Consider the following 54,125-nt stretch of genomic DNA (forward strand, 5'->3'; position numbering starts at 1 on the left):
CGTGATCGCATGCAGCACCATCGCGGTCGGCAGCGGCATCAGGGCCAGCAGCACCCCGATCAGGATCAGCCCGCCCGCCATGCCGAACAGCCCCGACAGGAATGCGGTTGCGACCATCAGCAATCCAAGGGCAGCGATCATGATGGGCGTCACAAGGGGAATCTCCTTCCGCGGGCACGCATAGTCAGGGACGCACGCTGTTTCACTCCCTCGCCCCGCTTGCGGGGAGAGGGGTGGGGTCAGGGAGTCTCCGCGGGAACGGTGACAGTTGGACTCGCGGAGAGTCCCCCTCACCCGGAATTTGCTGCCGCAAATTCCGGGCTCCCCCCGCAGGCGGGGAGAGGCGAAGGCAACGGCGCCTCCCGGTCAATCAACTTGGAATTACGGTCATTCTTCTGCCTCGCTTGCCGCGTCTTCGCAAACTGAGTTATCTTGCCCTGGCATCAGCTTTCCTGAGGGTCGGGCATTTGCGGCGGCTGCTGTTTCTCAACGGCATCAAGGCATTCGAGGCGGCGGCGCGGACAGGCAGCTTTGCTGCGGCCGGGCTCGAACTCAGCGTGTCGGCAGCCGCCGTCAGTCGCATGGTGCATCTCCTGGAAGAGCGGCTCGGCGTCGCCCTGTTCGAGCGCAAGGCCAACCGCCTGGTGCTGACGCAGGCCGGCCGCGCGTATCAAAGCGGGCTGACCCCGATCTTCGATGCGCTCGCAAGCCTCACCGCGCAGGTGACGGCGCCTTCCAGCGTGCGCGTGCTCACCATCGGCGTCGGCCACACCTTTGCGATGCGCTGGCTGATCCCGCGGCTGTCGGAGTTTCGCAGCGAGGAGCCCGACATCGAGGTGCGCTTCACCACCGGCGGCGCCCTGGTGCCGTTCGGCGAGGACTGGAATTGCGGCATCAAGCTCGGCACCGGCGACTGGCCCGGCCTCGTCGCCGAGCCGTTGTTTGCCGGCGATCTCACGCCGGTCTGCGTGCCCCGTCTCGCAGCCTCATTGAAGCGGCCCGCCGATCTCCGGGGACCCAGCCTGATCCGCGTCGCGCACTCGCCCGAGGACTGGCCGATCTGGCTGAAGGCCGCGAACCTGCCGCGCATCAACGCGCGCGGGCCGCAGTTCCAGTTCTATGGCCAGGCACTGCAGGCCGCCGCCGACGGGCTCGGCATCGCCATGGGCATCCGGCCCTATATCGACGACGATCTCGCCGCTGGACGGTTGGTCGCTCCGTTCGACCTCTCCGTGCCCAAGGGCATGCGCTGGTACCTGCTCTATCGCAGCTTCCAGACCGAACAGCGCGACTTTGCCGCGTTCCGCCGCTGGATCATGCGCGCGGCATCGGAACCCACCGCCCGTCCCCTCCGGCGGTCCAGCCGCAGTTCCGCGCGGAACTGACGCCACACCGGCAAAAAAGCCGGCATCTTGTGAACGGCTTCACATCCCAGAGTCGGCAAACGTGGTCTCCTGACCCTCCAAAAAGACACTTACGGACCACTTTGGGGACTAGCAATGACGACCCTCTACGACGGCTTTGACATCGAATCCTTCGAAGCTGGCAAGGGACTGTGGCACGCCCGCATCCGGCGCGCCGATTTCAGCCCGGTTGCCATCGACGGCGTGCTGTTTCCGGCCATGGAAGTCGGCTTCGCCTGGCCCGATCGCGATGCCGCGATCGCCGACGCCAAGCATCACATCGATCGCTTCCGCCGGCGCGCCGCCAGGGGCGACGAATAGGCCTTTCAGCACAGCGCGGCGCGCAACCAGGAACCCGTGATGTCGTCTATCGAGATCGAAGAGACCCAGCCGCTGGCCCGAACCTACGCCCGGTCGGTGCTGTCGAAATGCCCGGACTGCGACGGCGAACTCACGGTGGTCCGCGTGATCGGCGGTCGCGCCGGATGTGAGTACTGGACCATGCGGTGCACCGATTGCGGCGGCATTCATCTCGACGTCCTGAAGCCGCGCCAGGCGGTCGAGGACGACGACGGACCGCTGCCTGCGGCGTGAGCGCAGGTATCGGCCACGGGCTGCTGCCAACCTGCTGTCAGCAGCCTGAGCGGGTCATTCGCCCTTTATTGAGCGGCGGACTCGTCCCATATTCGCCACATGGCGAAGAAACCTGCTCCCCCGAAATCCCCCAAATCCAAGGCCCCGAACTCGAAAGCGCACCGCCCTGATGTGCAGCCGATCGGGCCGGCGCTGGCCGAATTGCTCAATCCCGCGATCAATCGCGGCGACGCCGGGCTTGGCTCGGGCACCGGCCTGCAGCCGCCGCCGGACAATTCGCGCGACCGCCGCGCCGGGGGCGAGGCCGCTGCGCATCGCGCGCGCGCCTCGACGCCGAAGGAGTTTCCGCAGGATATGACGCGACCGATGCCGCTGCGGCCCAATCCGCAGCCGCCGGGGGCGCGTGCATCGACCGAAGGTTTTGATGAAGCGCCGCAGGCCAATTACGGCACCGCCGCGACGATCCCGACGCTCGATCCGGAACTGGCCCGTCAGCTCGGACTTCCCACCGAAGAGGATGACGCGGAAGCGCTGGCGCGTCCGCCGCGCAACAAGATGGAGGCGCTCGGCGTCAAGGCGACTGCGGAGGCGCTGGAGTCGCTGATCCGCGAGGGCCGCCCGGAGTTCCGCAAGGACGACGGCTCCATGAAAGTGTGGACGCCGCACCGCCCGCCGCGGCCGGAAAAGTCCGAAGGCGGCGTGCGCTTCGAGATCAAATCATCCTACGAGCCCAGGGGTGACCAGCCGACCGCGATCAAGGAGCTGGTCGAGGGCATCGAGCGCAATGACCGCTCGCAGGTGCTGCTGGGCGTCACCGGCTCCGGCAAGACCTACACCATGGCCAAGGTGATCGAGGCGACGCAGCGCCCGGCGCTGATCCTGGCGCCGAACAAGACGCTCGCCGCCCAGCTCTATGGCGAGTTCAAGAGTTTCTTCCCCGACAACGCCGTCGAGTATTTCGTCTCGTACTACGACTACTACCAGCCCGAAGCCTACGTTCCGCGCACCGACACCTATATCGAGAAGGATTCGTCCATCAACGAGCAGATCGACCGCATGCGCCACTCGGCGACGCGCGCGCTGCTCGAACGCGACGACGTCATCATCGTGGCGTCGGTGTCCTGCATCTACGGTATCGGTTCGGTCGAGACCTACACCGCGATGACCTTCGCGCTGAAGAAGGGCGAGCGCATCGACCAGCGCCAGCTCATCGCGGACCTCGTCGCGCTCCAGTACAAGCGCACCCAGGCCGATTTCACCCGCGGCACCTTCCGGGTGCGCGGCGATGTGATCGACATCTTCCCGGCGCACTATGAAGACCGCGCCTGGCGCGTGAACCTGTTCGGCGACACCATCGAGGCCATCGAGGAGTTCGATCCGCTCACCGGCCACAAGCAGGACGAGCTCGAATTCATCAAGATGTACGCCAACTCGCACTATGTGACGCCGCGCCCGACGCTGGTGCAAGCGATCAAGTCGATCAAATCGGAGCTGAAGCAGCGGCTCGACCAGCTCAACAACCAGGGCCGCCTGCTGGAAGCGCAGCGGCTGGAGCAGCGCACCACCTTCGACCTCGAGATGATGGAGGCGACGGGGAGCTGCGCCGGCATCGAGAACTATTCGCGCTATCTCACCGGCCGCCGCCCCGGCGAGCCGCCGCCGACGCTGTTCGAATACGTTCCCGACAACGCGCTGATCTTCGCCGACGAAAGCCACGTCACCATTCCGCAGATCGGCGCCATGTTCCGCGGCGACTTCCGCCGCAAGGCGACGCTGGCCGAATACGGCTTCCGCCTGCCCTCCTGCATGGACAACCGCCCCTTGCGCTTCGAGGAGTGGGACATGATGCGGCCGCAGACGATCGCGGTGTCGGCGACGCCGAGCGGCTGGGAGCTGAACGAGAGCGGCGGCGTGTTCGTCGAGCAGGTCATTCGACCGACCGGACTTATTGATCCTCCCGTTGATATTCGCCCTGCCCGCACCCAGGTCGACGATCTCGTCGGCGAGGTCCGTGCCACAGCCCAGGCCGGTTATCGCTCGCTGATCACGGTTCTCACAAAGCGCATGGCGGAGGACCTCACCGAATACTTGCACGAGCAGGGCATCCGCGTCCGCTACATGCATAGCGACATCGACACCATCGAGCGCATCGAGATCATCCGCGACCTCCGCCTCGGCGCGTTCGACGCGCTGGTCGGCATCAACCTGCTGCGCGAAGGCCTCGACATCCCCGAATGCGCGCTGGTCGCGATCCTCGATGCCGACAAGGAGGGTTTCCTGCGCAGCGAGACCTCGCTGATCCAGACCATCGGCCGCGCCGCGCGCAACGTCGACGGCAAGGTGATCCTCTATGCCGACCAGATGACGGGCTCGATGGAGCGCGCCATCGCCGAGACCAACCGCCGCCGCGAGAAGCAGGTCGAGTACAACAACGCCAACGGCATCACGCCGGAGAGCGTGAAGAAGCAGATCGGCGACATTCTCAATTCGGTCTACGAGCGCGACCACGTGCTGGTCGAGGTCGGCGGCCACGACATGACCGACGACGTCATCTCGATCGGTCAGAATTTCGAGGCCGTGCTGGCCGATCTCGAGACGAGGATGCGCGAGGCCGCCGCCGATCTGAACTTCGAGGAAGCCGCCCGCCTGCGCGACGAGGTCAAGCGCCTGCGCGCGACTGAGCTTGCGGTGGTCGACGATCCCACCGCGAAACAGCGCACTGTTGCAGGCAAGGCCGGCGCTTATGCCGGCGCGAAGAAGTACGGCGACGCCGCCAACCTTCCCGTCAGCGCCATGAAGAACAAGAGCGTCGCAACGGCGCTCAAGGCCAGCGGCGGCAAGGGCTCCCGCGTGCACAAGCCGCATCTCGACGAGATGCACGGCCCGGAATCCCTGCCCTACCGCGCCAGCCCGAGCCTGCCGTCAAAGCCGTTCGGCAGCACGAGCAGGATCATCCAGCCGACGGACTCGCGGCAGTCGGGTCCGGAGTTCGGGCCGGCGCCGAAGTCGACGGGTGGGGCGCCAGGGCGCCGCGGGGGGTGGAAGAAGAGGTAGGGGCGCATCCGCGCTCGTCGTGACCATGGCTTCCGGGCTCGCCGCCTTTTGGCACCCCGGAATGACGAATGGAGGGATCTCCCCTCACCCCACGCTCGCCGTCACCACGGCCATCACCGACAGCAGCAGCACGATGGTCATGAGCTGGAGCGAGGCGGCGGGCTGGGTGCGCCAGGCCGTGATCTTGTCGGAGAGCGACAGATGGGCCTCGAAGAACTTCGGCTCGTAGACGGTCTTGAAGACGGCGGGAAAGCTCGGGCCGAGGGTGACCGCGAGCATTGCATGCAGCATCGAGGCAACCGCGACGAAGATGGCGACGCCGGGGTCGCCCACGAGGTCGTGGTTGCCGACGAGCTTGAGCAGGAAGGCGGCGGTGGCGAAGCTCGGGAAGCTCTGCAGCGTCGCAGTGAGCGCGAGGCCTTCGAGCGCGTTGTGCAGGCGGGACTTTCTCGCGGCGGCGGTGGCGGCCATGGCACGTCTCCCTGATGACATGGGGATGACGTTAGCCGCGGTGCCGGCGGGGTGACGTGAGATGGGTCACGCCGGTGCTTCGTCTCTCCCCGCCTGCGGGGAGAGGGGGCAGCCTGCCGATGCGGATGCTGTGTCGCGCTACAGCTTCCCCTGCCCGTTCATCTGGCTCTGTTGCTGTTGCTGGCGCTGCCTCTCCTGTTCCTTCGCGTGATGCCTGCCGTAGAGACAGCCGGCAGCGGCCCCTAACATGCCATGATGGCCGGCATAGTGGCCGGCGACGCCGCCGACGACGGCGCCCTTGATGCAGCCCTTGGCGTTGGCGGCGGAACTCGCGCCTAGCATGAGGAGCGCGGCGGTGACGGCGAGAAGCGTGGCTTTCATGGATCGATGTCTCCGGATGCGGTGTCCCGACATCAACGGGCGTGAACGGATCCAGGTTCCCTTGCGCGACACCCGGCAAGACGCGTCGGCAACCCGCCGTCCACGGGGACCGGTAGATTACGGGGTTCTGTTGTAAATCTCACAAAGCGCAGTCAATTGTGCCTTGCAAAAACGTGAATTGAGTTTTGGCCGAAATCGGCTATTTCGTTCGCACACAAATGAGTTGAGCGCCCCGGCGCACCTTGACGGTGCATGGGGTTGTTTTCCGTTTTTTCTGCAAGCCAGCGTCAGGACTGCCCAAATGACAGAGCACAGCCTCTGGCGTTTCTCGCGCGCATTGCACCGTGCGATCAACGACCGGCATTTCGAGGATATCGAGGCCCTGATCGACGAGGACGTCGAGTGGGCGCTCTACGGCCCGATCGACATGTTTCCGTTCCTCGGCGCGCGCCAAGGCAAGGACGCCGTGCTCGACGTCATCCGCCAGCTCGCCGACAATTTCCAGGTCCGCCGCTTCGACCGGGAGAGCATCATGCTGGGCGTGGATTCCGCCGCCTCGATGCTGCGCTATTCGCTGACGGCGCTCGATACCAACAAGCCGATCTCCTTGCGCGTGGCGCAGTTCGCCCAGTTCAGGGCGGGCAGGCTCGTCAGCATGCGGGTGCTGATCGACACCTTCGACCTGGTCGAGCAGGCACTCGGCCGCGCCATTCATCTGCCGAAGATGACCAGCGTCGGCTGAGGGGGACGCCAACGGGCCCCGCATTCCGGGACCGATGACAAGGCGACCGCGACGTCCTGGCCTCCAGCCCCGCCGGATGCCGTCGCAGGCCAGCCGTCATCGGGCGCGCGCCTTTCGCGCGGCCCGTTGGTTCGCGTCCTCCGGCGTCGCGAGGCGAGTCGTCACAATTTCGCAACGATAGGTGAGCATGCTCCGCGCGGAATAGCGCATTGCAGAAGGACCCTATATATTGGGAATAGCATGCGCTGGGGTTTGCGGGCAGGACGATGCAATTCTCGACGGGTTTTGGCTGGGCCAGGCTGCCGGTGCTGGCGGCCGCGTTGATCCTGGGATCGGCGCTGACGGTCTCGGCGCAGATCATCCCGCCCTTCTCCCCCGGCCCGGCCGCAGCGTCCGACGACGAGGAGGCGGAGACGGCGGAGGTTCCCAGCGCCAACGATCCCGACGTTATGAAGAGCATCGACGTCGACAAGCTCGACTGGAGCCAGCTCGCCATCGACGCCGGCACGCTCAACGACATCATCGCCGCCAAGAAGCGCGCACAGGCCGCGGCCAATAGCGGACTGAACTGGTCGTCGAACGCCAACGCCAACGGCTCCTCGGCGGTGACGGTGAAGCAGTCGGTGTTCGAGTTCTGGGATACGCGGATCGGCGCCGACATGACGGTGGCGAGCGAGCCCAGGACGATGTCCGAGCTGCTGGCCCAGAAGGCCGCCAATGGCGGCAGCCTGCCGCAATCCTCCGGCAGCGCCTGGGCGACCGCGACCGCGCCGGGCGCGGGGGTGATCTGGGACAAGACCGCGGTGGAGGCCCGTGTCGATCCCGGCACCGACCAGAGCAAGATCGGGGCGTCGTTGACCAAGTCGGTGCCGCTGTCGGGCGACACACAGCTGACGCTGCAGAACGGCTACAGCGTCAACCAGCAGGGCACCACTGCCGTCCCCGGCATCGGCGGCCACATCACGCGCAATTACGAGACCGACCAGTCCGCCAGGGTCACCATCACCGACACCGGCACCAGCATCACCGCGGGCCAGACGCTGTCGACCACGGACGACAAATGGCTGCGCAAGCTCGGCGCCGAGCAAAAGCTGTTCGACAACGTCACCGTCTCCGGCTCAGTCGGCGAAACCTCGCAAGGCGCCATCAACAAGAGCGTGACGGCCGGATTCAAAAAGAGCTGGTGAGTTCTTCGCCTCTCACCGCTTGCGGCGAGAGGCCGGAATTGCGCGAGCAAATTCCGGGTGAGGGGGGACTCTCCGCGAACTCCTCTGTCACCGTCCCGCGGAGACTCCCCCTCACCCACCCTCCCAAGCGGGGCGAGGGAGAAGACCGCCGAACCTGACTACGAGCTTCACCTCGCCGCAGCCGCCATTCACACTCCCCTAACCATACGCCACGGCAAAACCCCCGAATGGTCCCCCCTTGCCGCATCTCGGCCCCTTTGCTGTCAAAATCAGACGCCCTGATGCGGGCTGCCTTACAGACATCGTCGTGCGGGGGACACTCGCGCTGCGCTCAACGCGAACAGGGGAACAACGATGAACGCCATCCGTCCGGAAAAGATCGAAGCCACCGAGACTGAGACGGTCGACACCAATCTCGCCGCGGTCTCCGAGGTCGAGGCCGGCATTCGCGATTTCGTCCGCAACGACATCGCCTATCTGCGCCGTCCTGCCTCGGGCACCGACGCGCCGCCGCTCGATGCGAGCGCCGAGGCCACCGTCACCAACGTCAACTCGCTGATCCAGCGCGTCGCCGGCACCTCGCTCGCCGAGATCGAGAACCTGATCTCCGAGCTCGAGAGCCTGCGTGACCTGCTGCATGCCGAGGGCCAGCGCGTCCAGCGCGAGATCTCCGGCTACGCCCAGCTCAGCCAGGCCGCGATGAAGTCGACCCGCATGATCGCCGACAACGTCGCGCAGTGGAAGCGCGCCGCCGACGGCCTTCGCAACAGCTGATCACCAGCACGACGCATCATTGGCCGCCGCGTTCCCGGAAGTGGGCGCGGCGGTTTTGATTGTGGCGGTGTTTCCTCCCTCTCCCCGCTTGCGGCCGCTTGCGGGGAGGGGGGAGTCTCCACAAGGACGGTGATAGACAGACTCGCGGAGAGTCTCCCCTCACCCGCCGCGCTTTCGCGCGTCGGCCTCTCCCCGCAAGCGGGGGGCGAGGCGAGGAGCCCACCTGTTGAACCCTCCGTCCCCTCCCGGCGACCAATGCCAGGCGCCCGTGCCGCCACGGCCGGGCTCAGGGGACATGTCAGATGGAAAGCATTCGGCCCGACACCACGGACCCCATACCGCTGCGGCCCGCGCCGAGCCAGTTCGGCACGATCATGCTGCGCTTTGTCGGATTGCTGGCGATTGCGATCGCGGTGCTGGCGTTCGTCTATAGTCGCTGAGGCGGGGCCGCGGGCCCTGGGACGTTAACAGACCGTTACCGGTCAGCGTCGACGGTCGAAGCTTCCAGGGTGTAGGCGCCGTCGGCATAGCCCTTCACCACCATGCCGGCGACCAGCATCACGGCCAGCGTCGCGGTCGCAAAGATAAATCCAACAAACTTGAGTGCGCCGCGGTCAGCCATGGTCCTCGTCCCCTGTCCTTCTGTCTATTCGTTTCAAATAGACAGCGACAGGTTCATAATTGGTTAGCAACTTGATGGTTCCGGCAATTGCTTCGCGGTAACCATGTTGCGCAGGCTTATGGCAGCCGGTCCGAATAGCGTCCATAGCGCGCGGGCCACAGTTGGCACCAATTCGGCGGATGTTCCCCCTTCCCTGCTCTGAGAGATGCAGCCGGCGAGATGCGTTTTGCTGCGCCCTCGCCCCTCGTACAAGGGGAGAAGAAGGAGAGCTCGCCTTGACCTATTCCAAACTACGCGCTCTTCCGCAGCGGCACGAAGGCGCTCGCGGTGATGGAGTAGACCTCCTCGCCGCGCTGGTTGGTGCCGGTGGTGCGGGCCGTCAAAATGCCCCAGCCGGGACGCGAGGCGGAGGTGCGCTTGTCGAGGACTTCGTTGACGTAAGAGACGGTGTCGCCTGCGAGCACTGGCCTGATCCAGCGCAGGTCGCGAAAGCCCGGCGACGGGCCCCAGACCGCGACCTCCTCGCCGCGCGAAGCAGCCTCGCGCGCCAGACGCTGGCCGTCGGCGACAAGCAGGCTCATGCAGGCCGAGCCGACATGCCAGCCCGAGGCGGCGAGCCCGCCGAACAGCGAGTTCTTGCCCTCCTCCTCGTCCAGGTGAAAGCGCTGCGGATCGAATTTGGCGGCGAATGACTTGATGGACTCCGCCGTGAACGTATAGGTGCCGATCTCCCGGCGCTGTCCGATCGCGATGTCTTCGAAGAACCGCATCAGGCCGCTCCCTCGCGCCGCTTGATCAGGATCGGCGAAGTCATTTCGGCAAGCACCTGTCCTGCGGCGTTGCGCACGGCGCATTTGAACTTGACGATGCCGAGCCCGGGGCGGCTCTTGGAGACCCGCGCCTCCAGCACGTCCACGTCGAGCGTGAGATCGTCGCCGGGCCGCAAGGGCGAGAGCCAGCGCACCTCGTCGACGCCCGGCGAGCCGAGCGAAGCCGCGCGGGTGATGAAACCGTCGGCCATCATCCGCATCATCAGCGAGCAGAGGTGCCAGCCCGAGCCGGACAGGCCGCGCAGCATGCTCTTAGCCGCTGCCTCCTCGTCGAGGTGCATGGGCTGCGGATCGAACTCGGCGGCGAAGGCCAGGATCTCGTCACGGGTGACATGGCGCGGGCCGAACGTTCCGAACCGGCCGGGCGGAAAATCTTCGAAGGTCAGGGTCATCTTGGGAAAGCTTTGCGGGAATGACAGATTGTGGCCGCACTTTGCGGCAATCTCAACCCGCCGGCCCGCATGGCTCGTGCTACATACGGCGGATCTGCGTTGATTTGAGTCGGATCGATCGACGGCCGAAACGCGATTTGAAGTCCCGATTTGCCTTGGGGAGAGCAATGTTTTCATTCAGCGACCTGTTCCAATGGGACCGCTTCATCACGCCGACGATCATCAAGACTTTCTACTGGCTGGTGATCGCGCTGATCTGCCTGTTCGGCCTCTCCGGCATCTTCTCAGGGCTGGCTGCAATGGCGATCAGCCCGTTCGGCGGCTTCCTGGTGCTGCTGTCGTCGATCGCGAGCGTCGTGGTCGGGATCGTGTTCTCGCGCATCGTCGCCGAGCTGATCCTGATCGTCTTCCGCATCAACGAGCATCTCGGCGCGATCCGGGACCAGGGCGGCGGGATACGCTAAAGCATGATCCGGAAAAGTGCGAAGCGGTTTTCCGGAAAGATCATGCGCGAACGACAACCTAAAGCGCGATGACGATTCATCCCAATCCCATCGCGCTTTAGCACGTCATTCCGAGGGCGCGCACAACCCGGCATCCATCGGGCCTCAGAACAAGTGGACGAATCTTCTCAGGTGCGCAATTGCGCACCATGGCTCGCGCCAAGAGGCGCGCCGCGGAATGACAGATCCGGCTTACGTATTAAACCTGAAATGCATCACGTCGCCGTCGGCGACGACGTATTCCTTGCCTTCGAGGCGGAGCTTGCCGGCATCGCGGGCGCCGGCTTCGCCGCCGAGCGCGACGTAGTCGTCATAGGCGATCGTCTCGGCGCGGATAAAACCCTTCTCGAAGTCGGTGTGGATCACGCCAGCAGCTCCCGGCGCCTTGGTGCCGCGATGGATGGTCCAGGCGCGCGCTTCCTTCGGACCCACCGTGAAATAGGTGATGAGATGGAGCAGCGAGTAACCGGCGCGGATCAGGCGATCGAGCCCGGCCTCCTCAAGGCCCAGCGTCTCCAGGAAGTCCGCGCGCTCTTCACGTGAGATCGTCGCGATCTCGGATTCGATCTTGGCGGAGATGACGACGGCAACCGCGCCCTCCTTCGCCGCCTGCTCCTCGACCGCCTTGGAGAACGCGTTGCCGGTCGCAGCCGAGCCTTCCTCGACGTTGCAGACATAGAGCACGGGCTTTGACGACAACAGGCCGAGCATCGCGAAGGCGCGCTCCTCCTCCGCCTTGCGCTCGACGAGGCGCGCGGGCTTGCCCTCGCGCAGCAGCACCAGCGTCCGGTTGACGAGGTCCAGCTGTTCCTTGGCGTCCTTGTCGTTGCCCTTGGCCTTCTTGGTGAGGTTGTCGACGCGCTTCTCGAGGCTGTCGAGGTCGGCGAGCATCAGCTCGGTCTCGATGGTCTCGATATCGGCGAGCGGGGCGATCTTGCCCTCGACATGGGTGATGTCGGAGTCTTCGAAACACCGCACGACATGCGCGATGGCGTCGACCTCGCGGATGTTGGCGAGGAACTGGTTGCCGAGCCCTTCGCCCTTGGAAGCGCCGCGCACGAGGCCGGCGATGTCGACGAAGGTCAGCCGGGTCGGGATGATCTGGCCCGACTTGGCGATGGCCGCAAGCTTGTCGAGGCGCGGATCGGGGACGGCGACCTCGCCGACATTCGGCTCGATGGTGCAGAACGGATAGTTCGCGGCCTGCGCCGCAGCCGTCTCGGTCAGCGCATTGAACAAGGTCGACTTGCCGACATTGGGCAATCCGACGATCCCGCATTTAAATCCCACGAGCGTTATTCCTTGCCGTTCTCGTCCTTGGTCAAAAATCCCTTCGCCTGCATGGCCAGATGCACCCTGTTGGCGAAGGTCGCGTCCGTGCCCTTGGCGATCAGTGCGGCATGCTCGGCGACCGCGTCGCAGAGCGTCGCCACCCATTCGTTGTCGGCCTTGGCGAAGTCCGACAGCACGTGGCCGTGCACCAGTTCCTTGACGCCGGGATGACCGATCCCGAGCCGCACCCGGCGGTAGTCGTTACCGATATGCGCCGAGATCGAGCGCAGGCCGTTATGGCCGGCGATGCCGCCGCCGATCTTCACCCGCACCTTGCCCGGCGGCAGTTCGAGCTCGTCGTGAAAGACGGTGACGTCGCCCGGAGCGATCTTGAAGAAGCTCGCCGCCTCCTGCACCGAGCGACCGGAGTCGTTCATGTAGGTCGTGGGCTTGAGCAGGATCACGCGCTCGGTGCCGAGCGCACCTTCCGACGTCTCGCCCTGAAAGCGGCGGCGCCACGGCGAGAAGCTGTGACGCCGCGCGATCTCGTCGACGGCCATGAAGCCGATATTGTGCCGGTTACGTGCGTATTTCGCGCCGGGATTGCCGAGCCCAACAAAGAGTCGCATGACGCGGCGCGCCCCTCGCTCGGCGCGCGGTCAGGAACCGCGCGCCAGCCTTGAGAGATTACTTCTTCTTGTCGCCGCCGGCGGGAGCCTTGGCAGCCGCCGGAGCAGCAGCACCAGCCGCCGGAGCAGCAGCGCCAGCCGCCGGAGCAGCAGCGCCCGCAGCCGGAGCCGCGCCACCAGCCGCGGCCGCAGCAGCAGCCTTCTGCTCTTCGGCGTAGCCGGACGGCGGCACGATGGTGACGAGGGTCGCGTCCTCGCGGGTCAGCGCCTTCACGCCGGGGGGCAGCTTGATGTCCGACAGGTGGAGCGAGTGACCGATTTCGAGCGAGCCGACATCGGCCTCGATGTACTGCGGGATGCTCTCGACGCCGCATTCGAGCTCGATGGCGTGGGCCACGATGTTGACGGTGCCGCCGCGCTTCACGCCCGGGGAGCCTTCCGCCTTCACCACGTGAAGGGGAACGCTGATGCGGATGGTGGCGCCTTCGCCGAGCCGCATGAAGTCGACATGGATCGGGAAGTCCTTGACCGGATCGAGGTGGTAGTCGCGCGGAATCACGCGGTGCTTCTTGCCCTCGAGATCGATGTCGACCAGCGTGGTCAGGAACCGGCCGGCGAGGATGCGCTGGCGCAGTTCACGATCTTCGATCGAGATCGTGACGGGGGGCTGGTTGTTGCCATAGATCACTCCGGGCACTCTCCCGGCGCGACGCTCAGCCCGGGCGGCCCCCTTGCCGCTCTTCGGACGTGCGGTCGCCTTCAATTCCTTGACGGTCGTCGCCATGTCGTTAACTCCTTGTTTTTGCAAAAGTTAATGGGCCGCAAGGCGGCCCATGGCAGCGTCCGCAGCAAGCCTCCAGGGGTGCGGGGGCCGCGGACGTGGCGGGCTTTTACCCGGAAGATGCGGAAATGACAAGGCGAATGGGCTGATAGCCCCGGGTTTCCTATCCTTCTTACCCTCCCCTGGATGGCCCTGGAGGGTGAGTAGCCCTACCCGCCCAGCTTGGCCTCGAGCGCCGCGATGCGCGCCTTCAGGGCCTCGTTCTCCTCGCGCGCGAGGCGCGCCATATCCTTGACCGCCTCGAACTCCTCGCGCTTGACGAGGTCCATGTCGCGCAGGAATTTTTCCGCCTGGGTGCGCATCACCGTGTCGAACTCGCGCTTGACGCCCTGGGCCGCACCGGCGGCGTCGTTCATGAGGCGGCCGATCTCGTCGAAAAACCGGTTGCTGGTCTGGGTCATGTCGGTCTCCTGGCGGCCTCGAGATAAACTTTGCGCGAACGTTCGAAAGACAATGGCAATCCGATCGGGCCGGTTCAAGAGCGAAGCGGCGGTATCCTTGTCATGCCCCGGTTTCCTTGCAATCGTATTCAACGTCCCGGCATAAGCAGAATCATGCGGCGTCTGCTGGCGCTCTATTGCCGCAATCTCGTCCAGACATACAAGGCGCGATGCCCTTCCTGCTCATCGACTTTCCCTCGTTCAGTCCGATCGCACTCCAGATCGGGCCATTTGCGATCCGCTGGTATGCGCTCGGCTATATCTGCGGGATCACGTTCGGCTGGCTCTACGCCCGCGCACTGATCAAGAACGACAGGCTGTGGGCCGGCTCATCGCCGATCAGCCTGGTGCAGATCGACGATTTCATCTTGTGGGTGACGCTCGGCATCATCGTCGGCGGCCGCAGCGGTTACGTCCTGTTCTACAATCTGCCCTTCTTCATCGAGCATCCGGCCGCCATCTTCAAATTGTGGGAAGGCGGCATGTCCTTCCACGGCGGCTTCCTCGGTTGCGTCGTCGCGGTGATGTGGTTCGCCCGGAAGAACGGCATCTCGATCCTGTCGCTCGGCGACATCACCTGCGGCGTTGCGCCGATCGGGATTTTCCTGGTGCGGCTGACCAACTTCATCAACGGCGAATTGTGGGGCCGTCCCGCCGATCCCACCCTGCCCTGGGCCATGGTCTTCCCGAGCGGCGGTGACGTGCCGCGCCATCCGAGCCAGCTCTACGAGGCAGGCATGGAGGGGCTGCTGCTGTTCGCCGTGCTCGCCGTGATGATCCGCAGCGGCGCCTTGAAGCGGCCGGGTCTCGTCCTCGGCAGCTTCATCCTGATCTACGGCCTGACCCGGATCATCGGCGAGCATTTCCGCGAGCCGGACGCCCAGCTCGGCTTCCTCTGGGGCGGATTAACGATGGGCATGCTGTTGTCGATCCCGATGCTTATTGTCGGCCTCATACTTATTGTATTGGCAGCGCGGCGCGGTGCGCCGAAGCCGATCGAGGCCGTTCGTTAATTCATTTCGAGAAAGCACGCCGTGACCGAGCAGCCGCTACTCAACGAGATCAAGGCGCTGATCAAAGCCTCAGGCCCGATGCCGGTCTGGCGGTACATGGAACTGTGCCTGATGCATCCGCGCTATGGCTATTACGTCGCGCGCGATCCGCTCGGCCGTGAGGGCGACTTCACGACGGCCCCAGAAGTCAGCCAGATGTTCGGCGAGCTCCTGGGCCTGTGGACCGCCTCGGTGTGGAAGCAGATGGGCTCGCCGCAATTTTTGCGGCTGATCGAGCTCGGCCCCGGCCGCGGCACCATGATGGCGGATGCGCTGCGCGCGCTTCGCGTGCTGCCGCCGCTGTACCAGGCGCTGCATATCCACATGGTCGAGATCAATCCGGTGCTGCGCGAGCGGCAGAGCGCGACGCTGGCAGGGGTGCGCAACATCGCCTGGCACGACAGCATCGACGACGTGCCCGAGGGGCCGAGCGTCATCCTCGCCAACGAATATTTCGACGTGCTGCCGATCCACCAGATGGTGAAGGGGGAGAACGGCTGGCACGAGCGCGTGATCGAGATCGACCCGAACGGCAAGCTTCAATTCGGCATGGCGTCCGAGCCGACGCCACGCTTCGACGTGCTGCTGCCGCCTTTGGTGCGCGCCGCCCCGGTCGGCGCCGTGTTCGAATGGCGACCGGACGGCGAGATCATGAAGCTCGCCACGCGCGTACGCGACCAGGACGGCGCGGCGCTGATCATCGATTACGGCCACCTCCGCAGCGATGTCGGCGACACCTTCCAGGCGATCGCGCGCCACACCTTCACCGATCCCCTGAAGGCGCCAGGCCAGGCCGACGTCACCGCCCATGTCGACTTCCAGGCGCTGGCGCGCGCAGCCGAGGATGTCGGCGCCCGTGTGCACGGTCCGGTGACCCAAGGAGACTTCCTCAAGCGCGTCGGCATTGACACCCGCGCGGCGGCGCTGATGCAGAAGGCGACGCCGGAGGTCGCCACCGACATTTCGGTGGCGCTCAAGCGCCTGACCGACACGGGACGCAGCGGCATGGGCTCGATGTTCAAGGTGCTCGGCATCTCCGAGCCGCGGCTGACAGGCATTGCCGGCCTCAGCGATCTCGAACACGCCGGAGGACATTGATGACTGTTGCCTCGTCCCTGCTGTCGGCGGTGCCCGGCCTGCGCCACGCCTTCTTCACCCGCGAGGGCGGTGTCTCCAGCGGCATCTACTCGGCGCTGAACGGCGGGCTCGGCTCCAACGACGATCAGGCCCTCGTCGCGGAGAACCGCCGCCGCATGGCGGAGCATGTCGGCGTCACGCCGGAACGTCTCGTCAGCCTGCATCAGATCCATTCGCCCGACGTGCTCGTTGCCGAAATGCCGTGGCCGAGCGGACCGCGCCCGAAGGGCGACGCGCTGGTGACGAAGACGCCCGGCATCGCGCTCGGCGTCTCCACCGCCGATTGCGGGCCGGTGCTGTTCGTCGATCCCAATGCGCGCGTGATCGGCGGCGCACATGCCGGCTGGAAAGGCGCGCTGACCGGCGTGCTGGAATCGACGATCTCGGCCATGGAGAAGCTCGGCGCCACGCGCAGCGGCATCATCGCCGCGATCGGTCCGCTGATCCGCCAGGAGAGCTACGAGGTCGGCAACGAGTTCGTCGCGCGCTTCATCGAGGCGGATGCGGACAACGCGGTGTTCTTCATCCCGTCGGTACGCGAGGGACACGCGATGTTCGATCTCGCCGGCTTCATCCGCAAGCGACTGGAAGCCGCGGGCATCCTGATGATCGACGACCTGGGTCTCGACACCTACGCCGACGAGCGCTTCTTCAGCTATCGCCGCTCGGTGCATCGCAAGGAGCCGGATTACGGCCGGCACGTTCACGCGATCGCGCTTGAAGCGTGAACACAAGAGCAACCCCGTGTCATTCCGGGGCGATGCTCTGACGGGATCACCGTGTGTTGTGTCGCCTCCGCCCTAGACCTTAATCGATTTTAACGATATCGCTGCCCTCCATAATGAGGGATGCGTCATTCATCTTCGGCCGCGCGGGTTCGCGCGTGCTGGCGGTCGTGCTGCTGGTAGCAGCGGCCGCGCTCGGCGGCTGCGCCGGTGGCGGTGGCGGTGCCGCCACCTCCTATGCGATGGCGCCGAGCACCGGCTCGGGAGCGACGGTCGCCTTCGAATCCATCGACGGGCCGCCGCCGCAGGTGTTCGACCGCATGGTCGGCGTGCTCGACAGCGAATCCAAGCTGCGCAGCCTCTCCGTCGTCTCCCGCGAGGGGACGGCCGCCTACCGCGTGCGCAGCTACCTCTCCGCCCAGGTCGTGCGCGGCAAGACCGTGATCGCCTGGGTCTGGGACGTCTACGACGCCAACCAGCAGCGGGCGCTGCGCCTTTCCGGCGAGGAACCGACCTCGGCCAAGGGCGCTCGCGATGCGCCCCGCGATCCTTGGGCCGCGGCCGATGACCTCGTGCTGCGGAAGATCGCCCAGGCCGGATTCAGTGGACTTTCCAACATGATCAATGGGACGCCGGATATCCCGGGCTCTGTCCCGGGCCTGCGCGGACCGGCGGTGGCGAGCGTGATCAAGGAGAGCCCGGTGCCGGACATGCCAGCCTCGGCGCTCAGCTATGCCGAGTGATAACCCCCGCTAAACCACGGGCCCAGTTTGCGGCCAAGCCGTTGGCCGGACTCGGGATTTCAAAGGGAAAACGTAGCGTCCCGGGTTGCCATTGCGGCCCCCGGCCTGATATTTCCTCGCCCGTCGTAACCGTGCTGTCAGTGGGTATTTTCTGATGTTGAACGTCGTATCCAGCAAAGCGCGGGAGGAAGCGTCCATGTCGGCCAAGAACGGCTCTATCAAGCTCGTCGCCGGCAACTCCAATCCGGCACTCGCCCAGGCGATCGCGCAAGGTCTCAACATGCCGCTGACCAAGGCCGTGGTCCGGCGCTTCGCCGACATGGAGATCTTCGTCGAGGTCCAGGAGAACATCCGCGGCTCGGATGCCTTCATCATCCAGTCGACCTCGTTTCCGGCCAACGACATCTGATGGAGCTGCTGATCATCACCGACGCGCTGCGCCGCTCCTCGGCGCGCCGCATCACCGCAGTGATCCCCTATTTCGGCTATGCCAGGCAGGACCGCCGCTCCGGCTCGCGCACGCCGATCTCGGCCAAGCTCGTCGCCAATCTGATCACCCATGCCGGCGTCGACCGCGTCATGACGCTCGACCTGCATGCCGGCCAGATCCAGGGCTTCTTCGATATCCCGACCGACAATCTGTTCGCGGCCCCCCTGATGGTGCGTGACATCCGCGAACGTTTCGACCTCGGCAAGGTGATGGTGGTGTCGCCCGACGTCGGCGGGGTGGCCCGCGCCCGCGGCCTCGCCAAGCGCATCAACACCCCGCTCGCCATCGTCGACAAGCGCCGAGAGCGTCCGGGTGAATCCGAAGTCATGAACGTGATCGGCGACGTCTCCGGCTACAGCTGTATCCTGGTGGACGACATCGTCGATTCCGGCGGCACGCTGGTGAATGCGGCCGACGCGCTGATCGCCAAGGGTGCCAAGGACGTCTACGCCTACATCACCCATGGCGTGCTCTCCGGTGGCGCCGCCGCCCGCATCGCGGGCTCCAGGCTGAAGGAGCTGGTGATCACCGACTCGATCTTGCCGACCGAAGCGGTGACCAAGGCGTCGAACATCCGCACGCTGCCGATCGCCAGCCTGATCTCGGACGCGATCGCGCGCACCGCTGCGGAAGAGTCGGTGTCGAGCCTGTTCGACTGATTTCCTTCGCCTCTCCCCGCTTGCGGCAGGGGAATCGCATATGGGAGTGATATCGCCTGTGGCCATCCTTCGAGACGCCCGCCGTTGGCGGGCCCTCAGGATGAGGACCGAGTACGTTTCGCCAATTCAACGGGCTCTGATGCCACTTAGCCCCATCCTGAGGAGACCGCGAAGCGGTCGTCTCGAAGGACGAGGCGCGCGCTCAGCTCGCGCAAAGAGCCAAATGCGATAGCCCTGGGAAGTGGGGAGAGGGAGAGACATCCTACCCCACGATCCCCGCCGCGACCTGGCCGCGCAGGCGCTCCAGGCCGTGCAACGTCTCGGCGCAGGCGGCCGCGACCTCGACGCCCTTGATGGCAAAATGCCTGCGGAAGAAATCGTAGTGCACCTCGGTCTCGTGGAATTGCTGCGGCGTCAGCACCGCGGAGAACACCGGGACCTCGGTGCGCAGCTGAACGTCCATCAGGGCCTTGATCACGGTGTCGGCGACGAACTCGTGGCGATAGATGCCGCCGTCGACGACGAGGCCGGCGGCGACGATCGCGGTGTAGCGCCGCGTCTTGGCGAGCACCTGCGCGTGCAGCGGTATCTCGAACGAGCCCGGCACCTCGAACACGTCGACATGGGTGAGGTGACGTGCCTCGGCCTCCTTCATGAAGGCGATGCGGGCTTCCTCGACCACGTCGCGGTGCCAGCAGGCCTGCACGAAGGCCACCCGCTGCGGTTTGGCGAAGCGCGGATGCGCGGGTGCCGGATCCTGCGGAACCGGCGGTTGGGTGACTTCGGACGTTTCGGCTTGGGGATCTTGCAACATCTGATTCATGGCTTTCCTCGGTTCAAGGACCAGAATCAGGGCACACGGAACGACAAACAGCCGCATCCTCGCGATGCGTCTGCCACCGACCGTTCTCTTTCATCCGGACTTTAACCGTCGGCTTCGGAGTTGCACCGAATCTGCTGACCCTTCCCTTCGGACAAGACCTTTTCAGGAAGTCCTTGGGAGAAGGCGCTCGCGGGCTTGGGCCTTTCGGCCCTTACCGCCGGTGGGGACTTTCACCCCGCCCTGAGAACATCGGCCGTCCGGAATGAACGGCCTGACCGGAAATATGACGCCTGCCGGCGGTCACAGCAAGCGCGTTCCGCATGGGAAAAGCGCATGGTCCCATGCCGCTATGGCCATCCAGCCTCACCCCGCGGAATTAACGATTGGTCGGCCCGCTCGAATCCGATTCCGGTTTGTTCTCCTCCGTCAGGATTGCGGCTTCCTGCGTTAAGAATTGTGGCGGAGATGAGCTGTGGACGAACGAGTCCTGGCTTGTGGACGGACTCGCGACCCGGTTGCGCAGATTCCGCAAATCACATCACTTGATCCGCGACAGGCCCGCGCTGATCCGAGGGGATCGCGTAGCGTTTAGGGAGCGCGCGCCGGGCCCAACCGCGTGCGTATCAACGACAACAAGAAGGCAAGAGGTCGAGACGGCATGTCCCTGCTCGAAGGCAACATCGATTCCCGAAACCATCCGCTCGCGGTGGTCGAGGATATCGCTGCCAGCAACAACTGGCCGTTCGAACGCTCCGGCGAAGATGAGCTCACGATTGTCTCCAAGGGACAATGGACCGACTACCAGCTCTCCTTCACCTGGATGGGCGAGATCGAGGCGCTGCATCTGGCCTGCGCGTTCGACATGAAGATTCCGCTCGCGCGGCGGAGCGAAGTGCAGCGGCTCGTCGCCGCGGTGAACGAGCAGCTGTGGGTCGGCCATTTCGATCTGTGGACCAACACCGGCATGGTGATGCACCGCCAGGCCTTGGTGCTGCCGGGCGGCCTCACCGCCTCGACCGCGCAATGCGAGGCCATGCTGGCCGGCGCCATCCACGCCTGCGAGCGCTACTTCCCGGCGTTCCAGTTCGTGGTGTGGGCGGGCAAGACCACCGCGCAGGCCATGGACGCGGCGATGTTCGACACGGTGGGCGAGGCGTAGGACGCGCTCACCACGTAGGAGAGAGCCGGTGCTCCCTCCCCAACGTCATCCCGGACAAACGCGCTCGAAGCGCGCGCAGATCCGCGATCCATGCCGCGTGATTTCGCTTGTGGCACGCGGCTTGTTGCCGGGACCTCCATCCACTAGAACTCGTGGTCATGGGTCCCGGCCCCCGTGCGCAATTGCGCACCAGGCCGGGACGACACCTTTGTTTGTGGTGACCCCAGTGGCAAACAGCACCCTTCAAAACATCACCGGCACCATCCTGCTCGCCGGCGCCGGCAAGATGGGCGGCGCGATGCTGGCCGGATGGCTGGCAGGCGGACTCGATCCGCGCCGCGTCGCAGTGATCGATCCGTACATCTCGCCGGAGATCACCGCGCTTGCCGCCCGAGGCGTCGCGCTCAATCCCGACGTGAAGGCCGCAGGCACCGTCGAGACGCTGGTCGTCGCGGTGAAGCCGCAGATGTTCCGCGAGGCCGGCGCCAGGCTGAAATCATTCGTGTCGGAAAACACCTCGGTGGTCTCGATCATGGCGGGAACCACGATCGCCTCGCTCGAGGAGGTCTGCGGCGGCGCCGTGGTGCGCGCGATGCCGAACACGCCGGCCGCGATCGGCCGCGGCATCACCGTTGCCGTTGCGGCGAAGACCGTCAGCGTCGCGCAGCGCGCCGTGGCCGACGCGCTGCTGCGTGCCACCGGCTCGGTCGAATGGGTCGAGGACGAGGGCCTCATGGACGCGGTGACCGCCGTCTCCGGTTCGGGCCCGGCCTATGTGTTCCTGCTCGCAGAAGAACTCGCGCGCGCCGGCGTCGAAGCGGGATTGCCTGAAGCGCTGGCGACCAAGCTCGCGCGCGTGACCGTCGCCGGCTCCGGCGAACTGCTGCACCAGTCGGAGCTCCCCTCCGCAACTCTGCGCCAGAACGTCACCTCGCCCGGCGGCACCACGGCCGCGGCGCTTGGCGTGCTGATGGGCGAGCCGGGCCTGCGCGATCTGATGATCCGTGCGATCGCGGCGGCGACGAAGCGGTCGAAGGAATTGGCGAAGTAGAAAGTGCCGTCGGGTGGGCAAAGCAAAGCGTGCCACCGCCTCAATCGGGATTGGGGAGGGATGGTGGGCACAGCGCTTCGCGCCTTTGCCCGCCCTTACGATTTCGAGGCGGCGGCTAATCGCTTGTTGAACATCTCGACATTCACGAGCCCGCGCGCGTGCCGGCCTTCGCCGAGCTTGCGCGTGCCCTCGAATGCCTCGACCTCGAAGCGGATGACGCGGCGCTCGACGGCAACGACGCTTGCGGTGGTCCGCACTGTCGCGCCGACCAAGGCAGCTGCGAGATGGCGGATGTCGACCTCGGTGCCGACGGTGACCCAGCCCGGCTGAAGCGCGGCGCGGATCGCATCGCCCGATGTCATCTCCATCTCCAGGATCATCATCGGCGTCGCATACACAAAAGGCATGCCGGGCACGAAATGCCCGACCGTGCGCTCCACAGGCACCACCAGCGTGCGCTCGGCGCTCATGCCGATCTTGATGAAGTCGCGTGCGTCCATGCTGCTTGCTCGTCATCCCGGGGCGCGCAAAGCGCGAACCCGGAATCCGGAGATTGTCGATCGAGATTCCGGGTTCAGCCCTGACGCGCTGCCCGGAATGACGCTAACGCGTCACTTCTTCGCCGCCGCCGCGCGCTCTACAAAGGTCTTGCCGCCCTTCATCTTGTGGCGGAGCGGGGCTTCATTGATCTGGATGACGACGGCGTCGGCTTCGACGCCGAGATTCTTCACCAGCGCCTGCGTAATGTCGCGCATCATGCCGGCCTTCTGCTCGTCGGTGCGGCCCTCGGCCATGCTGATGGTGATCTCAGGCATTGTCTTCTCCCTGCTGCTGTCGTCACGGTCGGGCTTATCCCGGCCATTCATCATTTGAAAGATGGATGCGCGGGTCAAGCCCGCGCATGACCGATGGAGGAATGGCTAGCCCCAGCTCACGTCATGGCGCGCGAGGACTTCACGCACTTTCGTGACGAGATCGGCTTCGCCGCAGGAGAACTGCGCCGGGCGGGTCCCGCGCCATTCCTGGTTGGAAGCGATCGCGGCGGCTGCCTTCGCACCCTCGACCAGGTCCTTGATCTGCACCTCGCCACGCGCCTTCTCGTCCGAGCCCTGGATGATGACGCAGGGACTGTTGCGGCGGTCGGCATATTTGAGCTGGTTGCCCATGTTCTTGGGATTGCCGAGATAGAGCTCGGCGCGGATGCCGGCACCTCGCAAGCTTGCCACCATCTTCTGATAGTCGGCGACGCGGTCGCGGTCGAACACGGTGACGACGACGGGCCCGGATTCGGGCCGCGTGTCGAGCTTGCCGAGCAGCGTCAGCGCGGCTTGCAGCCGCGAGACCCCGATTGAAAATCCGGTCGCCGGCACCGGCTCGCCGCGGAAGCGCGAGACGAGGCCATCGTAGCGGCCGCCGCCGCCGACCGAGCCGAAGCGCACCGGGCGGCCCTTCTCGTCCTTGGTGTCGAGCAGCAATTCGACCTCGTAGACGGGGCCGGTGTAATATTCAAGGCCGCGCACGACGGAGGGATCGATCTTGATGCGGTCCGCGCCGTAACCCGACGCCGTCACCAGTTTTGCAATTTCTTCCAGTTCGCTCACGCCAGCTTGACCAATCTCGCTCTTGGCGAGGTAGGTTTCCGCGGCGGCAATCGCCTCTTTCCAATCCTCGCGCGGCCTGGTGATGGCGAGAACAACGTCAGCTTCAGCTTCGCCGAGGTTGGCGCCTTTGGTGAAGTCGCCCTTGCCTTCCTCGCCGCCATCCCATCGCCCGGGACCGAGCAGCTTGCGCACCTCGTCGGCGGAGAACTTGTCGAGCTTGTCGATGGCGCGCAGCACGGTCAGCCTGCGGCCTGCGTTCTCGGCGCCGGCGAGCCCGATGGCCTCCAGAACGCCGTCGAGCACTTTTCGGTTGTTGACCTTCACGACATAGGAGCCGCGCGCAATGCCAAGCGCTTCCATCGTGTCGGCCGCCATCATGCAGATCTCGGCATCCGCCGCCGGGGTCGCCGAGCCGACCGTGTCGGCATCGAACTGCATGAACTGGCGGAAGCGACCGGGGCCGGGCTTCTCGTTGCGGAACACGTAGCCGGCGCGGTAGCTGCGATAGGGCTTTGGCAGCGTGTCGAAATTCTCGGCGACGTAGCGGGCCAGCGGCGCGGTCAGGTCGTAGCGCAGGCTGATCCACTGCTCGTCGTCGTCCTGGAACGAGAACACGCCCTCGTTCGGGCGATCCTGATCGGGCAGGAACTTGCCGAGCGCGTCGGTGAACTCCATCGCCGGTGTCTCCACCGGCTCGAAACCGTAGAGCTCGTAGACGGCGCGGATCTTCTCGACCATCTCGCGCGTCGCCCGGATCGCGGCGGGATCGCGATCCTCGAGCCCGCGCGGCAGGCGCGCCTTCAGTTTCTGCGGTTTTTTGGGTTTCTCGGCCATGCGCGGCGTTTACCAGCCGACACGCGGGGGAGCAACCGGGGTGTTCTCACCTCGCCCCGCTTGCGGGGAGAGGTCGGCCGCGAAGCGACCGGGTGAGGGGGACTCTTCGCGAGTCCAACTGTCACCGCCCCTGCGGAGACTCCCCCTCACCCTACTTCTCCCCGCAGGCGGGGAGAGGGGAAGAGAATTCACGGCTGCTCCATCCGCGCCCGGAGCGCGTCGGCGTCGGATCTCGGCATGGATTTGAGCAGCGGCTTGATGGTTTCGCCGCCGACGATCTTGCCGTTGCGCATGAACATCCAGTCCGAGATGTCGGCATCCTTGAACGCGGCGAGGTCTCCGAACCGTTTTTCTGGCAGGTTTCGAGGCGTGTCCGCGAAACGCGCGGTATATTCGCCACTCGGAAGCTTCTTCACGTCGCTCATCCAGATGTGCTCGTCATTGCCGACCGTCCGAAATCGCACCTTGAGAGAGTGATCCGTCTCCATCCGTTTTGGCGCCTCATAGGAAGCCCAGAAGACAGGTAGCGTCGCACGTGCGCGAGCGATCGCGGCATTCATCTCGGCGTCTGTGTCGGCCACGCTGATGACCCGGTCCGCCACCTCGACCGTCGGCCCAGGCCCCAATGTTAGAACACCGAAGACGGCCACTGCCGTTACGACAGCGGATAGGGCCCATTTGATCGGCAGGGGGAGATAGGCTGGCATGATCGCAACGTCTGAGAACCTTGATGTCCCAGCCATTGTGATATAGTTGCGAGGACACTTTCAACAACTAAAGGTTGAACTCCCGGCAAAAACGGAGCGCACCGCCTTCGCCGGAAGATGCGCCGCCGATCCTTTCGCGAGCTTGGCCCCGGCACTCGGTCCGGGACCAGGCATCAGAACACCTTGCGGATCCAGTTATGCGGATCGTTGGTGCGGCCGTACTGGATGTCGACGAGCTGCTTGCGCAGGCCCATGGCGACGGGGCCGGCGGCTCCGCCCGAGATCTCGAAATCGCCGCTCACCGAACGCACCTTGCCGATCGGCGAGATCACGGCGGCGGTGCCGCAGGCGAAGGCTTCCTTGAGCCTGCCGGAGGCCGCATCCTTGCGCCACTGGTCGAGGGAATAGGGCTCCTCGCGCACCGTCTTGCCGGCATCGCGGGCGAGCGCGATGATGGAGTCGCGGGTGATGCCGGGCAGGATGGTGCCGAGCGGCGGCGTCGAGAGCGAGCCGTCGTCGAACACGAAGAAGATGTTCATGCCGCCGAGCTCCTCGATGTAACGGCGCTCGACTGCGTCGAGGAAGACGACCTGATCGCAGCCGTGCTGGATCGCTTCGGCCTGGGCGCGCAGGCTCGCGGCATAATTGCCGCCGCATTTGACGGCGCCGGTGCCGCCGATCGCAGCGCGCGTGTAGTTCTCGGACACCCAGATCGACACCGGAGCAGGCCCGCCCTTGAAGTATGAACCCACCGGCGAAGCGATCACTGCAAAGATGTATTCGGACGACGGCTTGACGCCGAGGAAGGTCTCGCTCGCGATCATGAAGGGGCGCAGGTACAGGCTGCCCTCGCCGCCCGGCATCCAGGCGCGGTCGATGCGCACGACCTGCTCGACCGCCTCGATGAAGACGTCTTCGGGCAGCTCCGCCATTGCCATGCGGTCGGCGGAATCCTTGAAGCGCCGCGCATTGGCGTCGGGACGGAACAGGTTCACGCCGCCGTCGTCTCGCTTGTAGGCCTTGAGGCCTTCGAAAATTTCCTGGGCATAGTGCAGGACCGCGCCGGCAGGATCGAGCTGGAAGTTGGCGCGCGCCTCGACGCGGGCCTCGTACCAGCCGCCCTTGGCCTGGTTGTAGCGGACGATCGCCATGTGATCGGTGAAGACCCGTCCGAATCCGGGGTCCACCAGCTTGGCGATGCGGTCCTTCTCGGGAGTCGGATTGGATGCGGGCTGGATGTCGAATTTCATGCTCATGTCCTTGCCTCCCGCTGCCGGTGGCGGCGCTATTCTGGCGCCCTCCTGCCCGTTTCGGGGCCGGCTGGCTTGATTGGGTTTCTGGCCGGACCGCCGCCAGCCATGTTACGGCCGGTTTCCGTGGCCAGCATACGTCGCCGAGGACATGCTTTTGCGGAAGGCGGAAGTCCAGTATGTTTTGCCGAAATGCCGCTCGACAATCGCACGGTAGATCTGCTTCGGCCGTCGCCGCCTGTCCGGCTCTCTCCGGCCGCCCTGCTACGATGCCACCCGGTGCGAAACGATCTAAAATTTCGTGCGGGCCGATCCTTTTGTAACATTGAACCCAAGAAACGTCAATATGCCTGACATAAATTTCGCGACTCCCCCTCAAGATGCCGCCGGGTCCAGGCCTGCCGCAGGCGACGGAGGCAATTTGCGCTGGGATATCATCGAGCTGCTGTTCTTCGCCTATCGCGATTTCGTCGGTGATCCCGACCAGGAACTGGAGGCGTTCGGCTTCGGTCGGGCCCACCACCGCGTCATGCACTTCGTCTACCGCTATCCCGGGCTGAAGGTTGCCGACCTGCTCGACGTCCTGCGCATCACAAAACAGTCGCTCGGCCGGGTGCTCAAGCAGCTCCTGGACGAGGGCTATATCGTGCAGAAGACCGGCGACAATGACCGCCGCCAGCGCCTGCTCTACGCGACGCCGAAGGGCGAGGCGCTGGTGCAGAAGCTCGCCGGGCTCCAGACCACGCGGATCACCAAGGCACTCGCCGAGATGGGGCCGCAGGACGCCGAGACGGTGAAGCGCTTCCTGCGCGCGATGATCGACCGCGACGATCCGGACAAGGTGCTCGAGACGATCTTCGCCTCCGTCAATCAAGAATCGAAGGAGTGACCGTGCCGCTCGCAGCCACGCTCGCCCGTCCGCCGGTGCAACCGGCCGACGATGCCCCGCATCTGCTGCTGGTCGACGACGACCGCCGTATCCGCGACCTGCTCTCGCGCTTTCTCGCCAGCGAGGGCTACCGCGTCACCACCGCGGCAAGCGCGGGCGATGCGCGCTCGAAACTGCTGGGCCTGCATTTCGACCTCTTGATCCTCGACGTGATGATGCCGGGCGAAACCGGCTTCGACCTCGCCCGCTTCATCCGCACCTCCTCCTCGGTGCCGATCGTGATGCTGACGGCGCGCCACGAGGCGGAGGCTCGCATCGAGGGCCTGCAAATCGGCGCCGACGATTACGTCGCAAAACCGTTCGAGCCGCGTGAGCTTGCGCTGCGCATCAACAACATCCTCAAGCGCGCCGCGCCGCCGCAGCAGGCCGCGACCGTCGAGAAGATCGCGTTCGGTCCCTATGTCTACCATCTCGATCGCGGCGAATTGCGACAAGGCGAGGAGGTCATCCACCTCACCGACCGCGAGCGCGAGATGCTGCGCATTCTCTCGGAGACGCCGGGCGAGACCGTGCCGCGCAGCGCGCTGACCGGCAATGGCAGCGTCAACGAGCGCGCCGTGGACGTGCAGATCAACCGCCTCCGGCGCAAGATCGAGACCGACCCGGCCAATCCGCTGTTCCTGCAGGCGGTGCGCGGCATCGGCTATCGTCTGGTGGCCTCGCCATAGATCAAGTGAAGCGCACTAAATGAGCACGATCGATACCGGCCTGACGCTTCTGAAGAGCGCCGCCGGCCGCGTCTCCGCCGCCAATGGCTGGATGGGCAACGCGTTCAAGGGCTGGATGCCGACCGGCCTCTATGCCCGCGCGCTGCTCATCATGATCGTGCCGATGGTGATCCTGCAGACCGTGGTCGCCTTCGTGTTCATGGAGCGGCACTGGAACACGGTGACGCGACGGCTGTCGGCTGCGGTGGTGCAGGACATCGCCGCACTGATCGACGTCTACAAAAGCTATCCGCAGGACAAGGACCGCGCGCAGCTCAAGAGCATTGGGCAGCGGTTGCAGTTGGTGGTCGATTTCCTGCCAGCCGGCGACATGCCGCCGCCGGGACCGAAACCGTTCTTCTCGTTGCTCGACCAGACGCTGTCGGTGCAGCTCGGCCGCCAGATCGGCCGTTCGTTCTGGATCGACACGGTCGGCCGTTCCAACCTCGTCGAGATCCGCATCCAGCTCGACGATGCCGTGATGCGCGTGTTCGCGCAGCGCAGCGCTGCCTATGCCTCGAACTCGGAGATCTTCCTGTTCTGGATGGTCGGCACGTCGTCGATCCTGTTGATCGTCGCGGTGCTGTTCCTGCGCAACCAGATCAAGCCGATCCTGCGGCTTGCCGATGCCGCGGAGAGTTTCGGCAAGGGCCGCGAGGCGCCGAACTTCCGGCCGCGCGGCGCGCGCGAGGTGCGGCGTGCGGCGGTCGCCTTCCTCGAGATGAAGTCGCGCATCGAGCGCACGATGGAGCAGCGCACCGCGATGCTCGCCGGCGTCAGCCACGATCTGCGCACCATCCTGACCCGCTTCAAGCTCGAGCTGGCCCTGATCGGCGAAAACCCCGAGCTCGAGGGCATGCGCAAGGACGTCGACGAGATGTCGATGATGCTGGAGGATTACCTCGCCTTTGCCCGCGGGGATTCCGGCGAGCAGTCGCAGCCGACCGACATGGCACAGGCGCTCGAGGAGCTGCGCAGCGACGCCGAGCGCCACGGCCACACCGCGACCGTGGCGTTCAATGGCCTGCCGGTGGTGACGGTGAAGCCGGCCTCGTTCAAGCGCTGCCTCGCCAACCTCGTCACCAACGCGGCGCGCTACGGCAAGAGCATCGCCATCACCGGCCAGCGCGATCACCGTTATTTGACCGTGACGGTCGAGGACGACGGCCCGGGTATCCCGGCGCATTTGCGCGAAGAGGTGTTCAAGCCGTTCCTGCGGCTCGACAATGCCCGCAACCAGGACGAAGGCGGCACCGGCCTTGGCCTCGCCATCGCCCGCGATATCGCCCGCTCCCATGGCGGCGACATCACGCTGGGCGACAGCGCGATGGGTGGATTGCGGGCGAGCGTGAGGATACCGGTGTAGGTAGCCTCTCCACCTCTCTCCGCTTGCGGGAGAGGTCGGATCGCCCCCGGCGATGCGCAGCATCGTCCGGCGCGATCCGGGTGAGGGGGTACAGGTCTCTCATCGATCTCACGTCTGGTGAGAGGCCCTCAGCTCAACCCTCTCACCGTAATAAAGGGGCGAGGGAGCGCACCAATTTCCGGGCTACGGTCTCACGACCATCTCACCTACTTCGGCAGCAGCGCCTTCAGCTTGTCCATGTCGCGCACGTTCATCTTGAAGCCGCCTGGCATGACGATGTCGCCGGGCTTCTGGTCCGGCTTGCAGGCTCCTAACCACTTCGCTTGCAGCGTCATGGTGGTATCGCGCCCCGCAGCGCCGGCGACGCCGCCTTGCGCATGCGAGGAGGTCTTCACCGTGTAGGCCGAATTGAAGTCGCCCGTGATCTCGGCATGCGAGATCGTGCTGACGCCGGCGACGCTGCACTCGGAATCGCTGACATAGCCGCTCGCGGTCTTCTTGATCTCCTGCTTGGCGCAGACCTGCTTGGCCATCGGCGAGACGTTGTTGCTCATCTCCTTGTCGACGGTCTCGTCGGTGCAGTGCTGCATGGTCATCTCGGGCACGGGCGAGCCGCTCGTGACCAGCTTCATTTCCCAGAGGCCGGCCTTGCGCTGGGGCAGATCGTCGGCAGATGCACTGCCAGCCGACACCACAAGGCAAAGGGCCGAGCCGAGCAAAGCGAGTTTGCGCGCCATGTGGGAAGCTCCCGGCTGACAGATTGCGACGTTACGACGACGCCTCAGTAGAGCGTGCGGATCGGCTGGTCGGCGGCGCCATAGGGCACCCAGCGGCAGGAGAACGAGATGTAACCGCCCTCGTAGGCCTGCACGCCGAGGAATTTGACGACCTTGCCGTAGCGCGCGCAATGATCGACCGCGACCTGCCGCGCATCGACCTGGCTTGCCATCGAATAGGCGATGATACCGCCGGTGTCGTTGCCCTTGAACGGAGGCACCGGAAGGATATCGGCGCGCGCCGGCTGGCTCGCCATCATACCCAGGGCAAGAAGGCCCGCGGCCGTAATGATTCGCATTCCCGTCACTCCAATTGGTTCGCGCCAGTTTACGGTGCCGGGACCGAAGTGAAAAGAACCGAGGCCGGCCGGCCGCGCCGTTCTGGTCAACTCCTGGCGAAGTGTTGCCGCGCTGCACTTGACCTCTTCCGGCCTTCGCGGCACCGTTCGAGCTTCGCAAGACCCAGCAGTCCGGATTGCCCATGCGCACCCCCTCCTTCAAATCGCTCCGCTTCGCCGCCGTGCTCGGCCTCATGTTCGGGGCGCTGTCGCTCAGCGAGGCCCGGGCCGCCAATCCGCTGGAGCTGAACTTCTGGCTGAGCGGGCCGCGCTATGACGGCGCCGTCACCGATTGCGACAAGGCGCTGCCGACGATCGCCACGCAGTTCTGGGAAAAGGAAAGCTCGTTCTGGAATTCCTCCTTGAAGATCACGGGCTTCGCGGCCGTTCGCGAGATCGCGTTCCGGCCCTGGCAGTCCGATAACATCCCGCGCCGCTATTGCACCGGCGAGGCCATGCTCACTGACGGCAAGGTGCGCAAGGTGCATTTCTCGATCATCGAGGATGGCGGCTTTGCGGGCTACGGCAATGGCGTCGAATGGTGCGTGGTCGGGCTCGACCGCAACTGGGCCTACAACCCGGCCTGCCGCGCCGCGAGGCCCTGATTCGAAAAGCCTGATTCGGCCCGATCAAGCGGTCGAACGGTCGGCGCTCGAAATTTGTTCTTGAAATGTTCTCATCGCCTGCTAGGCTCGCTTGCACAGTCTAGTTGAGGGGCGTCGCCATGTTTCATGCCAGATTGCGTTCGTTTTCCCGTCTTGTGATCTCACTCGCGCTCGCCGCCGGGCTGGCCTCGCTCGCCGGCGGCGCGAAAGCCCAGGACAAGCGGCAGAACGCGCCGGGCGAATTCGATTTCTATGTGCTGTCGCTGTCATGGTCGCCCTCGTTCTGCGAGGAAGCGGCCGAGCGTGGCGGCCGCTCCCAGATGCAATGCAGCGGCCGGCCCTACGCGTTCGTGGTGCACGGGCTGTGGCCGCAATATGAAAACGGCTTTCCGGAATATTGCCAGCGCCCGGCCCCGCGGCTGAACCGCAGCATCGTCTCCTCGATGCTCGACCTGATGCCGGCGCCGGGCCTGATCTTCAACGAGTGGGACAAGCACGGCACCTGCTCGGGTCTGGCCGACCGCAGCTATTTCGAGACGATCCGCAAAGCGCGCGCCGCGATCAAGATCCCGGCCGAATATCTCGATCTCTCGCAGGCCAAGACCGTGGCCCCCGGGGACGTCGAAGAGGCCTTCATCAAAGCCAATCCGGGCCTCAGCAGTGCCGCCATCTCGGTCACCTGCAACCGCACGCGATTGTCCGAAGTCCGCATCTGCCTCAGCAAGGACCTGCAATTCCGCGCCTGCGAGGAGATCGAACGCCGCGCCTGCCGCCGCGACCAGGTGACGATGCCGCCGATCAGGGGTGGCTAGAGTTCGTCATTCGGGGGCGCGCGGAAGCGCGAACTATGATGCGCAATTGCGCATCTGAGAATCCATCTCGCCACAAACGCTGCTGCAGAGGGATTCCGGGTTCGGTGCTGCGCACCGCCCCGGAATGACGGGAGTTACTTTCATCGCGGGATGTCGTAACTCTCCGCCATGAATTACCGCCACGCCTTCCACGCCGGCAACTTCGCCGATGTCATCAAGCACATCGTGCTGGCGCGCATCATCACCTATCTGCAGGACAAGCCGGGGGCGTTCCGCGTCATCGACACCCACGCCGGGGCCGGCCTCTACGATCTCGAAAGCGACGAGGCGCGGCGCGGCGGCGAGTGGCTGACCGGCATCGCGCGACTGATGCAGGCACGCCTGTCGAACGAGACCGTCGCGCTGACCAAACCCTATCTCGACATCGTCCGCGCCTTCAATCCGAGGGGCGAGCTCAAGGCCTATCCAGGCTCGCCGCTGATCGCGCGCGGTCTGTTGCGGCCGCAGGACCGCCTCGTCGCTTGCGAGCTCGAGCCGAAGGCGCGCAAGGCGCTGATCGACGTGCTGCGCCGCGACGAGCAGGCTCGCGTGGTGGATCTCGACGGCTGGGTGGCGCTGCCGGCCTTCGTGCCGCCGAAAGAACGGCGCGGTCTCGTGCTGATCGATCCGCCGTTCGAGGCCAAGGACGAGTTCGAGCGGCTGGGCGAAGCCTTCTCGGCAGCCTTCGCGAAATGGCCGACCGGTATCTATGTAATCTGGTATCCGGCCAAGAACCGCCGCGCCACCGACACGCTGGCGCAATCAGTGGCGCGGCTCGCAGCCGCAGCAAAACCACCGGGCAAATGCCTGCGCCTCGAATTCAGCGCCGCACCGCAAGCCGATGGCGGGCCCCTCACCTCGACCGGGCTTTTGATCGTCAATCCGCCCTACACGCTGCAAGGCGAGCTCAAGACCATCCTGCCCGAGCTGGAAATGCCGCTCGGCCAGGGCGGAGCTGCCAGATTCCGATTAGAGGTGCCAAGGCCGTAACACTCCGCCATTCTTGGGAAAAATATGCAGTAGCGGTAGTCAATCCGCAAAGAACCGTATTATGCTGTTTCCGTGACTGGCTTTACGTTCCGCTTCCGCGAATGGTTGCGGCGGAGTGAAGGCCTAAGAAAGATCCTGCCGGGCCGACGAGGTCCGACCAAGGACGGCCAGCTCTCCCGGGCTTCGTAACGCCCGGTCATGTCGTGACGCGCGTCTGCGTCGCGACGGAGGAGCAATGAGGGGGAGTTTCCCGATGGCCATGACGGGAACAGTTAAGTTCTTCAACGGAGAGCGCGGCTACGGCTTCATCAAGCCTGATGACGGCGGTCGCGATGTCTTCGTACATATTACGGCTGTAGAGCGTGCGGGACTGAAAGATCTTGCCGAAGGACAGCGCATTACTTTCGAAGTCGAACCGGACAAGAAGGGGAAGGGACCCAAGGCAGTCAACCTGGTGATCCTCTCCTAGCGGGCTTGCCCGCGAAACGCCTGACGCGAAAGCACCTGACGCAAAAAAATCCCGGCCGCGAACGGCCGGGAGGCTATGGTCCGGTATTTTCTTGTTCAGCTATCAGAAGCGATAGTTCACGCCTGCGCGCACGACGCTGGCGCTGTAGCCGTTCGACACGCCGGTGATTGCGAACTGGCTCGTCGACAGATCGATGTAGAGATATTCGAGCTTGGCACTCCAGTTCGGCGTGAGGCCGACTTCCGCGCCGGCACCGATGGTCCAGCCGGCGGTGGTGTGCGACTCCGTCCAGCCGAAGGTCTGCGCGCGCAGCTCGCCGAAGGCAAGGCCCGCGGTGCCGTAGAACAGCACGTTGCTCAAGGCATAGCCGGCGCGGCCGCGCAGCGTGCCGAACCACGGATTGGAGAACTTCCACGGCGCGAAGGTATCGTCGGCGCCGGCAGCCTGGATGTCGCCCTCGACGCCGAACACCCACGCACCGTTCTGGAAATTGTAGCCGGCCTGGACGCCGCCGACGAAGCCGGACGGCTTTGCGGGGTTGTTGTCGACCGAGCCCCATTCGTAGCCGATGTTGCCGCCGAGATACGGACCGGCCCAGCTATACGCATTGAGCGGCTGGTTGACGGTATAGGGCGCGCGCCCTCCATAATTCATATCGGCGGCCCCTGCCGAAGCCGTCCAGCCGGCAGCAACCAACGCGGCTGCGCCCACAACGAGCCTCTTCATCACTCAACTCCAACGCAACTGCCGCAACCGGTGCGAAGCGTGGCGGCGCCGCGCGCGAGGCAAAACCGCATGGTTACGGAACCAAGAACTTTTCGCGCAGGATTTATCGAGAGTTTTAAGTTAAAGGGCTGTTAAGCCGGGTTACCGCGCTGTTAACAGGCTTAAGCAAGCGTTACCGGGAACTGCGCCGCCATCCTGTGTGTGCGGCATGGCCGGAACTTCAAATCGGCACCCCCAGCGCCTAAATTCGCCCCATGGTTCACGATTCCACCGACAATCCGGACGACCGCGCGCGCAAATCGCCGCACACCGCAGCGAATGACGCGCCGCCCGGGGGGCTGGCATCGCCGGACGTCGATCCCGCCACCGCAGGCGGCGACGAGGAGGACGATGCGCTGCTGCCTGACATCCTCGAGGAGAGCGGCGCGGTCGGCGAAGAGCCGCTGGCGACCGGCCACGAGGCGATCGAGCGCGCGGTCCGCCTCGCCCCGACCTCGCCCGGCGTCTACCGCATGCTCGATGCCAACGCCGACGTGCTCTATGTCGGCAAGGCCAAGAACGTCAAAAAGCGCCTGTCCAACTACGCGCGCCAGAGCGCGCCGCAGCCGGCGCGCATCCTGCGCATGATCGCGGCCACCGTGACGGTGGAGATCGTCTCGACCAGCACCGAGACGGAGGCGCTGCTGCTGGAAGCCAACCTGATCAAGCAGCTGCGGCCGCGCTTCAACGTGCAGCTGCGCGACGACAAGTCGTTTCCCTATATCCTGATAACCGGCGACCATTGGGCGCCGCAGATCCTGAAGCATCGCGGCGCCCAGACCCGGCCCGGGCGCTACTTCGGCCCGTTCGCCTCCGCCGGCGCGGTCAACCGCACCATCACAGCGTTGCAGCGGGCGTTCCTGATCCGCTCCTGCACCGATTCCTTCTTCGAGAGCCGCACCCGGCCCTGCCTGCTCTATCAGATCCGCCGCTGCGCCGGTCCCTGCACCCGCGAGATCGACTTCGGCGGCTACACGACGCTGGTGCGCGAGGCCAGCGATTTCCTCTCCGGCAAGAGCCACGCGGTGAAGCAGGAGCTTGCTGGCGAGATGGAGAAGGCTTCAAGCGAGCTCGAGTTCGAGCGCGCCGCGCTCTACCGCGATCGCCTCGCCGCGCTCTCGGCGATCCAGTCGCAGCAGGGCATCAATCCGCGCACGGTGGAGGAAGCCGACGTGTTCGCCGTCCACCAGGAAGGCGGTTTCTTCTGCGTCGAAGTGTTCTTCTTCCGCACCGGCCAGAACTGGGGCAATCGCGCCTATTTCCCCCGCGCGGAGAAGACCTTTACGCCGGAGGAAGTGCTCGGCTCGTTCCTCGCCCAGTTCTACGACGACAAGCCGCCGCCGAGGGTCATCCTGCTCTCGCATGAGATCGAGGAGAGCGAGCTGCTCGCCAACGCGCTCGCGACCAAGGCCGGTCACAAGGTCGAGGTCACCGCGCCCAAGCGCGGCGAGAAGAAGGAGCTCGTCACCCACGCGCTGACCAATGCGCGCGAGGCGCTCGGCCGCAAGCTCGCGGACACCGCGACCCAGAGCCGCCTGCTCGACGCCATGGCCGCGACGCTCAGCCTGCCGCATGCGCCCAAGCGCATCGAGGTCTACGACAACAGCCACATCCAGGGCACCAACGCTGTCGGCGCCATGATCGTCGCCGGCCCCAACGGCTTCGTGAAGAACCAGTACCGCAAGTTCAACATCAAGTCGGAAGGGATCACGCCGGGCGACGACTTCGCCATGATGCGCGAGGTCCTGGAGCGCCGCTTCAAGCGCCTGATCAATCCGCCCGAGGAGGGCGCCAAGGTCAAGGACGACGACTTCCCGCAATGGCCCGACCTCGTGATCATCGACGGCGGCCGCGGCCAGCTCAACGCGGTGCGCGAAATCTTTGCCAATCTCGGCCTGACCCAGGTATCGCTGATGTCGGTCGCCAAGGGGCCGGACCGGGATGCCGGGCGCGAAACCCTGTTCATGCCGGATCGCGAAGCGATCAAGCTGGAGCCGCGCGATCCCGTGCTCTATTTCATCCAGCGCCTGCGCGACGAGGCCCACCGCTTCGTCATCGGCTCGCACCGCAAGCTGCGCAAGAAGGACATCCGCGAGGCCGGCTTGCAGGAGATTCCGGGGATCGGCCCGTCACGCAAACGTGCCTTGCTGCACCATTTCGGAACCCTGAAGGAGATCGAACGGGCCTCGATCGCCGACCTTGGCAAGGTTCCAGGGGTGAGCGCCGAAAGCGCCCGCAGGATTTTCGAGTATTTCCATCCCCAGCCGGGGTGAAATAAAGGGGAGCCATGGTCATAAGGGCGTCGCGTCCCGCATCCCATTTGTGAGCGGGACGGTTGACCTTCAGCCTTGAGCGGTATTGGTAGGACGGATGAACATCGCCACGACACGAGGGACGACCAGCCGCGCGATGTCCCTCCCCAACATCCTGACCTATGGCCGGATCGCTGCGATCCCGGTCGTGGTCGGATGCATCTATGCGCAGTCGATTCTGGATCAGCCGCTCTGGCTGCGCTGGCTCGCGGTCGCCATCTTCATCGCCGCAGGGGTGACCGATTACCTCGACGGCTATTACGCGCGGATCTGGAATCAGCAATCGGCGTTCGGCCGGATGCTCGACCCGATCGCCGACAAGCTGCTGGTCGCGTCCTGCCTGCTGATGCTGGCTGCCGACGGCATCATCCACGGCTGGTCGCTGTGGGCCGCCATCGTGATCCTGTGCCGCGAGATCCTGGTCTCGGGCCTGCGCGAATACCTCGCCGCGCTCCGCGTCAGCGTGCCCGTGACCAAGCTTGCGAAGTGGAAGACCACGGTCCAGCTCGTCGCGATCGGCTTCCTGCTCGCGGGACCTGCCGGTGACGAGGTGGTGCCCGTCGTCACGATGATCGGCCTTGCGCTGCTGTGGGCCTCGGCGATCCTGACCATCTATACCGGCTACGACTATTTCCGCGCCGGCATCCATCACCTCATCAAGGAGGATGAGGGATGAAAGTGAAGTATTTTGCCTGGGTGCGCGAGCGCGTCGGCAAGGCGGAGGAGACCATCGAGCCGCCGGCGACCGTGCGCACCGTGGACGAGTTGATCGCCTGGCTCTCCGGCCGGAGCGAGGCTTACGCGTATGCGTTCGAGAAGCCGAAGGTGATCCGCGCCGCGATCGACCATGCCCACGTCAAGTCGGACGCCGCGATCGAGGGCGCCCGCGAGATCGCGTTCTTCCCGCCGATGACCGGCGGCTAGGCTCATGAGCTGCCCCGTCACCATCCGCATCCAGGAAGACGATTTCGACATCGCGCGCGAGATCGCGGTCCTGACCGAGAGCCGCACCGACATCGGCGCGGTGGTGAGCTTCTCCGGCATCTGCCGCGCCGACGACGACAGCGCCAAGGTCGCCGCGCTCACGCTCGAGCATTATCCCGGCATGGCCGAGGAAGAGATCAGGCGCCATGCCGACGAGGCCGTTTCGCGCTGGCCGCTCAACGGCCTCACGGTGATCCACCGCGTCGGGCGCTTCATGCCGGGCCAGAACATCGTGCTGGTGCTCACCGCCTCGCAGCATCGCCAGGCCGCATTCCAGGCGGCCGAGTTCCTGATGGATTACCTCAAGACCAGCGCCCCGTTCTGGAAGAAGGAAGAGAGCGCCACCGGCACCGGCTGGGTCGAGGCCCACGCCCGTGACGACGAGGCCGCGGCACGCTGGACCAAATCCTGATGGCAAAATTTGCGAAAAAGAGCACGCGCAGCCGCGCCGCGCCGAAGCTTGCCAAAGTGGGACCCGCCGAGCTTCTCACACTGCTCGACTTCGTCCGCTACGGGGTCAGCCGCTTTGCCGAGGCGAAGCTCGCCTTTGCCCACGGCACGACCGACCCGGTCGCGGAAGCCGTCTTCCTGGTCTGTGAGGCGCTGCATCTCACTCCCGACCAGTTTGAGGGCTTTGCCCACGCGCGTGTCACCGTCGCGGAAGGCAAGACCCTTCTCGATCTCATCCATCGGCGTGTCACGACGCGCAAACCGGCCGCCTATCTCGTCAACAAGATCTACATGCGCGGTCTGCCCTTCTACGTCGACGAGCGCGTCATCGTTCCGCGCTCCTTCATCGGCGAGCTCCTGGATTCGCATTTCGGCGACGAGGGCGGACCCGGCTCGCTGATCGACGATCCCACCGCCGTCGAGCGCGTGCTCGATCTCTGCACGGGATCCGGATGTCTTGCGATCCTCGCTGCGCATCAGTTCCCGAACGCTGAGGTCGATGCCGTCGACATCTCCAAGGGCGCAATCGAGGTCGCCGCGCGCAATGTCGCGGACTACGGACTCGAGGACCGGATCACGCTCTATCGCGGCGACCTGTTCGCTCCACTCGGCGATGCACGATATGACCTGATCATTACCAACCCGCCTTACGTCGATGCCGAAGGCATGGCGGCATTGCCGCCGGAGTGCCGGGCCGAGCCGAAGCTCGCCTTCGACGGCGGTGCCGATGGTCTCGACGTGGTGCGGAAGATCCTGCGCGATGCGCCCGATCATCTCGCGCCCGGCGGCGGCTTGATCTGCGAGATCGGCCGCGGCCGCGAACTGGTCGACGAGGCCTTTCCGGAACTGCCGCTGCTCTGGCTGGACACCGAGGACTCCGAGGGCGAGGTGTTCTGGATTTCGGCCGCCGATCTCGGTTGATCCGTCAGGGCCGCCCCTTCGACGGAACAAGTCAAATTCGGCCACGTTCATCCCCCGATGCATTGTCTCGCTCTCGGAGGATGTCCCCATGCTTGCGCCATCGGGCGAATTGCTGCGCGCAGGCGTGGCGCTCAAGCTCAATCACGTCAAACGCGCTGCTCAATCCTATCTGCGTGACCAGACCAGCCAGGCCACCGGCAAGGTGACGTCCTACGCGGTGGCCGGCGGGCTGTTCGCGGTCGCAGGCCTGTTCGTTGTCGCAGCATTCCTCGTGGGGCTGATCGCCCTGTACCGCTGGGTCGCGATCCACTACGGCCAATTCTGGGGCTTTGGCGCGGTCGGCGCAGTGCTGCTGATCCTGGCTGGCGTCTGTGCCGGGGTGGCGGTGGCACAGATGAGGCGCAAAGCCAAGCCGATCGTGCCGCTCGCGAGCCGTCTGCGCGTGGCGGTCGCAACGCCGCGGATCCCGCGCGGAACAGTCAAGCAGGCGGTGAAGGAGGTCGCGACGACGATTCCATTGGCGCCGCTCGCGCCGGGCGAACGCGGCCGTGGCAACCGGAGCTCGCCGGTTCGTACCAACCGTCCCGTGCAGCTTGGCCTGATGCTCGCGGCGGTCGGGCTGCTGGGCGTCACGGCGGCGCGGAGGCGGCGCCACGGGCAGCGGTTGGAGACCTGACATGCTGATGCGGCGCTCCGAGCCAATCGACAGCTGGCTGCTGATGGCGGCCACCGCCGTCTTCGTGCTCACGGCGGAGCGCTACTTCCAGGACTCCGGCCTGATCCGGCCAGGACCTCCGCCAGACCACCGCAAGCAAGAGGCGAATTCACCGGAAACCCACCCGGCGCGCGCGGCTGTGCAGCCCCACCGCGGACGTCATGCGAAGAGCCCGTTCACGATTCCCTGGGCGGGTTGGAAGGATATTTTCTGGCGTACCTATCAGCGCATCGACGAGGATCGCCTGCTCGCGACAGCGGGCGGCGTCGTGTTCTTCGGGCTGCTCGCGATCTTCCCGGCCGTAACCGCACTGGTCTCCTGTTACGGTCTGTTCGCCGATCCCTCGACGATCAGCGCCAATCTGCAGACTCTCGCGACCATGCTGCCAGAGGGTTCATTCCAGATCGTCGAGGAGCAGGTCTCGCGCGTGGTGTCTCATGGCAATACGACGCTTGGGGCCACCTTCCTGTTCGGCCTTCTGCTGGCGATCTGGAGCGCCAACGCCGGCGTGAAAGCCATCATCGACGCCCTCAACGTCGCCTATGAAGAGCGCGAGAAGCGCAGCTTCATCAAGCTCAACATGGTGTCCCTGGCCTTCACCGTGGGCGGCATCGTGGCGCTGCTGCTGATGGTGGGGGCCGTCGTCGCCTTCCCGCTCGCGCTCAACCATCTCGGCATGGCGCCCGAAAGCAAGCTGATCGTGGCGCTGGCACGGTGGCCGCTGCTGTTCGTCATCCTGCTGGTGGCACTCGCGATCCTCTACCGCTTCGGGCCCAGCCGCGATGCGCCGCGCTGGGAATGGCTGAGCGTCGGCGCGGTGACGGCCGCCATTCTCTGGATCGCCGGCTCGTCGCTGCTGTCCTGGTATCTCTCGTCCTTCGCCAACTACAACGCGACCTACGGCTCGCTTGGAGCTGCGATCGGCCTGATGATGTGGATGTGGATGTCGGCGATCGTCATCATGTTCGGGGCCGAACTGAACTCGGAGATCGAGCGGCAGACGCTGCGCGACACGACCGCCGGCCAGCCCAAGCCGCTCGGCAGCCGCGAAGCCGTCTCGGCCGACACGGTCGGCGCCGCCGCGCCATCTTGAGCGGCAGCGGTCAGGCGGGCCGGCCTGACCGCATCTCGCGCATCAGCGCCTGGTGATCACGGCTTCCAGATATTCGCTGTGCACGACGATCGTGCCGTCGTCGGCATGGTTGAACTCGCCGAGCAGCGCCAGGAGATCGCGCTTCAGCGCGGCCTGGCCGGTTTCGTCGAGCGCGGCAAACGCTTTCAGCGTGGGTCCGTAGAAGGTTTTGAATATTTCGAGCCAATGCTCCGGCGAGCGATAGCGGAACACGAACATGCGCGGCTCGGCCGCGATCTCGGAAGCCTGACTGCCGAACATCTCCTCAAGCCGTGCCCGTGTGCCCCACAGGGCGGGCGACTTCACGCCGGCCGGCGGCGGCAGATGCTTGCCGATGGTCTTGAACAGCTGGCCGATGAAACCTTGCGGGGTCCAGTTGGCGAGGCCGATCTTGCCGCTGGGCTTGCAGACCCGCGCAAGCTCGGAAGCCGCCCTGTCCTGATCCGGCGTGAACATCACGCCAAAGGTGGAGAGCACGACATCGTAACTGGCGTCGGCAAACGGCAGCGCTTCGGCATCCGCCTCGCGGAATTCGATCATGAGTTGTTCGGCCGCTGCGCGCTCGCGTCCGCGCTTGAGCAGCGCCGGGACGTAATCGGTGGACGTGACGTCACACCAGCGCCGCGCCGCGGCCAGCGTCGCGTTGCCGTTGCCGGCGGCAACGTCCAGCACCTTGCTGCCAGCGCGTATGTCGAGTGCCTCACAGAGCTGCTCGCCGACGATCTGCAAGGTGGTGCCGACGACGGCATAGTCGCCCGACGACCACGCGCCGTGCTGGCGCTGCTTGACGGCGGCAAGATCGGGCTGGGTTGTGGCGGGCTTGAGCGCGGCGGATGTCGACATGGCAATCTCCTGCGGTTGAAAACGCCGGGACGATAGGGCGCATGCGGCTCGCTGGCCTTGAGGGCGGCGTTATTTTACGCTGAGAGCACCTTGATTTTCCTAGCGGAAGCCGAGGGGGAATTGTGACGTTTCAGTTCGAGGACTTCCTGCTCGACCCCGACCGCCGTGAATTGCGGCACGCGGAGACGCTCGTCGCGCTCGAACCGCAAGTGTTCGATCTCCTGACCTACCTCGTCCGCAACCGCGATCGCGTGGTGACGCGGGACAATCTGCTCGATGCGATCTGGAACGGCCGCGTCATCTCCGAATCGACACTGACCAGCCGGATCAACGCAGCGCGCCGCGCGGTCGGGGACAATGGCGAGGAGCAGCGGCTGATCCGCACCGTTGCGCGCAAGGGCGTGCGGTTCGTCGGCGCGGTGGCCGAGCTCGCCGGCGCCGCCAGACCAGCCGTGACAGACGCGCCGCCGGCGCCGGCACCGACGGGCCTGCCGCTGCCCGATCGCCCCGCGATCGCGGTGCTGCCCTTCACCAATATGAGCGGCGAGGCCGGGCAGGACTATTTCTCCGACGGCATCAGCGAGGACATCATCACCGCGCTCTCGAAGCTGCGCTGGTTCTTCGTCATCGCGCGCAACTCCTCCTTCATCTACAAGGGCCGCACGGTTCATTTGCGGCAGGTCGCCGAAGAGCTCGGCGTGCGCTACGTCGTCGAGGGCAGCGTCCGCAAGGATGGCGAGCGCGTCCGTATCACCGCGCAGCTCAACGACGTCGCCACCGGCAGCCACCTCTGGGCCGAACGCTACGACCGCGAGCTCGCCGACGTCTTCGCCGTCCAGGACGAGATCACCGAGGCGATCGTCGCCGCGATCGAGCCGCAGCTCTATGCCGCCGAGAATTTTCGGGCCCAGCGCAAGCCGCCCGACAGCATGGACGCCTGGGATCTGGTGATGCGCGCGCTCTCGCACTACTGGCGTGTGACGCGGCAGGATCACGTCGTGGCCCAGGCCCTGCTCGAAAAGGCCATCGCGTTCGACCCCACCTACGGCAAGGCGCTCGGCCTGCTCGGCACCAGCTACATGTTCACCGCGCACATGGGCTGGATGGACATGGCCATCGCGCTACCCGCCGCCGAGCGCGCAGCGCGTGCCGCGATCCGTGCCGACGACGAGGACGCCTGGGCGCACAACGCGCTCGGCCACGTCCATCTGTTCGCGCGACGGTTCGAGGACTCGCTGGCCGAGTTCGAGACGGCGCTGCGGCTCAATCCGAACTTCGCGCTGGCGCAGGGCTATCATGGCCTGGCGCTCGGCTATTGCGGCCGCTGGCAGGACGCCGACGAGGCGGCCCGGCGGGCGATCCGCCTCAGCCCGCGCGATCCCTATGCCCCGGTCTATTTCGGCATCGCCGCCTATGCACGTTTCCTCGGCGGCGACGACGAGGAGGCCATCCGCCTGGCGCAGGAGGCCTTGCGCCAGCGCAGCGACTTCGTCGGCGCGCACCGGGTGCTGACCGCGGCCGCCGGCATGGCCGGGCGTCGCGAGATCGCCGCAGCGGCCTTGAGGGAACTGCGCCGGGCCCAGCCGAACGTCTCGCTCGCCTGGATCGCCGAGTTCATGCCGATCAAGCTCGCCAGTGATCGCGAGCGCTACCTCGAAGGCTTTCGCCGGGCTGGCCTCACTTGAAGTCCGAACTGGTCGCTATCCCCCCGAATCAACAATGATGTTAAGCTCCTGCGGCTTGGGGGAGCATGAGGCGTGACGCGGTCGCACGCTGGCCGTGTTTTCCAGGGTGAGGCTGTCAGCTCTTGAGGCGTAACGCGCGGCATGATTCGCATTTCGACGATCTTCATCGCCATCTGCATGGTTCTGGTCGCGGCTTCGCTCGGCCTTGTGCTCTACGCGGTCGCCGGCATCAGCGGCACCGAATCGGCCATCGTGGCACTGACCGCGCTGACGTTCCTGATCCTCTACAACGCAGTGTCGATGCGCCTGCGCGACCGCAGCGACGTCGGTGGCCAGATCGCCGATCTCTCCCGCGGCACCGCCGACCTCGCCCGCCAGGTGGCCGAGTTCGGCCGCCGGCTGGCGGCCATGGAGGGGCGCATGGCCTCGTCCAACTCGACCAATTCCGACCGCATCCAGTCCGTGGTCGGCGAGATCAACGAGCTCGGCGGGCTGGTCAGGCAGCTCGCCACCACGGTGTCGGCTCATGAGGACCTGCTGGCCGGTGCCGCGCCGGCCCCCTCCTCCGGTCCGGTTGCGAGGCCGGAGCCTGAGGCGCCGATGGATTTGATCGCGGCGGTCGATGAGCGCCCGATGGCGCCGCCGCCACTTCCCGCAGCGCCGCGGCCTGCCATGCAGTCGCGGCCCGCGCCGCCGGTCCAGACCCAGACCGCCAATCCGGCCCACACCAACGGACGCAACCAGACCCAATTGCTGGCGACGCTGCGCAATGCGATCGACGAGAACCGCATCGACATCTTCCTGCAGCCGATGGTGACGCTGCCGCAGCGCAAGGTGCGGTTCTACGAAGCCGTGACGCGGGTGCGCGACGAGCGCGACCAGCTGATCGCCGCCGAGGACTTCATCAGCATCGCCGAGGCCTCGGGGCTGATCGGGCGCATCGACAACGCGGTGATGCTGCGCTGTGTGCAGGTGCTGCGGCGCCTGATGGTGCGCAACAAGGATGTCGGCGTGTTCTGCAACGTCGCGGCCTCCACGCTCGGCAATTCCACCACTTTCGCGCAATGCCTCGACTTCCTCGAAGCCAACCGCGCGCTGGCGCCGTCGCTGGTGCTGGAGTTCAAGCAGTCGACCTTCCGCAATCTCGGTCCGGCCGAGACCGAGAATCTCGCCGCGCTCGCCCAGCGCGGCTTCCGCTTCTCGATCGACCATGTCACCGATCTCCGGATCGAGCCGCGCGAACTCGCCGACCGCGGCGTGCGCTTCATCAAGGTACCGGCCACGCTGCTGCTCGACCCCAGGCAGGCCTCGACCTCCGACATCCACCCGTCCGACCTCTCGGATCTGCTCGGCCGTTTCGGCATCGACCTGATCGCCGAGCGGATCGAGGGCGAGCGCGCCGTGATCGATCTGCTCGATTACGACGTGCGGTTCGGCCAGGGGTTCCTGTTCGCGCCGCCCCGGCCATTGCGGCCGGAGGGGGCATCTGCTACCGGCGGGGCCGCGCCGAACCAGGCGCAGGACACTCAGGGACCCAATGCTTCCGGCAAACAAAGCTCAGGCGCGACGTCTTCGGCGCCTCCGCCCCAGCGTATCACCGGCAACGCGGCGCTCGCGCGCCGCATCTGATCGACCGCACGCATCATGACCACGCTGCATTTCGCTGAAAGCCTGCGCGAGCTCGTGGGCGGCGTCGACGTCGTGCTCAGCGACATCTGGGGTGTCGTTCACAACGGCCTCGAATCCTTCCCCGAGGCCTGCGAGGCGCTGCACACCTATCGCAGCCGGGGCGGTACGGTGATCCTGATCACCAACGCGCCGCGCCCGGCCGACTCGGTGCAGCGGCAATTGCGCAAGCTCGGCGTCCCCGACGAAACCTATGACGCGATCGTGTCATCGGGCGATCTGACCCGGCTCTATGTCGCCGAGCATCCCGGCCGCAAGATGTTCTGGCTCGGCCCCGAGCGTGACAGTTCGATCTATCGCGGCCTCGACGCGAAAACCGCTCCGCTGGAAGAGGCCGACTACATCGTGTGCACCGGCCTCTATGACGACGAGACCGAGACCGCCGAAGACTATCGAGGCATGATGCTGAAGGCGCGCGAGCGCAAGCTGACGCTGGTTTGCGCCAACCCCGACATCGTGGTGGAGCGCGGCGACCGGCTGATCTATTGCGCCGGCGCCGTCGCGGAGCTTTACCGCGAGCTCGGCGGCGAGGTGATCTTCTACGGCAAGCCGCACCGCCCGATCTACGAGCGCGCCATGCGGCTAGCCGGCGAGCGCCAGGGCCACATGATCGACCGCAGACGCGTGCTGGCGATCGGCGATTCCGTCCGCACCGACTTAACCGGCGCGCGCGAATTCGGCATTGACTGCCTGTTCGTCACCCGCGGCATCCATGCCGAGGAATTCGAAGGCCTCGACCAGCTCGATCCGGCCTCGGTGATGGAATTGTTCGGCCACCCGCCGAAGGCGCTGATGCGCGAATTGAAGTGGTGATGACCTAACGGGGCACGCGAAGCGCGAACTACGGGGCGCACTTGCGTTCCATGGTTCGGTGCTGACGGACCGCCCCGGAATGACGGACCCGACGTAGAAGGCCCGGGACGCGGCCCGGGCCTTGCGAGTTCAGCCGAAAACTCTGGCGCGCTTACGCGCTCGCCATGTCCGGGAAGACCGCTTCGATCTTGGTCTTCAGCGTCGCCGCGTTGAACGGCTTGACGATGTAATTGTTCACGCCGGCCTTTTTGGCCGCGATCACGTTCTCGGTCTTCGACTCCGCCGTGATCATGATGAAGGGCGTGGTGGCGAGGTTCGGATCCGCGCGCACTTCGCGCAGCAGGTCGTAGCCCGTCATCGGCTCCATGTTCCAGTCGGAGATCACGAGCCCGTACTTCTTGCCGCGCATCTTGTTCAGTGCCGCCGAACCGTCGCTGGCATCATCGATATTCTCAAAGCCAAGCTGCTTCAGCAGATTCCTGATGATTCGGATCATGGTGCTGTAGTCATCAACCACCAGAACCGACATCGACAAATCAACCGCCATCTCGACTCCCCCAACGCAAACCCAGGAATATTACGATCGGACCTGCCAGGCCGGAGGCCGGTCCAGTTCCACGTTTCAAGGACTAGCACCAAGGCGTTAAACAGCGCGTTAACTGGGGGCGCCCCCGCAGAATTGAAACCCTGTTGAATCCGGCCCGCCTCCCCCGCTTGACTTCATCGGGCGGGTCGCGCCACGGTCCCGGCCGGTCCCGCCGGCTCGAGAATTCCCCTGATGGCCCCGCAATTTACCGTTATTCGCGACACCACGCCGGATTCTGCCATTCCCCGCGGCGCCGTGGTCGCCATGGGCAATTTCGACGGGGTTCATCTCGGCCACCGGGCCGTCATCGCGGCCGCCCTGGAAATGGGCCGCGCGCATGGCCGCCCAGCGCTGGCATTGACCTTCGAGCCGCACCCGCGCCGGTTTTTCAGCCCCAATACCCCGCAATTCCGCCTGACGGACGAGCGGGCCAAGCTGCGGCTTCTGGCCGGCACCGGGCTTGCCGGTGCCGTGGTCATGACCTTTGACAAGGCAAGGGCCGGTACCAGCGCGCAAGACTTCATTCACCACGACCTGATCGGACGTCTCGGCGTCAGCGGCATCGTGGTCGGCTATGACTTCCATTTCGGCAAGGGGCGCGTCGGCTCGCCGGGCCTCCTGGTCAACGAGGCACCCCGGCTCGGCATCGAGGTCGACGTGCAGCCGCATGTCGATATCGACGAGCGGCCGGTGTCCTCCAGCGCGATCCGGATCGCGCTGGCCGAAGGCCTCCTCGAGGAGGCCACGACCATGCTGGGCGCGCCCTGGTTCATCACCGGCGAGGTCATCCACGGCGAGAAGCGCGGCCGCGACCTCGGCTACCCCACCGCCAATATCCGGCTCGACGCCAATTGCGGCCTCAAGCACGGCATCTATGCGGTTCGGGTCGGCTGCGGCACCGAGCGGCTCGACGGGGTGGCCAGCTTCGGCCGCCGCCCGACCTTTGATAATGGCGCGCCGCTGCTCGAAATCTTCCTGTTCGACTTCAAGGGCGACCTCTATGGGCAGGCGCTCGACTGCGCCTTCATCGGCTTCATCCGCGAGGAGCTGAAATTCGACAGTCTGGAGGCCCTGATCCGGCGGATGGACGACGATTCGGCCCGTGCCCGCACTATCCTGGCCGCCGCCCCGGACGCATTTCCACGGCTTGGCGCGATCGACTGAGGCCGAAACGGGCCTGCCGGACCTTTGCGCTTCCTCGGCCCGGCTGCTATGGAGAGCCCATGTTTGCGCGGCGCATCATAGGGATTAGCGGCCCGGCTTCCGCCTGAGCTTTTGGCTCGGCGCAAGACCGGGATTTGGTCGTTTCACCCCCGCGATTCCATGTCGCCATCCGTTCCCGCGCCCTTCCGAGCCAGTCAGCCTCATGTCCGAAAAGCCGCAAAAGTCCCAAAAGTCTGAAGCCAACGACTATTCCAAAACCCTGTTCCTGCCGCAGACCGAATTCCCGATGCGTGCCGGCCTGCCGCAGCGCGAGCCGGAGATTCTCAAGTACTGGAACGACATCGGCCTCTACGACAAGCTGCGCAAGGAAGCCGAGGGCCGCGCCAAGTTCGTGCTGCATGACGGCCCGCCCTACGCCAACGGCAACATCCATATCGGGCACGCGCTGAACAAGATCCTCAAGGACGTCGTGACCAAGAGCCAGCAGATGCTCGGGTTCGACTCCAACTACGTGCCGGGCTGGGATTGCCACGGCCTGCCGATCGAATGGAAGATCGAGGAGGAGAACTACCGCAAGAAGGGCAAGCAGAAGCCCGATTTCCGCGACTCCACCGCGATGGTGGCATTCCGGAAGGAATGCCGCGCCTATGCGACGCACTGGATCAACGTGCAGCGCGAGGAGTTCAAGCGGCTCGGCATCATCGGCGACTGGGATCATCCCTACCAGACGATGAGCTATCCGGCCGAAGCGCAGATCGCACGCGAGTTGATGAAATTCGCCGCCAACGGCACGCTGTATCGCGGCTCCAAGCCGGTGATGTGGAGCGTGGTCGAGAAGACCGCGCTGGCCGAGGCCGAGGTCGAGTACGAGGACTACACCTCCGACATGGTCTGGGTGAAATTCCCGGTGACCTCGCCGGCCCATGGCGTGCTTGCTTCCGCCAGCGTCGTGATCTGGACCACCACGCCCTGGACGCTGCCGGGCAACCGCGCCATCTCGTTCTCGCCGAAAATCGCCTACGGCCTCTTCAAGGTGACGGATGCGCCCGTGGACAATTGGGCCAAGACGGGCGATCTCCTGATCCTGGCCGATACGCTGGCTGCGGACGTGTTCAAGCAGGCCCGCGTCACGGCTTACGAGAAGGTGCGCGACATTCCCGGCGACACGCTGGATGCCGTCGAATGCGCCCATCCCTTGCGTGGCCTCGGTGGCGGTTACGAGTTCATCGTGCCGCTGCTCGCCGGCGAGCATGTCACCGACGACACCGGCACCGGCTTCGTGCACACCGCGCCGAGCCACGGCCGCGAGGACTTCGACGTCTGGATGGCCAACACCCGCGAGCTCGATGCGCGAGGCATCCCGACCGCGATTCCCTACACCGTCGACGAGAACGGCGCCTACACCGCCCAGGCTCCCGGTTTCACCGGCAAGCGCGTGCTCAACGACAAGGGCGAGAAGGGCGATGCCAACGAGGCCGTGATCCAGGCGCTGATCGAGCGCGGCAAGCTGCTCGCGCGCGGCCGCCTCAAGCACCAATATCCGCATTCGTGGCGCTCGAAGAAGCCGGTGATCTTCCGCAACACGCCGCAATGGTTCATCGCGATGGACAAGGACATCAGCGAGGACGGCCACGCGAAGAAGGGCGACACGCTGCGCGCCCGCGCGCTGCGTGCGATCTCGGTGACGCAATGGGTGCCGCCGTCGGGCGAGAACCGCATCAACGGCATGATCGCGAACCGTCCGGACTGGGTGATCTCGCGCCAGCGCGCCTGGGGCGTGCCGATCGCCGTGTTCGTGCGCGAGATGGCCGATGGCTCGGCCGAGATCCTGCAGGATGAGATCGTCAACCAGCGCATCACCGAAGCCTTCATGGAGGAAGGCGCGGATGCCTGGTACATGGACGGCGCCCGCGAGCGCTTCCTGGGCTCGCGTTCAGGCGAGGACTGGAAGAAGGTCGACGACATCTGCGACGTCTGGTTCGATTCCGGCTCCACCCACGCCTTCGTGCTCGAGGATCGTCAGAACTTCCCGCAGCTCGGCAACATCGTCCGCAAGGTCGACGGCGGCAACGATACCGTGATGTATCTGGAAGGCAGCGACCAGCATCGCGGCTGGTTTCATTCCTCGCTGCTGGAAAGCGCCGGCACGCGCGGCCGCGCGCCCTACGACATCGTGCTCACCCACGGCTTCACGCTCGACGAGAACGGCCGCAAGATGTCGAAGTCGATCGGCAACACCGTCGAGCCGCAGAAGGTGATCAAGGATTCGGGCGCGGACATCCTCCGCCTCTGGGTCTGTGCCACCGACTATGCCGACGACCAGCGCATCGGCCCGGAGATCCTGAAGAACACCATCGAGACCTATCGCAAGCTGCGCAACACGGTCCGCTGGATGCTCGGAACGCTGCATCACTTCAAGGCGAGCGAGAAGGTCGCTCACGCCGAGATGCCGGAGCTCGAACGGCTGATGCTGCACGAGCTTGCAAAGCGGGCAGCGATCATTCGCGCGGCCTACACCACCTTCGACTACAAGACCGTCGTCGCCACGCTCTCCGCTTTCCTGAACAGCGAGCTGTCGGCCTTCTACTTCGACATCCGCAAGGACACGCTGTATTGCGATCCGCCGTCCTCGCCGGCGCGCAGGGCGGCGCTGACGACGATCGACCTGCTGTGCGAATCCGTCCTGAAGTGGCTCGCTCCGATTCTGAGCTTTACCGCCGAGGAGGCCTGGCGGATGTACAGGCCGCAGGCCGAAGCGTCGGTCCATCTCACGATGTTCCCCGGTGCAATGGATGAGTTCCTCGACGACAGGCTGGCCGCGAAATGGGAGATCATCCGCGACGTTCGCCGCGTCGTCACCGGCGCGCTCGAGCTCGAACGCGCCGCCAAGAACATCGGCTCCTCGCTCGAGGCTTCGCCTGTGATCTATGTCGCCGACCGGAACGTGCTGATGACGTTGTTCGACACCGACCTCGCCGAAATCTGCATCACCTCGAACTACGAGCTGCGTGAGGGCGAGGCGCCGGCTTCGGCGTTCCGTCTCGATGCGGTGCCCGGCGTTACCGTCGTGGTGGAGAAGGCGGTCGGCACCAAATGCGCGCGCTCCTGGAAGATCTCGCCGACGGTCGGCGAAGACCCTGAATATCCAGACGTCACCCCGCGCGATGCGAAGGCGCTGCGCGAATGGAAGGCGCTGGGGGTGAGCATCTGATGCCGGCATGACCCCCCTCCGCGCCGGCATCATCTCGGCCGTGGTCACGGTCATCCTCGACCAGGCCTCAAAGCTCTGGCTGCTAAACGGATTCGACCTCGCCCGGCGCGGCGTGGTGAGGGTGACGCCGTTCTTCGACCTCGTGCTGGCCTGGAACATCGGCATCAGCTTCGGCTGGCTCCAGAACGACGGCCAGGCGGCGCAGATCGCGCTGATGGCGGTCAAGGCCATCGCCGTGGTCGCGCTGGCGATCTGGATGGCTCGGTCGCACACCCTGCTCGCCACGGTCGCGCTCGGCCTGATCATCGGGGGCGCCATCGGCAACGGCATCGACCGTCTGGCCTATGGCGCGGTGGTCGATTTCGCCCTGTTTCACATCGATATCGGCGGAAATACCTATAATTGGTACGTGTTCAACCTCGCGGACGTGGCCATCGTTGCTGGGGTGGCAGCGCTATTGTATGATTCCTTCCTGGGGGTACCCGCCGCAAAAGCGCCCTGATCCCGGCCGATACGACCGGCAGGTGGAACCTTGCTTTTGCGAGGGTTTAAGCCGCGGGGCGAGCGGCAAACTGCCACAATTTGGAACAGGTACAGCGATGCGCAGCTCGAAGACCAGCGGTTCGATCGTTCGAGATCCCCGGTCGGGGTTCTGGCAGGCATTGAGATTATCCGCCGTCGCGCTCGGCATCGGTCTCGTCATGTCGGCGGGGGCGGCCCGCGCCGGTGATGACGGCGACGATGAAGACGACATGACCTTCGAAGAGAAGCTCATCGACAATCTGATGTCCGGCATCGGCGCCAAGAGCATGGAGAAGAAGGGTATCGAGTACCGCGAGCGCTCCCCGCTGGTGGTACCGCCCAAGCTCGACCTGCCGCCGCCTGCCGGAACCGAAGCCAAAAACGTGCCGAACTGGCCGAAGGACCCCGACGAGAAGCGCCGCAAGGAGGCGATCGCCCAGCGGAAAAAGGCTGTCAAGGCCACGGAGAACTGGCAGGCCGCCCAGCCGCTGACGCCCGCCGAGATGAAGGCCGGTCAGGTCGCCGCTCCGGAGCGCACCAGCAACGATCCGATCCAGCCGGGCACCAACGGCAATCCTTCGCTCAGCCCCGCCCAGCTCGGTTACGCCGGCGGTCTGTGGAACATGATGAAGGGCGGCAACGGCTCCGAAGAAAAGAAGTTCACCAGCGAGCCGCCGCGCCAGTCGCTCGTCGAGCCGCCGCCCGGCTACCAGACGCCGTCACCGAACTACGCCTACGGCGCCGGTCCGGACAAGTCGCGGCGGACCTATTTCGACATCATGTCGGGCAAGGACAAGGAACAATAGCGTTCCTCGTCCACCGCGACATTCTGGCAGAGCGCGCCGGCGGCTGATGAATCCCGGCGCGGTCTTGAATTGCTTATCAGTAACTTGCCTAAGCGGTGAGTTCTCTGCTTCGTGACGCGAAGCCTCAGCCGCACGGTGTAGCATGCCGTGCCCTCCGAGCCGGACATCCGGGCTCGGCCTGTCATAAGGATGATGATGTCCTCTTACCGATCGGCTGCCTGCCTTCTTGCCGCGCTGCTTTCGACCAGCGTCCTCTCAGCCGGCGCCGCGCTCGCCCAGACCACGGTGACATCGGCCCCACCCGCCAGCTTCACGCTGCCCAACGGCATGCAGGTGGTGGTGATCCCGGACCACCGCACGCCCGTGGTCACGGAGATGATCTGGTACAAGGTCGGCTCGGCCGACGAGACGCCGGGCAAATCCGGGCTCGCGCATTTCCTCGAGCACCTCATGTTCAAGGGCACCTCTAAGCATCCGGTCGGCGAATTCTCCCAGACCGTGCTTCGCGTCGGCGGCAACGAGAACGCCTCGACCTCGGTCGATTACACCAACTACTACCAGCGGGTGCCGAAGGAGCAGCTGCCGACCATGATGGAGTTCGAGGCCGATCGCATGACAGGCCTGATCCTCAAGGACGAGAACGTGCTGCCAGAACGCGACGTGGTGCTCGAAGAGTACAACATGCGCGTCGCCAACAATCCCGAGGCGCGGCTCAACGAGCAGATCATGGCCGCGCTCTATCTCAACCATCCCTATGGCCGCCCGGTGATCGGCTGGCACCAGGAGATCGAGAAGCTCGATCGCGAGGACGCGCTGGCCTTCTACCGCCGCTTCTACGCGCCGAACAACGCGATCCTGGTGATCGCCGGCGACGTCGAGGCCGCCGACATCCGTCCGCTGGTCGAGCGCAATTTCGGCGCCATCCCGGCCCAGCCCGCGATCCCCGCGCGCCGCGTCCGCCCGCAGGAGCCCGAGCCGGCCGCACCCCGCACCGTCACGCTGGCCGACCCGCGCGTCGAGCAGCCGAGCCTGCGCCGCAATTATCTGGCGCCGTCCGCAACGACGGCCGCAGCCGGCGAGAGCGCAGCCCTCGACGTGCTGGCACAGCTGATGGGCAGCGGCAGCAATTCCTATCTCTACCGCGCGCTCGTCGTCGACAAGCCGCTCGCGGTCTCCGCCAGCGCCAGCTATTCGAGCATCTCGCTCGACCCGACCCAGTTCGCGATCTCCGCCGCGCCGAAACCCGGCGTCAGCTTCGCCGAGGTCGAGCAGGTGATCGACGGCGTCATCGCCGACATCGCGCAGAACCCGATCCGCGCCGAGGATCTGGAGCGCGTGAAGACCCAGCTCATTGCCGAGGCGATCTACGCCCAGGACAATCAGGCCGTGCTGGCGCGCTGGTATGGCGGCGCGCTGACCACGGGCCTGTCGATCGAGGACATCAGGAGCTGGCCCGATCGCATTCGCGCGGTCACCGCCGAGCAGGTGCGCGCCGTCGCGCAGAAATGGCTCGAGAAGAAGCGCTCGGTGACGGGCTACCTGATCAAGGACACCAGTGCCACCAAGCGCGAGGAGAAGCGTTCGTGACCTATCACTTCCTTCGCGCAAGACACTTCGTCCTCTCCCTCGCGACCGGGGCGGCGCTCGCCCTCGCCACGGTCGCGCCGTCGCAGGCGGCGGCAAAGATCCAGCGCCTGGTCTCGCCCGGCGGCATCGAGGCCTGGTTCGTGCAGGACGCCACCGTGCCGCTGATCGCCATGGAATATTCCTTTGCCGGCGGCTCGGCCCAGGATCCCAAGGACAAGTCGGGCGTCGCCAATCTGGTCGGCGACCTGCTCGATGAAGGCTCCGCCGATCTCGACTCCAAGACCTTCCACGAGCGGCTCGACCGCCGTGCCATCGAGCTCTCCTTCAGCGCCAGCCGCGACAGCTTCCGCGGCAGTCTGCGCATGCTGCGCGACAACAAGGACGAAGCCTTCGACCTGCTCAGGATGGCGTTGACCTCGCCGCATTTCGACACCGCCGATGTCGAGCGCATCCGCTCGCAAGTGATCTCAGGCCTGCGCCGCGAGACCACCAACCCGTCATCGCTGGCGAGCCGCAAGTTCCTGGA

The 54,125-nt window shown here is 65.5% G+C and carries 59 protein-coding genes, 1 pseudogene and 1 riboswitch (2 of these 61 only partly in view); of the genes and pseudogenes, 39 read left to right on the plus strand and 21 right to left on the minus strand.

All coding sequences use genetic code 11. The features are described 5' to 3' along the window. A protein-coding gene (locus tag ACNJYB_RS34625; RefSeq protein ID WP_439371076.1) for a TSUP family transporter crosses the window boundary here: on the minus strand, positions 1–153 show its start. Its footprint begins 627 nt before the window's first position; the window shows 153 of its 780 coding nt (coding positions 1–153); the start codon lies at positions 151–153; its stop codon lies off the left edge, out of view. Between the two features lie 314 nt (positions 154–467). Here ACNJYB_RS34625 and ACNJYB_RS34630 point away from each other — a divergent pair, with 314 nt between their 5' ends. From ACNJYB_RS34630 to uvrB, 4 genes are all read left to right on the plus strand, one after another. Beyond that, positions 468–1,385, plus strand: a complete 918-nt coding sequence (locus ACNJYB_RS34630; RefSeq protein ID WP_439371078.1) for a LysR substrate-binding domain-containing protein — start codon at positions 468–470, stop codon at positions 1,383–1,385. 114 nt (positions 1,386–1,499) lie between these two features. Beyond that, positions 1,500–1,724, plus strand: a complete 225-nt coding sequence (locus ACNJYB_RS34635) for a hypothetical protein (RefSeq protein ID WP_439371080.1) — start codon at positions 1,500–1,502, stop codon at positions 1,722–1,724. Between the two features lie 39 nt (positions 1,725–1,763). After that, entirely contained in the window at positions 1,764–1,997 is a 234-nt protein-coding gene (locus ACNJYB_RS34640; RefSeq protein WP_439371082.1) for a hypothetical protein, read from the plus strand. Between the two features lie 99 nt (positions 1,998–2,096). Further along, positions 2,097–5,051, plus strand: coding sequence for an excinuclease ABC subunit UvrB (gene uvrB / locus ACNJYB_RS34645; RefSeq protein ID WP_439371083.1), 2,955 nt, complete (start codon positions 2,097–2,099; stop codon positions 5,049–5,051). 84 nt (positions 5,052–5,135) lie between these two features. On the opposite strand, the gene ACNJYB_RS34650 is transcribed toward uvrB, so the two are convergent. Further along, a complete protein-coding gene (locus tag ACNJYB_RS34650; protein WP_439371084.1) occupies positions 5,136–5,522 on the minus strand; it encodes a hypothetical protein in 387 nt (128 codons plus the stop codon). Positions 5,523–5,660: 138 nt separating this feature from the next. Continuing rightward, the gene (locus ACNJYB_RS34655) at positions 5,661–5,903 is read right to left on the minus strand and encodes a hypothetical protein (RefSeq protein ID WP_439371086.1); all 243 of its coding nucleotides are present in this window, start codon (positions 5,901–5,903) and stop codon (positions 5,661–5,663) included. Positions 5,904–6,204: 301 nt separating this feature from the next. Here ACNJYB_RS34655 and ACNJYB_RS34660 point away from each other — a divergent pair, with 301 nt between their 5' ends. The 4 genes from ACNJYB_RS34660 (at position 6,205) to ACNJYB_RS34675 (ending at position 9,046) form a co-directional block, all read left to right on the plus strand. Further along, complete coding sequence (locus ACNJYB_RS34660) at positions 6,205–6,645, plus strand: nuclear transport factor 2 family protein (protein WP_439371088.1); 441 nt, start codon at positions 6,205–6,207, stop codon at positions 6,643–6,645. Between the two features lie 266 nt (positions 6,646–6,911). Next, positions 6,912–7,832 (plus strand): hypothetical protein, encoded by a 921-nt coding sequence (locus ACNJYB_RS34665; RefSeq protein WP_439371090.1) that lies wholly within the window; start codon positions 6,912–6,914, stop codon positions 7,830–7,832. Between the two features lie 354 nt (positions 7,833–8,186). Next, complete coding sequence (locus tag ACNJYB_RS34670; RefSeq protein WP_439371091.1) at positions 8,187–8,606, plus strand: hypothetical protein; 420 nt, start codon at positions 8,187–8,189, stop codon at positions 8,604–8,606. 302 nt (positions 8,607–8,908) lie between these two features. Beyond that, positions 8,909–9,046, plus strand: a complete 138-nt coding sequence (locus ACNJYB_RS34675; protein WP_439371093.1) for a hypothetical protein — start codon at positions 8,909–8,911, stop codon at positions 9,044–9,046. A gap of 35 nt (positions 9,047–9,081) precedes the next feature. Here ACNJYB_RS34675 and ACNJYB_RS34680 read toward each other — a convergent pair whose 3' ends face one another. The 3 genes from ACNJYB_RS34680 to ACNJYB_RS34690 all read right to left on the minus strand — a co-directional run bounded on the left by ACNJYB_RS34680 (position 9,082) and on the right by ACNJYB_RS34690 (position 10,450). Further along, a complete protein-coding gene (locus ACNJYB_RS34680) occupies positions 9,082–9,228 on the minus strand; it encodes a hypothetical protein (protein WP_165424826.1) in 147 nt (48 codons plus the stop codon). 290 nt (positions 9,229–9,518) lie between these two features. Beyond that, complete coding sequence (locus ACNJYB_RS34685; RefSeq protein WP_439371094.1) at positions 9,519–9,998, minus strand: MaoC family dehydratase; 480 nt, start codon at positions 9,996–9,998, stop codon at positions 9,519–9,521. Then, positions 9,998–10,450, minus strand: a complete 453-nt coding sequence (locus tag ACNJYB_RS34690; RefSeq protein WP_439371095.1) for a MaoC family dehydratase — start codon at positions 10,448–10,450, stop codon at positions 9,998–10,000. The genes ACNJYB_RS34685 and ACNJYB_RS34690 overlap by 1 nt, the downstream gene beginning before the upstream one ends. Before the next feature lie 167 nt (positions 10,451–10,617). Here ACNJYB_RS34690 and ACNJYB_RS34695 point away from each other — a divergent pair, with 167 nt between their 5' ends. Continuing rightward, positions 10,618–10,914: a DUF4282 domain-containing protein gene (locus tag ACNJYB_RS34695; protein WP_028176656.1), complete on the plus strand. Its 297-nt coding sequence runs from the start codon at positions 10,618–10,620 to the stop codon at positions 10,912–10,914. Between the two features lie 231 nt (positions 10,915–11,145). Here the strand turns inward: ACNJYB_RS34695 and ychF are convergent, their stop codons facing one another. From ychF to ACNJYB_RS34715, 4 genes are all read right to left on the minus strand, one after another. After that, a complete protein-coding gene (ychF, locus tag ACNJYB_RS34700) occupies positions 11,146–12,243 on the minus strand; it encodes a redox-regulated ATPase YchF (protein WP_439371097.1) in 1,098 nt (365 codons plus the stop codon). Positions 12,244–12,248: 5 nt separating this feature from the next. Further along, the gene (gene pth, locus ACNJYB_RS34705) at positions 12,249–12,854 is read right to left on the minus strand and encodes an aminoacyl-tRNA hydrolase (RefSeq protein WP_439371098.1); all 606 of its coding nucleotides are present in this window, start codon (positions 12,852–12,854) and stop codon (positions 12,249–12,251) included. A 58-nt stretch (positions 12,855–12,912) separates the two neighbouring features. Beyond that, entirely contained in the window at positions 12,913–13,638 is a 726-nt protein-coding gene (locus ACNJYB_RS34710; RefSeq protein WP_439371099.1) for a 50S ribosomal protein L25/general stress protein Ctc, read from the minus strand. A 206-nt stretch (positions 13,639–13,844) separates the two neighbouring features. Then, the gene (locus ACNJYB_RS34715) at positions 13,845–14,096 is read right to left on the minus strand and encodes an accessory factor UbiK family protein (protein WP_018648337.1); all 252 of its coding nucleotides are present in this window, start codon (positions 14,094–14,096) and stop codon (positions 13,845–13,847) included. Positions 14,097–14,305: 209 nt separating this feature from the next. Between ACNJYB_RS34715 and lgt the strand changes: the two genes are divergently transcribed. The 5 genes and pseudogenes from lgt (at position 14,306) to ACNJYB_RS34740 (ending at position 18,941) form a co-directional block, all read left to right on the plus strand. After that, positions 14,306–15,148 (plus strand): prolipoprotein diacylglyceryl transferase, encoded by an 843-nt coding sequence (gene lgt, locus ACNJYB_RS34720; protein ID WP_439371101.1) that lies wholly within the window; start codon positions 14,306–14,308, stop codon positions 15,146–15,148. A gap of 21 nt (positions 15,149–15,169) precedes the next feature. Continuing rightward, positions 15,170–16,285, plus strand: a complete 1,116-nt coding sequence (locus ACNJYB_RS34725; RefSeq protein WP_439371103.1) for a class I SAM-dependent methyltransferase — start codon at positions 15,170–15,172, stop codon at positions 16,283–16,285. Next, the gene (gene pgeF, locus ACNJYB_RS34730) at positions 16,285–17,052 is read left to right on the plus strand and encodes a peptidoglycan editing factor PgeF (protein ID WP_439371104.1); all 768 of its coding nucleotides are present in this window, start codon (positions 16,285–16,287) and stop codon (positions 17,050–17,052) included. Before ACNJYB_RS34725 ends, pgeF begins: the two co-directional genes overlap by 1 nt. Positions 17,053–17,165: 113 nt before the next feature. Continuing rightward, a complete protein-coding gene (locus ACNJYB_RS34735; protein ID WP_439371106.1) occupies positions 17,166–17,792 on the plus strand; it encodes a hypothetical protein in 627 nt (208 codons plus the stop codon). Positions 17,793–17,988: 196 nt separating this feature from the next. Continuing rightward, positions 17,989–18,941, plus strand: a pseudogene (locus tag ACNJYB_RS34740) (ribose-phosphate pyrophosphokinase). 262 nt (positions 18,942–19,203) lie between these two features. Here ACNJYB_RS34740 and ACNJYB_RS34745 read toward each other — a convergent pair. Continuing rightward, positions 19,204–19,764, minus strand: a complete 561-nt coding sequence (locus ACNJYB_RS34745; RefSeq protein ID WP_439371107.1) for a 6,7-dimethyl-8-ribityllumazine synthase — start codon at positions 19,762–19,764, stop codon at positions 19,204–19,206. Between the two features lie 78 nt (positions 19,765–19,842). Then, a riboswitch (FMN riboswitch) is annotated at positions 19,843–20,016 on the minus strand. A gap of 406 nt (positions 20,017–20,422) precedes the next feature. On the opposite strand from ACNJYB_RS34745, the gene ACNJYB_RS34750 reads away from it, so the two are divergent. Both ACNJYB_RS34750 and proC read left to right on the plus strand, forming a co-directional pair. Further along, complete coding sequence (locus ACNJYB_RS34750; protein ID WP_439371108.1) at positions 20,423–20,923, plus strand: YbjN domain-containing protein; 501 nt, start codon at positions 20,423–20,425, stop codon at positions 20,921–20,923. A gap of 226 nt (positions 20,924–21,149) precedes the next feature. Further along, positions 21,150–21,974 (plus strand): pyrroline-5-carboxylate reductase, encoded by an 825-nt coding sequence (proC, locus tag ACNJYB_RS34755; protein WP_439371110.1) that lies wholly within the window; start codon positions 21,150–21,152, stop codon positions 21,972–21,974. A 95-nt stretch (positions 21,975–22,069) separates the two neighbouring features. Here proC and ACNJYB_RS34760 read toward each other — a convergent pair whose 3' ends face one another. From ACNJYB_RS34760 to ACNJYB_RS34780, 5 genes are all read right to left on the minus strand, one after another. Then, positions 22,070–22,474 carry a thioesterase family protein gene (locus ACNJYB_RS34760; protein WP_439371112.1) on the minus strand — a complete coding sequence of 135 codons (405 nt, stop codon included), beginning with the start codon at positions 22,472–22,474 and terminating at the stop codon, positions 22,070–22,072. A 111-nt stretch (positions 22,475–22,585) separates the two neighbouring features. Continuing rightward, a complete protein-coding gene (locus ACNJYB_RS34765) occupies positions 22,586–22,789 on the minus strand; it encodes a tautomerase family protein (protein ID WP_439371113.1) in 204 nt (67 codons plus the stop codon). Positions 22,790–22,894: 105 nt separating this feature from the next. Further along, the gene (gene hisS, locus ACNJYB_RS34770; protein WP_439371114.1) at positions 22,895–24,409 is read right to left on the minus strand and encodes a histidine--tRNA ligase; all 1,515 of its coding nucleotides are present in this window, start codon (positions 24,407–24,409) and stop codon (positions 22,895–22,897) included. 188 nt (positions 24,410–24,597) lie between these two features. Beyond that, positions 24,598–25,116 carry a DUF2314 domain-containing protein gene (locus ACNJYB_RS34775; protein WP_439371116.1) on the minus strand — a complete coding sequence of 173 codons (519 nt, stop codon included), beginning with the start codon at positions 25,114–25,116 and terminating at the stop codon, positions 24,598–24,600. 173 nt (positions 25,117–25,289) lie between these two features. Further along, a complete protein-coding gene (locus ACNJYB_RS34780; protein WP_439371117.1) occupies positions 25,290–26,372 on the minus strand; it encodes a branched-chain amino acid aminotransferase in 1,083 nt (360 codons plus the stop codon). A 340-nt stretch (positions 26,373–26,712) separates the two neighbouring features. Between ACNJYB_RS34780 and ACNJYB_RS34785 the strand changes: the two genes are divergently transcribed. Genes ACNJYB_RS34785 through ACNJYB_RS34795 form a run of 3 tightly spaced genes read left to right on the plus strand, consistent with a single transcriptional unit; the run spans position 26,713 to position 29,388 of the window. Continuing rightward, positions 26,713–27,255, plus strand: coding sequence for a MarR family winged helix-turn-helix transcriptional regulator (locus ACNJYB_RS34785; protein ID WP_439371118.1), 543 nt, complete (start codon positions 26,713–26,715; stop codon positions 27,253–27,255). Further along, positions 27,252–27,983 carry a response regulator gene (locus tag ACNJYB_RS34790; RefSeq protein ID WP_283023652.1) on the plus strand — a complete coding sequence of 244 codons (732 nt, stop codon included), beginning with the start codon at positions 27,252–27,254 and terminating at the stop codon, positions 27,981–27,983. The genes ACNJYB_RS34785 and ACNJYB_RS34790 overlap by 4 nt, the downstream gene beginning before the upstream one ends. Before the next feature lie 19 nt (positions 27,984–28,002). Next, positions 28,003–29,388, plus strand: a complete 1,386-nt coding sequence (locus ACNJYB_RS34795) for an ATP-binding protein (protein ID WP_439371120.1) — start codon at positions 28,003–28,005, stop codon at positions 29,386–29,388. Positions 29,389–29,594: 206 nt separating this feature from the next. Here ACNJYB_RS34795 and ACNJYB_RS34800 read toward each other — a convergent pair whose 3' ends face one another. Both ACNJYB_RS34800 and ACNJYB_RS34805 read right to left on the minus strand, forming a co-directional pair. Continuing rightward, positions 29,595–30,125 carry a DUF3617 domain-containing protein gene (locus ACNJYB_RS34800; RefSeq protein WP_439371122.1) on the minus strand — a complete coding sequence of 177 codons (531 nt, stop codon included), beginning with the start codon at positions 30,123–30,125 and terminating at the stop codon, positions 29,595–29,597. 44 nt (positions 30,126–30,169) lie between these two features. Further along, the gene (locus ACNJYB_RS34805; protein ID WP_439371124.1) at positions 30,170–30,463 is read right to left on the minus strand and encodes a hypothetical protein; all 294 of its coding nucleotides are present in this window, start codon (positions 30,461–30,463) and stop codon (positions 30,170–30,172) included. A gap of 182 nt (positions 30,464–30,645) precedes the next feature. On the opposite strand from ACNJYB_RS34805, the gene ACNJYB_RS34810 reads away from it, so the two are divergent. The 4 genes from ACNJYB_RS34810 to ACNJYB_RS34825 all read left to right on the plus strand — a co-directional run bounded on the left by ACNJYB_RS34810 (position 30,646) and on the right by ACNJYB_RS34825 (position 33,417). After that, a complete protein-coding gene (locus tag ACNJYB_RS34810; RefSeq protein ID WP_439371125.1) occupies positions 30,646–31,107 on the plus strand; it encodes a hypothetical protein in 462 nt (153 codons plus the stop codon). Positions 31,108–31,226: 119 nt separating this feature from the next. Beyond that, the gene (locus tag ACNJYB_RS34815) at positions 31,227–31,919 is read left to right on the plus strand and encodes a ribonuclease T2 family protein (protein WP_439371126.1); all 693 of its coding nucleotides are present in this window, start codon (positions 31,227–31,229) and stop codon (positions 31,917–31,919) included. 168 nt (positions 31,920–32,087) lie between these two features. Beyond that, positions 32,088–32,948, plus strand: a complete 861-nt coding sequence (locus tag ACNJYB_RS34820; RefSeq protein WP_439371127.1) for a 23S rRNA (adenine(2030)-N(6))-methyltransferase RlmJ — start codon at positions 32,088–32,090, stop codon at positions 32,946–32,948. A 253-nt stretch (positions 32,949–33,201) separates the two neighbouring features. Beyond that, complete coding sequence (locus ACNJYB_RS34825; protein WP_008544396.1) at positions 33,202–33,417, plus strand: cold-shock protein; 216 nt, start codon at positions 33,202–33,204, stop codon at positions 33,415–33,417. A gap of 102 nt (positions 33,418–33,519) precedes the next feature. Here ACNJYB_RS34825 and ACNJYB_RS34830 read toward each other — a convergent pair whose 3' ends face one another. Then, positions 33,520–34,143 (minus strand): outer membrane protein, encoded by a 624-nt coding sequence (locus ACNJYB_RS34830; RefSeq protein ID WP_439371128.1) that lies wholly within the window; start codon positions 34,141–34,143, stop codon positions 33,520–33,522. Between the two features lie 254 nt (positions 34,144–34,397). On the opposite strand from ACNJYB_RS34830, the gene uvrC reads away from it, so the two are divergent. From uvrC to ACNJYB_RS34865, 7 genes are all read left to right on the plus strand, one after another. Then, positions 34,398–36,455, plus strand: a complete 2,058-nt coding sequence (gene uvrC / locus ACNJYB_RS34835; protein ID WP_439371130.1) for an excinuclease ABC subunit UvrC — start codon at positions 34,398–34,400, stop codon at positions 36,453–36,455. 97 nt (positions 36,456–36,552) lie between these two features. Further along, positions 36,553–37,170, plus strand: a complete 618-nt coding sequence (gene pgsA / locus ACNJYB_RS34840; RefSeq protein WP_439371132.1) for a CDP-diacylglycerol--glycerol-3-phosphate 3-phosphatidyltransferase — start codon at positions 36,553–36,555, stop codon at positions 37,168–37,170. Then, the gene (gene moaD, locus ACNJYB_RS34845) at positions 37,167–37,418 is read left to right on the plus strand and encodes a molybdopterin converting factor subunit 1 (RefSeq protein WP_439371134.1); all 252 of its coding nucleotides are present in this window, start codon (positions 37,167–37,169) and stop codon (positions 37,416–37,418) included. Before pgsA ends, moaD begins: the two co-directional genes overlap by 4 nt. A 4-nt stretch (positions 37,419–37,422) precedes the next feature. Then, entirely contained in the window at positions 37,423–37,890 is a 468-nt protein-coding gene (locus ACNJYB_RS34850; RefSeq protein WP_439371135.1) for a molybdenum cofactor biosynthesis protein MoaE, read from the plus strand. Then, complete coding sequence (gene prmB, locus ACNJYB_RS34855; protein WP_439371136.1) at positions 37,890–38,849, plus strand: 50S ribosomal protein L3 N(5)-glutamine methyltransferase; 960 nt, start codon at positions 37,890–37,892, stop codon at positions 38,847–38,849. The genes ACNJYB_RS34850 and prmB overlap by 1 nt, the downstream gene beginning before the upstream one ends. Positions 38,850–38,937: 88 nt before the next feature. Continuing rightward, positions 38,938–39,525, plus strand: coding sequence for a phage holin family protein (locus tag ACNJYB_RS34860; protein WP_439371137.1), 588 nt, complete (start codon positions 38,938–38,940; stop codon positions 39,523–39,525). Position 39,526: 1 nt separating this feature from the next. Beyond that, a complete protein-coding gene (locus ACNJYB_RS34865; RefSeq protein WP_439371138.1) occupies positions 39,527–40,657 on the plus strand; it encodes a YihY/virulence factor BrkB family protein in 1,131 nt (376 codons plus the stop codon). Between the two features lie 42 nt (positions 40,658–40,699). Here ACNJYB_RS34865 and ACNJYB_RS34870 read toward each other — a convergent pair whose 3' ends face one another. Beyond that, positions 40,700–41,539, minus strand: a complete 840-nt coding sequence (locus tag ACNJYB_RS34870) for a class I SAM-dependent methyltransferase (protein WP_439371140.1) — start codon at positions 41,537–41,539, stop codon at positions 40,700–40,702. A 122-nt stretch (positions 41,540–41,661) separates the two neighbouring features. On the opposite strand from ACNJYB_RS34870, the gene ACNJYB_RS34875 reads away from it, so the two are divergent. From ACNJYB_RS34875 to ACNJYB_RS34885, 3 genes are all read left to right on the plus strand, one after another. Then, positions 41,662–43,224 (plus strand): winged helix-turn-helix domain-containing protein, encoded by a 1,563-nt coding sequence (locus ACNJYB_RS34875; protein ID WP_439371141.1) that lies wholly within the window; start codon positions 41,662–41,664, stop codon positions 43,222–43,224. A gap of 141 nt (positions 43,225–43,365) precedes the next feature. After that, positions 43,366–44,853, plus strand: a complete 1,488-nt coding sequence (locus ACNJYB_RS34880; protein ID WP_439371143.1) for an EAL domain-containing protein — start codon at positions 43,366–43,368, stop codon at positions 44,851–44,853. A gap of 15 nt (positions 44,854–44,868) precedes the next feature. Continuing rightward, the gene (locus tag ACNJYB_RS34885) at positions 44,869–45,723 is read left to right on the plus strand and encodes a TIGR01459 family HAD-type hydrolase (protein WP_439371144.1); all 855 of its coding nucleotides are present in this window, start codon (positions 44,869–44,871) and stop codon (positions 45,721–45,723) included. Between the two features lie 151 nt (positions 45,724–45,874). Here the strand turns inward: ACNJYB_RS34885 and ACNJYB_RS34890 are convergent, their stop codons facing one another. Then, complete coding sequence (locus ACNJYB_RS34890) at positions 45,875–46,270, minus strand: response regulator (protein ID WP_007596883.1); 396 nt, start codon at positions 46,268–46,270, stop codon at positions 45,875–45,877. A 231-nt stretch (positions 46,271–46,501) separates the two neighbouring features. Here ACNJYB_RS34890 and ACNJYB_RS34895 point away from each other — a divergent pair, with 231 nt between their 5' ends. The 6 genes from ACNJYB_RS34895 to ACNJYB_RS34920 form a co-directional block, all read left to right on the plus strand. Continuing rightward, a complete protein-coding gene (locus ACNJYB_RS34895) occupies positions 46,502–47,473 on the plus strand; it encodes a bifunctional riboflavin kinase/FAD synthetase (RefSeq protein WP_439371146.1) in 972 nt (323 codons plus the stop codon). A gap of 202 nt (positions 47,474–47,675) precedes the next feature. Beyond that, entirely contained in the window at positions 47,676–50,684 is a 3,009-nt protein-coding gene (gene ileS, locus ACNJYB_RS34900) for an isoleucine--tRNA ligase (protein ID WP_439371148.1), read from the plus strand. 7 nt (positions 50,685–50,691) lie between these two features. Then, the gene (gene lspA, locus ACNJYB_RS34905; RefSeq protein ID WP_439371149.1) at positions 50,692–51,186 is read left to right on the plus strand and encodes a signal peptidase II; all 495 of its coding nucleotides are present in this window, start codon (positions 50,692–50,694) and stop codon (positions 51,184–51,186) included. A 97-nt stretch (positions 51,187–51,283) separates the two neighbouring features. Next, the gene (locus ACNJYB_RS34910; protein WP_439375716.1) at positions 51,284–52,012 is read left to right on the plus strand and encodes a hypothetical protein; all 729 of its coding nucleotides are present in this window, start codon (positions 51,284–51,286) and stop codon (positions 52,010–52,012) included. Between the two features lie 192 nt (positions 52,013–52,204). Continuing rightward, positions 52,205–53,599: a M16 family metallopeptidase gene (locus ACNJYB_RS34915; protein ID WP_439375717.1), complete on the plus strand. Its 1,395-nt coding sequence runs from the start codon at positions 52,205–52,207 to the stop codon at positions 53,597–53,599. Next, on the plus strand, positions 53,596–54,125 hold the 5' portion of the coding sequence (locus ACNJYB_RS34920; RefSeq protein WP_439371151.1) for a M16 family metallopeptidase. It continues 841 nt past the right edge of the window; only the first 530 of its 1,371 coding nucleotides appear in the window; the start codon lies at positions 53,596–53,598; its stop codon lies off the right edge, out of view. Before ACNJYB_RS34915 ends, ACNJYB_RS34920 begins: the two co-directional genes overlap by 4 nt.

Source organism: Bradyrhizobium sp. SMVTL-02, from assembly GCF_051853005.1.
In the GTDB taxonomy this organism is placed as follows: domain Bacteria; phylum Pseudomonadota; class Alphaproteobacteria; order Rhizobiales; family Xanthobacteraceae; genus Bradyrhizobium.

What these genes read in the sequence shown, in the direction of transcription:
- ACNJYB_RS34865 (WP_439371138.1), top strand. Translation starts at nt 39,527, where the DNA reads ATGCTGATGCGGCGCTCCGAGCCAATCGACAGCTGGCTGCTGATGGCG.
- prmB (WP_439371136.1), top strand. Translation starts at nt 37,890, where the DNA reads ATGGCAAAATTTGCGAAAAAGAGCACGCGCAGCCGCGCCGCGCCGAAG.
- hisS (WP_439371114.1), bottom strand. Translation starts at nt 24,409, where the DNA reads ATGGCCGAGAAACCCAAAAAACCGCAGAAACTGAAGGCGCGCCTGCCG.
- ACNJYB_RS34670 (WP_439371091.1), top strand. Translation starts at nt 8,187, where the DNA reads ATGAACGCCATCCGTCCGGAAAAGATCGAAGCCACCGAGACTGAGACG.
- ACNJYB_RS34680 (WP_165424826.1), bottom strand. Translation starts at nt 9,228, where the DNA reads ATGGCTGACCGCGGCGCACTCAAGTTTGTTGGATTTATCTTTGCGACC.
- ACNJYB_RS34890 (WP_007596883.1), bottom strand. Translation starts at nt 46,270, where the DNA reads ATGGCGGTTGATTTGTCGATGTCGGTTCTGGTGGTTGATGACTACAGC.
- ACNJYB_RS34775 (WP_439371116.1), bottom strand. Translation starts at nt 25,116, where the DNA reads ATGCCAGCCTATCTCCCCCTGCCGATCAAATGGGCCCTATCCGCTGTC.
- ACNJYB_RS34800 (WP_439371122.1), bottom strand. Translation starts at nt 30,125, where the DNA reads ATGGCGCGCAAACTCGCTTTGCTCGGCTCGGCCCTTTGCCTTGTGGTG.
- ACNJYB_RS34795 (WP_439371120.1), top strand. Translation starts at nt 28,003, where the DNA reads ATGAGCACGATCGATACCGGCCTGACGCTTCTGAAGAGCGCCGCCGGC.
- uvrC (WP_439371130.1), top strand. Translation starts at nt 34,398, where the DNA reads ATGGTTCACGATTCCACCGACAATCCGGACGACCGCGCGCGCAAATCG.
- ACNJYB_RS34895 (WP_439371146.1), top strand. Translation starts at nt 46,502, where the DNA reads ATGGCCCCGCAATTTACCGTTATTCGCGACACCACGCCGGATTCTGCC.
- ACNJYB_RS34820 (WP_439371127.1), top strand. Translation starts at nt 32,088, where the DNA reads ATGAATTACCGCCACGCCTTCCACGCCGGCAACTTCGCCGATGTCATC.
- ACNJYB_RS34695 (WP_028176656.1), top strand. Translation starts at nt 10,618, where the DNA reads ATGTTTTCATTCAGCGACCTGTTCCAATGGGACCGCTTCATCACGCCG.
- ACNJYB_RS34850 (WP_439371135.1), top strand. Translation starts at nt 37,423, where the DNA reads ATGAGCTGCCCCGTCACCATCCGCATCCAGGAAGACGATTTCGACATC.
- ACNJYB_RS34870 (WP_439371140.1), bottom strand. Translation starts at nt 41,539, where the DNA reads ATGTCGACATCCGCCGCGCTCAAGCCCGCCACAACCCAGCCCGATCTT.
- pth (WP_439371098.1), bottom strand. Translation starts at nt 12,854, where the DNA reads ATGCGACTCTTTGTTGGGCTCGGCAATCCCGGCGCGAAATACGCACGT.
- ACNJYB_RS34660 (WP_439371088.1), top strand. Translation starts at nt 6,205, where the DNA reads ATGACAGAGCACAGCCTCTGGCGTTTCTCGCGCGCATTGCACCGTGCG.
- ACNJYB_RS34805 (WP_439371124.1), bottom strand. Translation starts at nt 30,463, where the DNA reads ATGCGAATCATTACGGCCGCGGGCCTTCTTGCCCTGGGTATGATGGCG.
- ACNJYB_RS34815 (WP_439371126.1), top strand. Translation starts at nt 31,227, where the DNA reads ATGTTTCATGCCAGATTGCGTTCGTTTTCCCGTCTTGTGATCTCACTC.
- uvrB (WP_439371083.1), top strand. Translation starts at nt 2,097, where the DNA reads ATGGCGAAGAAACCTGCTCCCCCGAAATCCCCCAAATCCAAGGCCCCG.
- ACNJYB_RS34785 (WP_439371118.1), top strand. Translation starts at nt 26,713, where the DNA reads ATGCCTGACATAAATTTCGCGACTCCCCCTCAAGATGCCGCCGGGTCC.
- ACNJYB_RS34750 (WP_439371108.1), top strand. Translation starts at nt 20,423, where the DNA reads ATGTCCCTGCTCGAAGGCAACATCGATTCCCGAAACCATCCGCTCGCG.
- pgeF (WP_439371104.1), top strand. Translation starts at nt 16,285, where the DNA reads ATGACTGTTGCCTCGTCCCTGCTGTCGGCGGTGCCCGGCCTGCGCCAC.
- ACNJYB_RS34685 (WP_439371094.1), bottom strand. Translation starts at nt 9,998, where the DNA reads ATGCGGTTCTTCGAAGACATCGCGATCGGACAGCGCCGGGAGATCGGC.
- ACNJYB_RS34650 (WP_439371084.1), bottom strand. Translation starts at nt 5,522, where the DNA reads ATGGCCGCCACCGCCGCCGCGAGAAAGTCCCGCCTGCACAACGCGCTC.
- ACNJYB_RS34640 (WP_439371082.1), top strand. Translation starts at nt 1,764, where the DNA reads ATGTCGTCTATCGAGATCGAAGAGACCCAGCCGCTGGCCCGAACCTAC.
- ACNJYB_RS34780 (WP_439371117.1), bottom strand. Translation starts at nt 26,372, where the DNA reads ATGAGCATGAAATTCGACATCCAGCCCGCATCCAATCCGACTCCCGAG.
- ACNJYB_RS34825 (WP_008544396.1), top strand. Translation starts at nt 33,202, where the DNA reads ATGGCCATGACGGGAACAGTTAAGTTCTTCAACGGAGAGCGCGGCTAC.
- ACNJYB_RS34710 (WP_439371099.1), bottom strand. Translation starts at nt 13,638, where the DNA reads ATGGCGACGACCGTCAAGGAATTGAAGGCGACCGCACGTCCGAAGAGC.
- ACNJYB_RS34655 (WP_439371086.1), bottom strand. Translation starts at nt 5,903, where the DNA reads ATGAAAGCCACGCTTCTCGCCGTCACCGCCGCGCTCCTCATGCTAGGC.
- ACNJYB_RS34635 (WP_439371080.1), top strand. Translation starts at nt 1,500, where the DNA reads ATGACGACCCTCTACGACGGCTTTGACATCGAATCCTTCGAAGCTGGC.
- ACNJYB_RS34760 (WP_439371112.1), bottom strand. Translation starts at nt 22,474, where the DNA reads ATGGACGCACGCGACTTCATCAAGATCGGCATGAGCGCCGAGCGCACG.
- ACNJYB_RS34880 (WP_439371143.1), top strand. Translation starts at nt 43,366, where the DNA reads ATGATTCGCATTTCGACGATCTTCATCGCCATCTGCATGGTTCTGGTC.
- ACNJYB_RS34675 (WP_439371093.1), top strand. Translation starts at nt 8,909, where the DNA reads ATGGAAAGCATTCGGCCCGACACCACGGACCCCATACCGCTGCGGCCC.
- pgsA (WP_439371132.1), top strand. Translation starts at nt 36,553, where the DNA reads ATGAACATCGCCACGACACGAGGGACGACCAGCCGCGCGATGTCCCTC.
- ACNJYB_RS34665 (WP_439371090.1), top strand. Translation starts at nt 6,912, where the DNA reads ATGCAATTCTCGACGGGTTTTGGCTGGGCCAGGCTGCCGGTGCTGGCG.
- ileS (WP_439371148.1), top strand. Translation starts at nt 47,676, where the DNA reads ATGTCCGAAAAGCCGCAAAAGTCCCAAAAGTCTGAAGCCAACGACTAT.
- ACNJYB_RS34765 (WP_439371113.1), bottom strand. Translation starts at nt 22,789, where the DNA reads ATGCCTGAGATCACCATCAGCATGGCCGAGGGCCGCACCGACGAGCAG.
- ACNJYB_RS34860 (WP_439371137.1), top strand. Translation starts at nt 38,938, where the DNA reads ATGCTTGCGCCATCGGGCGAATTGCTGCGCGCAGGCGTGGCGCTCAAG.
- ACNJYB_RS34910 (WP_439375716.1), top strand. Translation starts at nt 51,284, where the DNA reads ATGCGCAGCTCGAAGACCAGCGGTTCGATCGTTCGAGATCCCCGGTCG.
- ACNJYB_RS34915 (WP_439375717.1), top strand. Translation starts at nt 52,205, where the DNA reads ATGATGTCCTCTTACCGATCGGCTGCCTGCCTTCTTGCCGCGCTGCTT.
- lgt (WP_439371101.1), top strand. Translation starts at nt 14,306, where the DNA reads ATGCCCTTCCTGCTCATCGACTTTCCCTCGTTCAGTCCGATCGCACTC.
- ACNJYB_RS34810 (WP_439371125.1), top strand. Translation starts at nt 30,646, where the DNA reads ATGCGCACCCCCTCCTTCAAATCGCTCCGCTTCGCCGCCGTGCTCGGC.
- ACNJYB_RS34885 (WP_439371144.1), top strand. Translation starts at nt 44,869, where the DNA reads ATGACCACGCTGCATTTCGCTGAAAGCCTGCGCGAGCTCGTGGGCGGC.
- moaD (WP_439371134.1), top strand. Translation starts at nt 37,167, where the DNA reads ATGAAAGTGAAGTATTTTGCCTGGGTGCGCGAGCGCGTCGGCAAGGCG.
- ACNJYB_RS34830 (WP_439371128.1), bottom strand. Translation starts at nt 34,143, where the DNA reads ATGAAGAGGCTCGTTGTGGGCGCAGCCGCGTTGGTTGCTGCCGGCTGG.
- lspA (WP_439371149.1), top strand. Translation starts at nt 50,692, where the DNA reads ATGACCCCCCTCCGCGCCGGCATCATCTCGGCCGTGGTCACGGTCATC.
- ACNJYB_RS34745 (WP_439371107.1), bottom strand. Translation starts at nt 19,764, where the DNA reads ATGAATCAGATGTTGCAAGATCCCCAAGCCGAAACGTCCGAAGTCACC.
- ACNJYB_RS34690 (WP_439371095.1), bottom strand. Translation starts at nt 10,450, where the DNA reads ATGACCCTGACCTTCGAAGATTTTCCGCCCGGCCGGTTCGGAACGTTC.
- ACNJYB_RS34715 (WP_018648337.1), bottom strand. Translation starts at nt 14,096, where the DNA reads ATGACCCAGACCAGCAACCGGTTTTTCGACGAGATCGGCCGCCTCATG.
- ACNJYB_RS34735 (WP_439371106.1), top strand. Translation starts at nt 17,166, where the DNA reads ATGAGGGATGCGTCATTCATCTTCGGCCGCGCGGGTTCGCGCGTGCTG.